This window comes from Microvirga aerilata (assembly GCF_016743775.1).
Classification (GTDB): domain Bacteria; phylum Pseudomonadota; class Alphaproteobacteria; order Rhizobiales; family Beijerinckiaceae; genus Microvirga; species Microvirga aerilata.
Map to the genome: position 1 here is coordinate 1 of NZ_JAEQMY010000008.1, position 54371 is coordinate 54371.

65 protein-coding genes and 1 pseudogene are annotated in these 54371 nt (G+C 55.9%); 33 read left to right on the forward strand and 33 right to left on the reverse strand.

What is annotated here, in order from left to right; translation table 11 throughout:
- Nucleotides 1-836 precede the first annotated feature (836 nt).
- From JKG68_RS07275 to JKG68_RS07300, 6 genes are all read right to left on the reverse strand, one after another.
- Nucleotides 837-2108 (reverse strand): tyrosine-type recombinase/integrase, encoded by a 1272-nt coding sequence (locus tag JKG68_RS07275; RefSeq protein ID WP_202057470.1) that lies wholly within the window; start codon nt 2106-2108, stop codon nt 837-839.
- Nucleotides 2109-2136: 28 nt separating this feature from the next.
- On the reverse strand, nt 2137-2469 hold the full coding sequence (locus JKG68_RS07280) for a helix-turn-helix domain-containing protein (protein ID WP_202057472.1): 333 nt from the start codon (nt 2467-2469) through the stop codon (nt 2137-2139).
- 111 nt (nt 2470-2580) lie between these two features.
- Nucleotides 2581-2745: a hypothetical protein gene (locus JKG68_RS07285; RefSeq protein WP_202057473.1), complete on the reverse strand. Its 165-nt coding sequence runs from the start codon at nt 2743-2745 to the stop codon at nt 2581-2583.
- A 452-nt stretch (nt 2746-3197) separates the two neighbouring features.
- Nucleotides 3198-3596, reverse strand: a complete 399-nt coding sequence (locus JKG68_RS07290; RefSeq protein WP_202057474.1) for a helix-turn-helix domain-containing protein — start codon at nt 3594-3596, stop codon at nt 3198-3200.
- The gene (locus tag JKG68_RS07295) at nt 3597-4019 is read right to left on the reverse strand and encodes a hypothetical protein (protein WP_202057476.1); all 423 of its coding nucleotides are present in this window, start codon (nt 4017-4019) and stop codon (nt 3597-3599) included.
- Between the two features lie 927 nt (nt 4020-4946).
- Complete coding sequence (locus JKG68_RS07300; protein ID WP_202057479.1) at nt 4947-5384, reverse strand: hypothetical protein; 438 nt, start codon at nt 5382-5384, stop codon at nt 4947-4949.
- Nucleotides 5385-5556: 172 nt separating this feature from the next.
- Here JKG68_RS07300 and JKG68_RS07305 point away from each other — a divergent pair, with 172 nt between their 5' ends.
- On the forward strand, nt 5557-6009 hold the full coding sequence (locus JKG68_RS07305) for a helix-turn-helix domain-containing protein (RefSeq protein WP_202057480.1): 453 nt from the start codon (nt 5557-5559) through the stop codon (nt 6007-6009).
- A 146-nt stretch (nt 6010-6155) separates the two neighbouring features.
- Here the strand turns inward: JKG68_RS07305 and JKG68_RS34660 are convergent, their stop codons facing one another.
- A complete protein-coding gene (locus tag JKG68_RS34660; protein ID WP_376773116.1) occupies nt 6156-6407 on the reverse strand; it encodes a PAS domain-containing protein in 252 nt (83 codons plus the stop codon).
- A 238-nt stretch (nt 6408-6645) separates the two neighbouring features.
- On the opposite strand from JKG68_RS34660, the gene JKG68_RS07315 reads away from it, so the two are divergent.
- The 7 genes from JKG68_RS07315 to JKG68_RS07345 all read left to right on the forward strand — a co-directional run bounded on the left by JKG68_RS07315 (nt 6646) and on the right by JKG68_RS07345 (nt 12552).
- A complete protein-coding gene (locus tag JKG68_RS07315) occupies nt 6646-7392 on the forward strand; it encodes a Crp/Fnr family transcriptional regulator (RefSeq protein WP_246515186.1) in 747 nt (248 codons plus the stop codon).
- Between the two features lie 852 nt (nt 7393-8244).
- Nucleotides 8245-8775, forward strand: a complete 531-nt coding sequence (locus tag JKG68_RS07320) for a hypothetical protein (RefSeq protein WP_202057485.1) — start codon at nt 8245-8247, stop codon at nt 8773-8775.
- A gap of 2 nt (nt 8776-8777) precedes the next feature.
- The gene (locus JKG68_RS07325; protein WP_202057486.1) at nt 8778-9227 is read left to right on the forward strand and encodes a hypothetical protein; all 450 of its coding nucleotides are present in this window, start codon (nt 8778-8780) and stop codon (nt 9225-9227) included.
- A 429-nt stretch (nt 9228-9656) separates the two neighbouring features.
- Entirely contained in the window at nt 9657-9941 is a 285-nt protein-coding gene (locus JKG68_RS07330) for a hypothetical protein (RefSeq protein ID WP_202057487.1), read from the forward strand.
- Between the two features lie 313 nt (nt 9942-10254).
- On the forward strand, nt 10255-11271 hold the full coding sequence (locus tag JKG68_RS07335; RefSeq protein WP_202057489.1) for a sensor histidine kinase: 1017 nt from the start codon (nt 10255-10257) through the stop codon (nt 11269-11271).
- Between the two features lie 167 nt (nt 11272-11438).
- The gene (locus JKG68_RS07340) at nt 11439-11972 is read left to right on the forward strand and encodes a DUF421 domain-containing protein (RefSeq protein ID WP_202057492.1); all 534 of its coding nucleotides are present in this window, start codon (nt 11439-11441) and stop codon (nt 11970-11972) included.
- Nucleotides 11973-12084: 112 nt separating this feature from the next.
- Nucleotides 12085-12552 (forward strand): cupin domain-containing protein, encoded by a 468-nt coding sequence (locus tag JKG68_RS07345; RefSeq protein WP_202057495.1) that lies wholly within the window; start codon nt 12085-12087, stop codon nt 12550-12552.
- A gap of 47 nt (nt 12553-12599) precedes the next feature.
- Here the strand turns inward: JKG68_RS07345 and JKG68_RS07350 are convergent, their stop codons facing one another.
- Nucleotides 12600-12815: a hypothetical protein gene (locus tag JKG68_RS07350; RefSeq protein ID WP_202057497.1), complete on the reverse strand. Its 216-nt coding sequence runs from the start codon at nt 12813-12815 to the stop codon at nt 12600-12602.
- Nucleotides 12816-12985: 170 nt separating this feature from the next.
- On the opposite strand from JKG68_RS07350, the gene JKG68_RS07355 reads away from it, so the two are divergent.
- Nucleotides 12986-13261, forward strand: coding sequence for a hypothetical protein (locus JKG68_RS07355; protein ID WP_202057499.1), 276 nt, complete (start codon nt 12986-12988; stop codon nt 13259-13261).
- Between the two features lie 171 nt (nt 13262-13432).
- On the forward strand, nt 13433-14143 hold the full coding sequence (locus tag JKG68_RS07360; RefSeq protein WP_202057501.1) for a LuxR C-terminal-related transcriptional regulator: 711 nt from the start codon (nt 13433-13435) through the stop codon (nt 14141-14143).
- A gap of 159 nt (nt 14144-14302) precedes the next feature.
- Here JKG68_RS07360 and hpf read toward each other — a convergent pair whose 3' ends face one another.
- Together hpf and JKG68_RS07370 are read right to left on the reverse strand one after the other, a co-directional pair.
- Nucleotides 14303-14626: a ribosome hibernation-promoting factor, HPF/YfiA family gene (gene hpf / locus JKG68_RS07365; RefSeq protein ID WP_312890745.1), complete on the reverse strand. Its 324-nt coding sequence runs from the start codon at nt 14624-14626 to the stop codon at nt 14303-14305.
- A gap of 67 nt (nt 14627-14693) precedes the next feature.
- Nucleotides 14694-15137 carry a response regulator gene (locus tag JKG68_RS07370; RefSeq protein WP_202057512.1) on the reverse strand — a complete coding sequence of 148 codons (444 nt, stop codon included), beginning with the start codon at nt 15135-15137 and terminating at the stop codon, nt 14694-14696.
- Nucleotides 15138-15601: 464 nt separating this feature from the next.
- Here JKG68_RS07370 and JKG68_RS07375 point away from each other — a divergent pair, with 464 nt between their 5' ends.
- On the forward strand, nt 15602-15817 hold the full coding sequence (locus tag JKG68_RS07375) for a DUF6894 family protein (protein WP_202057514.1): 216 nt from the start codon (nt 15602-15604) through the stop codon (nt 15815-15817).
- Between the two features lie 85 nt (nt 15818-15902).
- Here the strand turns inward: JKG68_RS07375 and JKG68_RS07380 are convergent, their stop codons facing one another.
- On the reverse strand, nt 15903-16139 hold the full coding sequence (locus JKG68_RS07380; RefSeq protein ID WP_202057516.1) for a hypothetical protein: 237 nt from the start codon (nt 16137-16139) through the stop codon (nt 15903-15905).
- Between the two features lie 164 nt (nt 16140-16303).
- On the opposite strand from JKG68_RS07380, the gene JKG68_RS07385 reads away from it, so the two are divergent.
- Nucleotides 16304-17038 (forward strand): Crp/Fnr family transcriptional regulator, encoded by a 735-nt coding sequence (locus JKG68_RS07385; protein WP_202057519.1) that lies wholly within the window; start codon nt 16304-16306, stop codon nt 17036-17038.
- A 78-nt stretch (nt 17039-17116) separates the two neighbouring features.
- Here JKG68_RS07385 and JKG68_RS07390 read toward each other — a convergent pair whose 3' ends face one another.
- Nucleotides 17117-19714, reverse strand: coding sequence for a sensor domain-containing phosphodiesterase (locus tag JKG68_RS07390; protein WP_202057523.1), 2598 nt, complete (start codon nt 19712-19714; stop codon nt 17117-17119).
- A gap of 248 nt (nt 19715-19962) precedes the next feature.
- Between JKG68_RS07390 and JKG68_RS07395 the strand changes: the two genes are divergently transcribed.
- Nucleotides 19963-20364, forward strand: a complete 402-nt coding sequence (locus JKG68_RS07395) for a DoxX family protein (RefSeq protein WP_202057525.1) — start codon at nt 19963-19965, stop codon at nt 20362-20364.
- 166 nt (nt 20365-20530) lie between these two features.
- A complete protein-coding gene (locus JKG68_RS07400) occupies nt 20531-21250 on the forward strand; it encodes an HAD family hydrolase (RefSeq protein ID WP_281399093.1) in 720 nt (239 codons plus the stop codon).
- A 37-nt stretch (nt 21251-21287) separates the two neighbouring features.
- Here the strand turns inward: JKG68_RS07400 and JKG68_RS07405 are convergent, their stop codons facing one another.
- A complete protein-coding gene (locus JKG68_RS07405) occupies nt 21288-21542 on the reverse strand; it encodes a hypothetical protein (RefSeq protein ID WP_202057530.1) in 255 nt (84 codons plus the stop codon).
- 694 nt (nt 21543-22236) lie between these two features.
- Here JKG68_RS07405 and JKG68_RS07410 point away from each other — a divergent pair.
- Nucleotides 22237-22518 carry a hypothetical protein gene (locus tag JKG68_RS07410; RefSeq protein WP_202057532.1) on the forward strand — a complete coding sequence of 94 codons (282 nt, stop codon included), beginning with the start codon at nt 22237-22239 and terminating at the stop codon, nt 22516-22518.
- A gap of 376 nt (nt 22519-22894) precedes the next feature.
- Here the strand turns inward: JKG68_RS07410 and JKG68_RS07415 are convergent, their stop codons facing one another.
- Nucleotides 22895-23893 (reverse strand): adenylate/guanylate cyclase domain-containing protein, encoded by a 999-nt coding sequence (locus JKG68_RS07415; RefSeq protein ID WP_202057540.1) that lies wholly within the window; start codon nt 23891-23893, stop codon nt 22895-22897.
- Nucleotides 23894-24379: 486 nt separating this feature from the next.
- On the reverse strand, nt 24380-25753 hold the full coding sequence (locus JKG68_RS07420; RefSeq protein WP_202057542.1) for a hypothetical protein: 1374 nt from the start codon (nt 25751-25753) through the stop codon (nt 24380-24382).
- 553 nt (nt 25754-26306) lie between these two features.
- On the opposite strand from JKG68_RS07420, the gene JKG68_RS07425 reads away from it, so the two are divergent.
- Nucleotides 26307-26903 carry a recombinase family protein gene (locus JKG68_RS07425; protein WP_202057544.1) on the forward strand — a complete coding sequence of 199 codons (597 nt, stop codon included), beginning with the start codon at nt 26307-26309 and terminating at the stop codon, nt 26901-26903.
- A gap of 85 nt (nt 26904-26988) precedes the next feature.
- Here the strand turns inward: JKG68_RS07425 and JKG68_RS07430 are convergent, their stop codons facing one another.
- The 5 genes from JKG68_RS07430 to JKG68_RS07450 form a co-directional block, all read right to left on the reverse strand.
- Nucleotides 26989-28407: an Ig-like domain-containing protein gene (locus JKG68_RS07430; RefSeq protein ID WP_202057546.1), complete on the reverse strand. Its 1419-nt coding sequence runs from the start codon at nt 28405-28407 to the stop codon at nt 26989-26991.
- 169 nt (nt 28408-28576) lie between these two features.
- Nucleotides 28577-28873: a hypothetical protein gene (locus JKG68_RS07435; protein WP_202057548.1), complete on the reverse strand. Its 297-nt coding sequence runs from the start codon at nt 28871-28873 to the stop codon at nt 28577-28579.
- 70 nt (nt 28874-28943) lie between these two features.
- Nucleotides 28944-29498 (reverse strand): hypothetical protein, encoded by a 555-nt coding sequence (locus JKG68_RS07440; RefSeq protein WP_202057550.1) that lies wholly within the window; start codon nt 29496-29498, stop codon nt 28944-28946.
- Between the two features lies 1 nt (nt 29499).
- Nucleotides 29500-30045, reverse strand: coding sequence for a hypothetical protein (locus tag JKG68_RS07445; protein ID WP_202057552.1), 546 nt, complete (start codon nt 30043-30045; stop codon nt 29500-29502).
- A 34-nt stretch (nt 30046-30079) separates the two neighbouring features.
- A complete protein-coding gene (locus tag JKG68_RS07450; RefSeq protein ID WP_202057554.1) occupies nt 30080-31201 on the reverse strand; it encodes a hypothetical protein in 1122 nt (373 codons plus the stop codon).
- A 375-nt stretch (nt 31202-31576) separates the two neighbouring features.
- Between JKG68_RS07450 and JKG68_RS07455 the strand changes: the two genes are divergently transcribed.
- Together JKG68_RS07455 and JKG68_RS07460 are read left to right on the forward strand one after the other, a co-directional pair.
- On the forward strand, nt 31577-31843 hold the full coding sequence (locus tag JKG68_RS07455; protein WP_202057556.1) for a hypothetical protein: 267 nt from the start codon (nt 31577-31579) through the stop codon (nt 31841-31843).
- A gap of 80 nt (nt 31844-31923) precedes the next feature.
- Nucleotides 31924-32151 (forward strand): hypothetical protein, encoded by a 228-nt coding sequence (locus JKG68_RS07460; protein WP_202057558.1) that lies wholly within the window; start codon nt 31924-31926, stop codon nt 32149-32151.
- A gap of 339 nt (nt 32152-32490) precedes the next feature.
- Here the strand turns inward: JKG68_RS07460 and JKG68_RS07465 are convergent, their stop codons facing one another.
- Nucleotides 32491-33672, reverse strand: coding sequence for a S1C family serine protease (locus JKG68_RS07465; RefSeq protein WP_202057561.1), 1182 nt, complete (start codon nt 33670-33672; stop codon nt 32491-32493).
- A 427-nt stretch (nt 33673-34099) separates the two neighbouring features.
- On the reverse strand, nt 34100-34546 hold the full coding sequence (locus JKG68_RS07470; RefSeq protein ID WP_202057564.1) for a GNAT family N-acetyltransferase: 447 nt from the start codon (nt 34544-34546) through the stop codon (nt 34100-34102).
- A gap of 332 nt (nt 34547-34878) precedes the next feature.
- Here JKG68_RS07470 and JKG68_RS07475 point away from each other — a divergent pair, with 332 nt between their 5' ends.
- The 4 genes from JKG68_RS07475 to JKG68_RS07490 all read left to right on the forward strand — a co-directional run bounded on the left by JKG68_RS07475 (nt 34879) and on the right by JKG68_RS07490 (nt 38297).
- Nucleotides 34879-35109, forward strand: a complete 231-nt coding sequence (locus JKG68_RS07475; protein ID WP_202057566.1) for a hypothetical protein — start codon at nt 34879-34881, stop codon at nt 35107-35109.
- Entirely contained in the window at nt 35102-35641 is a 540-nt protein-coding gene (locus JKG68_RS07480; protein WP_202057568.1) for a sigma-70 family RNA polymerase sigma factor, read from the forward strand. The genes JKG68_RS07475 and JKG68_RS07480 overlap by 8 nt, the downstream gene beginning before the upstream one ends.
- Before the next feature lie 1038 nt (nt 35642-36679).
- A complete protein-coding gene (locus JKG68_RS07485) occupies nt 36680-37057 on the forward strand; it encodes a response regulator (protein WP_202057570.1) in 378 nt (125 codons plus the stop codon).
- A gap of 85 nt (nt 37058-37142) precedes the next feature.
- Entirely contained in the window at nt 37143-38297 is a 1155-nt protein-coding gene (locus JKG68_RS07490) for a sensor histidine kinase (protein WP_202057573.1), read from the forward strand.
- Between the two features lie 723 nt (nt 38298-39020).
- Here JKG68_RS07490 and JKG68_RS07495 read toward each other — a convergent pair.
- Complete coding sequence (locus JKG68_RS07495) at nt 39021-39269, reverse strand: hypothetical protein (protein WP_202057575.1); 249 nt, start codon at nt 39267-39269, stop codon at nt 39021-39023.
- Between the two features lie 17 nt (nt 39270-39286).
- Nucleotides 39287-40552 carry a polyhydroxyalkanoate depolymerase gene (locus JKG68_RS07500; protein ID WP_202057578.1) on the reverse strand — a complete coding sequence of 422 codons (1266 nt, stop codon included), beginning with the start codon at nt 40550-40552 and terminating at the stop codon, nt 39287-39289.
- A 937-nt stretch (nt 40553-41489) separates the two neighbouring features.
- On the opposite strand from JKG68_RS07500, the gene JKG68_RS07505 reads away from it, so the two are divergent.
- The gene (locus JKG68_RS07505; RefSeq protein WP_202057580.1) at nt 41490-41696 is read left to right on the forward strand and encodes a hypothetical protein; all 207 of its coding nucleotides are present in this window, start codon (nt 41490-41492) and stop codon (nt 41694-41696) included.
- A 290-nt stretch (nt 41697-41986) separates the two neighbouring features.
- Here JKG68_RS07505 and JKG68_RS07510 read toward each other — a convergent pair whose 3' ends face one another.
- Both JKG68_RS07510 and JKG68_RS07515 read right to left on the reverse strand, forming a co-directional pair.
- Nucleotides 41987-42277, reverse strand: a complete 291-nt coding sequence (locus tag JKG68_RS07510) for a DUF1330 domain-containing protein (protein ID WP_202057583.1) — start codon at nt 42275-42277, stop codon at nt 41987-41989.
- Nucleotides 42278-42338: 61 nt separating this feature from the next.
- The gene (locus JKG68_RS07515) at nt 42339-42968 is read right to left on the reverse strand and encodes a P-loop NTPase family protein (RefSeq protein ID WP_202057585.1); all 630 of its coding nucleotides are present in this window, start codon (nt 42966-42968) and stop codon (nt 42339-42341) included.
- Between the two features lie 194 nt (nt 42969-43162).
- Between JKG68_RS07515 and JKG68_RS07520 the strand changes: the two genes are divergently transcribed.
- The gene (locus tag JKG68_RS07520) at nt 43163-43330 is read left to right on the forward strand and encodes a hypothetical protein (protein WP_202057588.1); all 168 of its coding nucleotides are present in this window, start codon (nt 43163-43165) and stop codon (nt 43328-43330) included.
- 14 nt (nt 43331-43344) lie between these two features.
- Here JKG68_RS07520 and JKG68_RS07525 read toward each other — a convergent pair whose 3' ends face one another.
- Nucleotides 43345-43848: a PRC-barrel domain-containing protein gene (locus JKG68_RS07525; protein WP_246515192.1), complete on the reverse strand. Its 504-nt coding sequence runs from the start codon at nt 43846-43848 to the stop codon at nt 43345-43347.
- A 674-nt stretch (nt 43849-44522) separates the two neighbouring features.
- Nucleotides 44523-44843 carry an integration host factor subunit beta gene (locus JKG68_RS07530; RefSeq protein WP_202057598.1) on the reverse strand — a complete coding sequence of 107 codons (321 nt, stop codon included), beginning with the start codon at nt 44841-44843 and terminating at the stop codon, nt 44523-44525.
- Nucleotides 44844-45173: 330 nt separating this feature from the next.
- On the opposite strand from JKG68_RS07530, the gene JKG68_RS07535 reads away from it, so the two are divergent.
- On the forward strand, nt 45174-45470 hold the full coding sequence (locus JKG68_RS07535; protein WP_202057600.1) for a hypothetical protein: 297 nt from the start codon (nt 45174-45176) through the stop codon (nt 45468-45470).
- A gap of 468 nt (nt 45471-45938) precedes the next feature.
- On the opposite strand, the pseudogene JKG68_RS07540 reads toward JKG68_RS07535, so the two are convergent.
- Nucleotides 45939-46118, reverse strand: a pseudogene (locus tag JKG68_RS07540) (hypothetical protein); the annotation flags it as partial.
- Nucleotides 46119-46489: 371 nt separating this feature from the next.
- Here JKG68_RS07540 and JKG68_RS07545 point away from each other — a divergent pair.
- Both JKG68_RS07545 and JKG68_RS07550 read left to right on the forward strand, forming a co-directional pair.
- Nucleotides 46490-46774 (forward strand): hypothetical protein, encoded by a 285-nt coding sequence (locus JKG68_RS07545; RefSeq protein ID WP_202057601.1) that lies wholly within the window; start codon nt 46490-46492, stop codon nt 46772-46774.
- Nucleotides 46775-47201: 427 nt separating this feature from the next.
- The gene (locus JKG68_RS07550; RefSeq protein WP_202057602.1) at nt 47202-47468 is read left to right on the forward strand and encodes an HAD family hydrolase; all 267 of its coding nucleotides are present in this window, start codon (nt 47202-47204) and stop codon (nt 47466-47468) included.
- 34 nt (nt 47469-47502) lie between these two features.
- On the opposite strand, the gene JKG68_RS07555 is transcribed toward JKG68_RS07550, so the two are convergent.
- On the reverse strand, nt 47503-48042 hold the full coding sequence (locus JKG68_RS07555) for a sigma-70 family RNA polymerase sigma factor (RefSeq protein WP_246515194.1): 540 nt from the start codon (nt 48040-48042) through the stop codon (nt 47503-47505).
- Nucleotides 48043-48486: 444 nt separating this feature from the next.
- Here JKG68_RS07555 and hfq point away from each other — a divergent pair, with 444 nt between their 5' ends.
- The 5 genes from hfq to JKG68_RS07580 all read left to right on the forward strand — a co-directional run bounded on the left by hfq (nt 48487) and on the right by JKG68_RS07580 (nt 52700).
- On the forward strand, nt 48487-48729 hold the full coding sequence (gene hfq / locus JKG68_RS07560) for an RNA chaperone Hfq (protein ID WP_202057607.1): 243 nt from the start codon (nt 48487-48489) through the stop codon (nt 48727-48729).
- Between the two features lie 247 nt (nt 48730-48976).
- Entirely contained in the window at nt 48977-49942 is a 966-nt protein-coding gene (locus JKG68_RS07565; protein WP_202057614.1) for an NAD(P)H-dependent flavin oxidoreductase, read from the forward strand.
- Nucleotides 49943-50819: 877 nt separating this feature from the next.
- A complete protein-coding gene (locus tag JKG68_RS07570; RefSeq protein ID WP_202057617.1) occupies nt 50820-51308 on the forward strand; it encodes a LuxR C-terminal-related transcriptional regulator in 489 nt (162 codons plus the stop codon).
- 88 nt (nt 51309-51396) lie between these two features.
- A complete protein-coding gene (locus JKG68_RS07575) occupies nt 51397-51801 on the forward strand; it encodes a hypothetical protein (protein WP_202057619.1) in 405 nt (134 codons plus the stop codon).
- A gap of 584 nt (nt 51802-52385) precedes the next feature.
- Nucleotides 52386-52700, forward strand: coding sequence for a hypothetical protein (locus JKG68_RS07580; protein WP_202057621.1), 315 nt, complete (start codon nt 52386-52388; stop codon nt 52698-52700).
- A 134-nt stretch (nt 52701-52834) separates the two neighbouring features.
- Here the strand turns inward: JKG68_RS07580 and JKG68_RS07585 are convergent, their stop codons facing one another.
- Nucleotides 52835-53098 carry a hypothetical protein gene (locus JKG68_RS07585; RefSeq protein WP_202057623.1) on the reverse strand — a complete coding sequence of 88 codons (264 nt, stop codon included), beginning with the start codon at nt 53096-53098 and terminating at the stop codon, nt 52835-52837.
- 17 nt (nt 53099-53115) lie between these two features.
- Nucleotides 53116-53310, reverse strand: coding sequence for a hypothetical protein (locus JKG68_RS07590; protein WP_202057626.1), 195 nt, complete (start codon nt 53308-53310; stop codon nt 53116-53118).
- 86 nt (nt 53311-53396) lie between these two features.
- Here JKG68_RS07590 and JKG68_RS07595 point away from each other — a divergent pair, with 86 nt between their 5' ends.
- Nucleotides 53397-53744 carry a hypothetical protein gene (locus tag JKG68_RS07595; protein ID WP_202057629.1) on the forward strand — a complete coding sequence of 116 codons (348 nt, stop codon included), beginning with the start codon at nt 53397-53399 and terminating at the stop codon, nt 53742-53744.
- A 128-nt stretch (nt 53745-53872) separates the two neighbouring features.
- Here JKG68_RS07595 and JKG68_RS07600 read toward each other — a convergent pair whose 3' ends face one another.
- Nucleotides 53873-54190 carry a hypothetical protein gene (locus JKG68_RS07600; RefSeq protein ID WP_202057631.1) on the reverse strand — a complete coding sequence of 106 codons (318 nt, stop codon included), beginning with the start codon at nt 54188-54190 and terminating at the stop codon, nt 53873-53875.
- Nucleotides 54191-54371: the final 181 nt, after the last annotated feature.

The window sequence follows — 54371 nt, forward strand, 5'->3', positions numbered from 1 at the left end:
TGACAGAGCACCTCCATCTGTGGGTTTCCCCACAGCGGTGTACTCACCAAAGCATAGATCAGGTCGATGTCTTCTTATGACCGCTCTTACAAGCAGTCCGCAAGGACACCGCCGCCTACGCTTCTCTTTCTTTCTTCACTTGTCAAAGAGCACGTCTCACAAATGAGACAAATTCAGAACCTCCAACACCCCGCCCGCTTGCCGCAGTCAGGATCAGAAGGCCCACCAGGCAAACCACCAAGTGATCCGCCGTCGATGAAGCTGTTCTACTCGAACCCCGCTGGAAGGTCAACACTTAATTTCGAAGTTTTTTCGAAATTTTGCGCCGTCCTCCCCGGCCTCCAGTATTCAGACAAGCCTCGCCGTTCGCAAAAGCGTATTCGCCCTTGCGTTTACGTCATCCAGGCCGATTTGAACGATCTGGAAACTTCCTCGATGTCGTCAGAGGAGCCATGGAGATTTGCCGGTTACTGGCAATCATGGCTCGTGCCGTCGATTAGAACCTTCGAGAGGCCCTCATCGAAACCGCGCGTTTCGCCGGGCTCCTGCGAGCGATCGGCATTTGCGGTTTGGGGATTGAAGCTCGCCCGAACAGGATTCCGGCGGGGCTGCGGATATGTCGATTCCCGGATCGTTTGTCAACACCCCCGGATCGCGGTCCGGCGATCTTTATCGTGCGCGAAGCCGCGCCCCTGGAGGTGGGCGCAATCGACGCGAACGGGGGCTGGTCAAGGAAGGGGATTGGAGCGGGCGATGGGAATCGAACCCACGACATTCAGCTTGGGAAGCTTGAGTTCAAACTACCTAAAACCTCTATAAATCAGTGGTTTCAAGGACTATGCAGTCAATCTTGTGGGGTTAGATGTGGGGTTTTGGGTCGGAGCTTCGACCTGCATCCGCTGTGCATCGAGAGCTTCACGAGCCAGCATGGCCTGCCGGATGCGCTCGGTCCTCACCCCGCCCATGTATCGCTCAGACATGGCGAGCGACCCATGGTTCATGCTATCGCGGACAATCAGCGGGTCAGCGCAGGCTTCGGCCAGACGTTCACCGGCAGCGTGGCGCATGTCGTGCATCCGCACATTGGTCAAATCTTGGGCCTTCTTCCACCGTGCCCATCCTGTTCCGATACCCTCGTAGGTTAGACGATAACGTTGGCCCTTCACGTAGTGCTGGCCGGTCTTGTTATTGTGGAACGTCCGCTCGGCCAGGTAGGTCCACACATATTCAGAGTGGTAGGGCTTCCCAGTCCCTGGATCAATCTGCGACAGGATCAGGTTTTCGATGCTCTTCGTCATCGCCAGGACATAGGGCTTCGGCTCCTGCCCCTTCTTGGCCTTCTTCTTCAGGGTCTTGAAGGTGATCGTGCCTTTGTTCCAGTCGATCTGGTCCCACCGAAGGTCCACGAACTGTTCACGGCGGGGACCACCGGCCAGGGCAAAGCACAGGGCTGGAAGGTGGTCCTTCCGGTATGTCGCCAGCATCTTCCGTTCGTGCTCGTAAGTGAACTCGGTGTGGCGCGGGGCCTCCTTGAGCCAAACCGCTTCCCAGCGGATCGGCTGAATTTGACGACCCTTCGCAGCCATATGGGACAGGAACCACTTCATCCGTTCGCCGACTGTGATGTTGACGGTTCGAGCAGAGACGAGCTTCTGCGGCTTCGGCTGGCCAGTCTTCTTGTCGATCTTCGGTTTGCCGTCCTTTGTACGAAGCTTCACATGCTCCCGCTTCCGCTTGTTCATCATTTCGATGATAAGCTCAGTGTCGATGTCCGAGATCATGAAATGAGGACCAAGGTAGCCGATGATCCGCCTGAAGTCGGCCTCGATGTCCTTGGTCCCCGACCACTGACCGTCATGGTCATCGAAGTATTCGGCCACGGCTTCATCAAGGGTCTGATCGAGGATTTTGCCCTTCGGGTTGCGGACACGGTTTGCTTCCGCCGCCTTCAACTCAGTCGTCGTCTCGTCACGCCACTGCTTTTGCAGGGCTGACGCCTTGTCTTTGTTCCTCTTCGAGCCGGTGACAGGGATGTCGGTCATGCGCGTATAACGCTTGCCGTCGATCTCCCACTCGGCGCGGTAGAACCCATTATGGTTGTGTGCCATTCATGCTCTCCTGTTGCAGAAAAGGCGGCTAAGCCGCCTTTTCAAATCGTGCCATGAAGCTCTTGCGCCCCACTGGGGCTGAAAGCTTTCGGGGCTGCTTCGGAGCCGGTGCAGGCACCCGCGCATTCGCGATGGGGCGGTTCATGTAGGCCAGAAGGTCATCCTTGCTAACCATGCGCCGCCTCCCCTCCTTCCGGTATGCCAGCCCTCCCAACGTGACAGGCTTGTTGGTGATGGCGCGAATGCTGTCTACGTCCTTGTACCGGAGCACTTTCGCGACCTCCTTCAGTTCCAGCCACAAGGGCCACGTTTCGGGGTCTTTCGGATCGAAGTCTTCTTCGGATTTGTTGTTGTCGTTCACAATAAGTCTCTGAAAAGTTCTTAAGATTAGTCTCTGAAAAGTTTGAAAATGGTGCTGCGGTGGTTCGTGGTACTTACTCGGGCACGGCCTTGCATGGCTCATGATCCATCTTCAGGCCGATGAAGCCTTTGGAGCAAGCCGTTTAGCAAGGTGGAACCAGTTTGCGTCGATGTCTTTGGGGCGAAGTTTCATAGCATAGCGACCGTCTCCCTGCCATTCGACAAAGTTTTTGACGATCATAAAGATAATAAAAATAAATCTCAGCTTGGTGTTCATATCAAAACGTATCCTGGAACAAATAAACCAATAACGTCGGTTATGACTAAATCTTGCCGCCGACACTTTTGAATTTACAGAAATCAGATTCGTCCCGTCAAAATTAAAATCTTGGAATCGAAAATTTTTCTCGTCAGGTGGTAGAAGCTTGGACGATCACTCCTGGGATTTCTCTTTGATGGGCTTGGCCCAGTTGGGCGCTCACGACATGCTCAAAATAATTTTGAATGGCCGTCTGGTGGCTTCAATGAACCCTTTCAAGAAGAGCGCCTGAGCAAGATCGTAGACCCGGAACTCCACATCATGGGTGTCATCCGGTACCCGAAGAGAAGAACGCCAGAGCGGACAGAGGTTTTCTCAATGCGGCTGCGGACAGGGTTTCGTCCTATGGCCTAACCAGCACTCCGACTGTGGCAAGCGGTGTAGCGTGAGGAGACTTCTCCCTGACCGGCTTACGCGGCCAACTTGAGATTGGAAACCGGCTGCTCCTGACAGAAAGCGGCAAGCATGCTCCTGTAAACAGCCCGCCCCTCATCAGTCGCTACGTAGAGCCGCGTCCGCCCACCGTTCGACGAAGCGCAGTCCATGACGAGCTTGTGACTAGTGCGTTTGTCGGGCCAACCTTGCCCGAGAGCACGTATCGTGTAGCGGATGCTTCCCTCGCTCGTGTCCCCAATCTCGGCCATTTCCCTGACGGACAGGCCATCATTTGCTGCCGTAAGGAGGAAGGCGAGTGCCGCCTTGATCCGCATGTTGGGATCGATCTTACGAAGTACCTTGAGAGCAGCAATGAGGCCCGGAAGATCGGCAGCGCTCGGCACGGCGGCGTTCGCCGCAGCGCGCGCCCGCACTTAAGCCGCCGTTCGAGCAGCCTTCTTTTCAGGAGCCGTTCCGGCCTCAGAGGTAGGCTTCGTAACCTGCTTCGTCAGGTTCCTGATCGTCTTTTCATGCTCCCTGATCTGCCGCGCTTGCTCTTCAAGCGTCTGCTTGCAGTCCTGAAGCTGCCGCTGCATCTCGCTCTTTTCGGCTTCCCGCTCTGCCACGATCTTCTCAAGCGCCGAAATGCGCCTGAGATGTCGCACAACCTTCTGAGAGCTAGTATCGAGAGCCATGAGGTCACTCTCGCGTACCGTGAGGTTATCGAAACTCATTTGCTGCCCATCAAGCATATGATAGGCGAGCCGAATGGCGGCCAGCGCTTCAATGTCGGGCGTACCAGGATGGCCTGCGCGGCACAAAAGCTTCTGGAGGCGATCAATGTTGATCTTGGTCATTGGGGAATCCTTGTAACGAGAAATGTATGAAAATATAGGTGACAAAGACTTGCCGATGCGGATCAGTACCAGCGTAGTGTGAAATAAACAGCGTCCGAAACATTGGCGAATTTCAATGGGACACCCTCTTTAGTAAGCCCCTAAACAGTAGGTGGTTCTGACAAAAACTCATTGACCCATTTTTGAATTTCACCTGAAAGGAACGCCTCTGCGGGGAATACAGTAAGGGTCAAATTTTCGTCGTTCCACCTCCCTTCCGAAGCGTCGGGCTGCGAACGTGTCGGGTTACTTCGCGAAAGTCTTCAAGGTGTGAGTAACGGGCAATTCGACTGAATGCCCTTCCTATGCCGACGAAAGAGCCGCTGCGAACTGCCTCCCCTTCTTTGTGCGGACATACGCCTCTGCCCGTGAGCCAGGGATCGCTCGGTCGCTCGTAAGGAGCGCAGCACTACCTTTACCTTCATCGGCGAGTTTTGCCGTCAGCCGAGCGACTGCTGAGACGATCTTGCCGAGAGCCTTTGCAACCTCGCTTGGCGTCACCGGACGTGGACGATCATCCACCGTTCGCGCAGCAACAATGATCACGGCCTTAATGGCACTTCCATCAAAACCAACGCAGCTTAAACAACGTTGCATCACTGAGACTTCCAAATTCGATCACCGTAGCGGTGCCATGCAAGCCGCGCCTGCTAAAGATGGCAGTTTCAACCGGCCCACTAAGGCATACACGACACCAATCTCGGACCTCGGACTTAAGTCTGGGCGGTAGTTCGCAATAGCGATTATCTTCGGGCTCGACCAATTGCTCTCTACGCGGCCACGAGAGAGGAAGCCAATGTTCCCGGAGTTCCGGGAACATTTCGTGCATGTGAGTTCTGTCGTGTAGGACATCCTGGATGGTAGGGACGCTCCGAGTTTCGCGTCTGCTCAGTGCTGCCATGAAATGCCCCGTCCAAGGTTCGGGAGGCGACGCATGATCATGGCAACAGCTTCATCTTGGCTCGCGGCCTCCACTCTTTCGAAGTGCGGTCCACTTTCCTCATCGAAGACCAAGATGCCATACAGCGTCTCATGATACTTCATGAGGGCATGAGCGTAACCAGACGCAGTGTAAGCATCACCATTCTTAAGCGCATCGATACAGTATTGGGAGAGCAGCACTTCTAGGATCAATTTCGCCTTCACATTGTTCAAAGGCAATGAGGGTTCCTCTTGCAAATCCTCTACAGCCTTACGGGCTTTATACATTGCCATCTGCAACCATGCGCGCGTTTGCGGGTCATAGTCGAGCAGGAGCAAATTTTGATATGGTTGATCATTGCCCGAAAAGCGGACTGAAAGGCCGAAAACACTACCAGATTTCATGGTGAAGTCTCATGTAAACTATAAAATACGACTGCTCACCTGCCCAATACGGTGCGAGTGAGTATCTGTTGGATACGAGCGATGTCTCAGGCTGTCAACACCTATTGTAAAGGAAATCGACATATGATGTGCAGCGGTCGCACATGATAAGTAATAGCATATAGGTAAACATATGATCGAGACTCCTGCCCAGTTCCAGAAATGGCGGAAGCTGCATGACTTAACGCAAAGTCAGGCTGCGGAACTTTTAGGTCTCAGCAGGCGAAGCATTGCTACCTATGAGAGTACCGGCCCAGTACCTCGGACGGTCGCTTTGGCATGCGAGGCGATCACAAATGAACCCCAGAACAGCGGATTTTATGTGAGGCTTGTGGAAGAGCAGTACCCGAAACTCGGACCAAACTTGATTGTTTTGCCCTTCGTGCTGCGAAGAGCATCTACATATGAACAAGTGATCCAGATCAGGCTGCTGGACGAAGTGGAAGAATGGCTACAAGAAAACACGCCATCCGCTCAATTCTCTCTGCGAACGGTTATAACACCGGAAATGCGAAGGCGGGAGGTTGCCGTATTCGCCTTTGAGAGCATTCCGCATGCGGTGCTCTTCAAGCTACGATGGTGCTGAGCACTACAATCCTAAAAACTAGAAACAGCATTTGCTGGGTGCATCTGCCCATCACGCCTGATGCTCTTCAATCTCGGCTAGTGCGACTTCCGTATCCTTCTTGGTGAATGTCGGTGGTGGCATGCCAGCGCTTGATCTCACCCTGTTCATTGCGAAGAGGAACCGCTCGTAAGGGTCCAGCGGTACTCTCCGAAATGAAGGCGCAGACGGCACTCAACCTCATACGGCTGGCCTGTCGCGAGGGAGCGCCGCCATTTGACCCACGTCCCAATTTTATCTTTGGGGTGGAGGATTTCGCTCCGTCTGTTCCCCAAGGCAGACCCCAAAGGCTGACCTGAGAACTCGTACCAGCGGAGATTGTGGAAATCGTTGTGGCCATCGGGCCGCACCGACCACACGATATGGATACGGCATCAATGATGCGCTTGAATCGCGGTGATCGCGGCTCGTCCTCAAGGTCAAGCAGGCTGGGTTCAGCGTAATGCGATACGTGCCTCATGCCATTTTTCCAGAACTCATCACGATCAGCGAAATTGGTTGAGATATGAACCTTCTGCGTCAGGGTACCTCAAAGAAAACTGTTTGCTTTTAGCTACGCTTCATAGAATTTAGAAAGCTCAAGGGGCAGACTAATAAATGTATTCTGACGATATGCTGTATGCAGGGGCCGTCCGGGGGCACCGCGCGAACAAACTACTGGCTGCTCTGGAGCCGGAAGACTTTGCCTGTCTGGAGCCGCACTTGGAAATCGTGAGCTTGCAGCAGGGTCAGGTGCTCCGCGAGACGGGTCAGCCGCTCCAGTACGCCTACTTTCCGCACAACGTCATCATCTCGCTTATGGCTGGCATGCAGGACGGTCGCGCTGCCGAGATGTCGGTTTTTGGCAACGAAGGCGTCACAGGTCTCACAGGAGCAGCGGTCACCAATCAGGCTTTCGGACGCTACGTTGTGCAACTCACCGGCACGGCTTCCCGGATCAAGATGACCAAAATGTACGAGGTGATCAGCACACGCCCGAACATTCAGCGCCTGATGCGCCACTTCATGGAGGCCCTCATGGTGCGCGTTCTCCAGAATGTTGCCTGTAACGCCATCCATAGTGTTGAAGCCCGCTGTGCTCGCCTCATCCTGAGCACGAGCCATCGCGTTGATCAGGAGATGATCCCCCTCACGCACGAATCCTGGGCAGACCGGATGGGGGTCCAGCGCTCGACCGTGAGTGCCATCATGAAGAGATTTCAGGCCGCAGGGTGGGTCAGGCAAAGCAGAGGTGGCATCACCATCACGGACCCGACTGCTCTCAGAGAGGCCGCGTGTGAATGTTACCAGACAGTTCGCGACGTATTCGTGCGCCTACTGCCGTATACGGCGAAGAAGGACTGAGGCTGCGTGGCCATCGCCCTCTCACCCTGAGCCTTCGGCATACGACAGGTCTTCGTTAGTATCCGGTGCTGGGCTGATTCGCTCGCGCAGGACTACATCCTTATCGACCCGCTCGGCCTTGTCCTCACGGAAGTCTCGCTTGGCGCGGCGAAGCTGTTTGCCAATCTTGTCGAGAGCGGCGTTGAAGGCGAGATAGATGTCCTTGTCCTTTCAGCAGCAATAACTTTGATCTCAGAGTTAGCTGGCGAGGGCGCAAGGACGGCTGCAATACGTTCTATCAAACGGTTCTTCTGGTCGATCTCTTCGCTCATCATCTCGATACGAGCTTCAAGATTATCAGTACGAGCAATAGCGATCTGAAGTTGTTTAGGGACTTCGTGGTTCATCACAATCAATATTTACGAACAACAAGATACATTACTCTGTCAGAGATCGGACACCGAAATTATTGTTCTTGCATTGTTGCAAAAAGATATTGCATGTAAACACACCGTAAATATTGCGAGCCGAATCCAGCGTGTGTCTTAATGAAGTTCATGAGAGATCACGTGTCTGCCGGGACATTCTCTCCAACAGGCCTTCGAATTTTGAAGTATTCTGTTTCGGTTTACTTCATCAAGAGGCTCTTCTTCCTGACCGGCATCATGTAGAATAGCCTTTATTTTTCATTCTATTGCAAAAGACATTATGACTTCCGCACTTGCTACTCTCCGCGCCTTGTATTCAGGCGCTCAAACAGCCCTGCCAGAGCCTTTACCTGAGCCAGAGCTACCTTCGCCCCTACCTGAGCCGAAACCCTCTCCAGCGCCTTCTAATGAGGCTCAAAAGCCCGTTGATGCGAGGGTCGGACCGATGCCGCCGCTCAACACGATCACGTATCTCCAGGTCGCCCTCTGGGACAACCTCGGTAATGAGAAACCCACGAAAAGCGGTCGCAAGAATGGAGCCGGAACCCGCTTCAAGATGGACATCGAGATGTGGGACGTGCCTGCTGAGAAGATCAGCAAACGAAAGGGTCGAATCCCGTTCGTGAGGAACGTGCAGCTACGCACGGTCAAGGAATTCCGCACGATGATCAAAGGCGCTGTAAAGCGCAAAAAACTCACCGCAGACTACGGCGAGCTACTTGAGCAGTTCATCAACGAGAGCCCTCACGATTGCATGCTCGGCCACGTGATCGATAACCACGGTGGCTATAACTACCATCTCACGCAATTCATCCGCGCAACCTTCGATTCCGATGGCGTCCCTACCCTCGAAATCTTCAACAGCGGCGACTGCATCGTGGTCGATTCGTTCACCGACCGGTTCGCATCCGGATTCATCAAATACACAGCCTTCCGCGATTTCTGCGGCTATCAAGAATACAAGAGAAACAAGTAATTATGACCACTCAATTTGATCCCCAGTTCTTCATTCAGGTCATCGGACAACTCGATGAAGACCTTCGCCAGCGCATCGACGCAACCACAGAAGATTGCGGCACCATGATCGTCGCCGTCGCCGAAGACCATAACGAGACGAAGCAGCGCACGACCTCCATCGAAGACAGCCTCAAGATTATCCGTGAGCAGATCGAATCCCTTGGTAAGCTCGTGGCCGATCCCCTTGGCATTCGTGTGGCCGAAGCCATGAACCCGGAATGGCTCCTCGGCAGACGCCTCAATGACCTCGAATCACGAATGAAAAAACTCGAACGTGAATACGAGAAGCGCATGCGGAACTTCGAACTCGCCCTGATCGAAACCAAGTGCGGACCCAACCCATTCGCTCCCGACGAAGAGCCAGTTCTCGAACAACTCCGCAAGAAATACGCAGAGGAATTCAAGGAGTAAGCGGTCGAGAGGCGAAGCCGAAAGTCATAGATATCTACGTAGGTATCTACTTAAGACAGAATGTCTACGTAGATATCTATGTCTTTACCTACGGCTTCTCTGCGATTCGCCTTCTTACTCGGCTTCGCCTCGTAACTACTCGTGCTCGCGGCTCTTCGATCCGCTGCGCTTTCGAAAATTGTTTTCCTCGATCCTCGTAAAATAGATTTGGAAAAGAAAATCGACGGCGCGAGATGGCGACCGCGCTGGACCGAACGCCACTCGCCCGACCGAACCCGCCACCACCGATCACGCATGAGGAGGCGGTGGGCGGGGTTTTTCTTTCGTCAGTGCCCTTCCCTATTGGATTCGTTCTCCTGGCCAACTCGGCATAACCTTGACCGTGTTGCACTATCCGACCGAGAATGGATGCAACGTGTGGGGCACATCATGAAGAGAGTGATCCCGTCGTTCGGACTGGGTTTAGCCATGGCCGGTTCGGTTCAGGCACAAACCGAAGGCAAGCAGATTTTCGCCTGCATCGAGCAAGACTCAGCCGGTTTTAACGATAGTGGTCAAGGATACCGCCGCTCGGGGTTCAACGGCCAAAAATTCACGATGTTGCTGAAGGGGAACTCTCTCGCTATCAAAGACCCCACCGCTATTAAATCGGGCATCACAGAGAGCGTGTTATCTTGTTCGGTGCCATACCCACTGATCCCCGATATGGTGTAGTGCGCGGGAGAACTTCAGATCGTAGGTCTCAACCTCAAAACTTTGGCTTTCACCCGCGCAGTTGTATTCGGTCATTTAGCCATAGTGGGCAGTAATAACGCCGATAGCATCACGGTCAGCTATGGGTCTTGTCAGCGGTTCTGAAGCCCCATCTGGATGACCAGTTCCTTCCAGTGCGGAACGGTCTTGATGTCCTTGCCACCACGCTTCGAGCACCACCATGTTTCATCATGATTTCACTCCGACATAGAAAACGTTTCAAAGCAACAAGCCAGGGAACCATAGCTGTACCCAGGCCATTAGCCTCCCTGTTATGCAGGAACTGTTCGATAAAACTCGATCTCTTCGGCATCTACCGTGGCTTGTTCGCTACGCGGTGACAGCTATCCTGGTGTTAGTGGCATTTGTTCTTAGGCAGATGTTCTCTGATGCGCTGAGGGATTTCCCTTTCCTGTTGTTCTTTCCAGCTATCATCCTCTCGGCTGTTCTCTTCAACCGTGGCAGCGGCCTCGTGGCGACTGTGCTGAGTGCGGTCTTGTCAGCCTATTTCCTCTTTGAGCCAATTGGCAGCTTCGCCATCAGGGACCCTGGCCAGTTTCTCGGCTGGTGCCTGTTCGTGGTGATCGGGATTGTCATCACGCTCGTTATCGAGGCCGAGCATGCATCCTACCGCCAACTGAAACGAGCCCACGAGGCCACACGCGCATCGGAGGCTGACAAAGCTGAGCTTCTGATCGAATCAAACCACCGGATCATGAACAATCTGCATACGGTGATCTCGCTGCTCCACCTCCAGGCGCGAAGCGCCAAGGAACCCACGCGTGACGATTTCATGACCGCCGCCGAGCGGGTGAGCGTCATGGCCAAGGTGCAGCGGCGTCTGGTTCGCTTTGAGGGAGCCGTGTTGGCGGACAGCCGCTCGTTCATCGAGGAACTCTGTAGTGATCTGGAATCAGCCTTGATCGGCCTTCGGCCCATTCGCCTTGATGTTGAAGTTGAAAGTCACCCGATCCCACTCAACTACGCGGTCTCGATTGGGCTCATCATCAACGAGCTTCTCGTGAATGCCCTTAAGTATGCCTTTCCCGATGATCGTGACGGGCACGTCAGCGTGACCTTCAAGTGCATAGGCGATGAATACTGCCTTGCCGTCAGCGACAATGGTGTCGGCCTGTCCGCCAGTAGCGAAAGCACCTCCACACCAGCATCGACAGGTCTGGGTCAGCGCCTGATTCGATCATTTGTTGCCCAGCTTGGCGGGCGGCACGAGATCGAGGCCGATTCACCTGGAACACGCGCTCAGGTCTGTTTCCCAGTGTCTGCGACATAGGATCGGACCCCCATCCCGTCATCCCACTGCGATCCAGAGGGACTGGGCTCGTCAAGGAGACGCTTGCTATCCATCAGGTGCGGCTTCCTGGCCGTCCGCGTCGAACAATCAAATCTTGGGGAATACCTCAGGTCCCGAATGCGTTGGCATCCAAAAGGGGGAAGGAAATGGATTTCTTCGGTGTCAGTTGGCATGAGATGTTTGTGCCACAAAACCCTCTGTTGGGGATTTTTGTGCGCGGGTCGCTGACCTACATCATGCTCTTCGTGATCCTGCGCTTTCTGCTGAAGCGTCAGTCAGGTGTGATCGGGATTGCCGACCTTCTTGTTGTTGTCCTCATCGCGGATGCGGCGCAAAACGCTATGGCATTCGAGTACAATTCAATCACCGAAGGTGCTCTCCTCGTTCTCACAATCGTGTTCTGGAACTACTTCATTGATTGGTTAGGTTTTCGCTTCAAGCCGCTTCGGCGCTTTACCCGTCCACCCCCACTGAAGCTCATCGAGAATGGGCGCATGCTTGCGCGCAACATGCGTCAGGAGATGATCACCAAGGAAGAACTGGACAGCCAACTTCGCCAGCAGGGAATTGATGATTGCGGAGAGGTCAAGGAAGCATTCATCGAGGGTGACGGACGCATTAGCATCATCCGGTGGGATAACGGCGAAACAGCCAAATCTGAGAAGAAGATGCCATTGTAGCTTCTGCTGTCACCCGGTTGAGATCACCATCGACATGCCACAAAATTTCCATTGCCGCTGGCGAACGCACTGTTAAGCTTGGGCATTTATCAGCTACGGGTGGGGCAAAGTCATGGAGAGCGAAGCTGCCGATCACCGGAATCTCTGGTTCCTCAACACTCATGTCACCATCCGGGTCTCTGCGCGGGACGGTTCAGATGGCATCTCGGTTCTTGAGCATAGAGCCTCACAAGGAGACTCGCCGCCTCTCCACATCCACCACGATGAAGATGAAATCTTCCACGTCCTCGAAGGTGAGGTCCGCTACCGGGTTGGGGATCAGGATCACCGCGCCAAGGCTGGGGAGACGCTGCTGACCCCGAAGGGTATCCCTCATACCTACAGGGTCGAATCGCCCGAGGCTCGTATGCTCACCATCACCCGAGGCGAGTTCGAGAACTTCATCCGCGCCTTTGGACGCTCTGCCGAGAGGGATGGTCTACCTGATCCATCCGGCCCACCCGCACCTGAGCAGGCCGAAGCTCTCGCTCGGGCCTGCAAACAGTTCGGTATCGAACTCGTCGGACCACCCCTTTCATAGTACGCTGACAGTCCGACTGTCTGGGTGCGCGAGGATAGCGGCAGCAGTCAGCCGCCCTGCTGAAGTCGCCGGGCCAAAAATTGCTTCGCCCGATCCGTGCGTTGTTGCTCTTGCTGCTGAACCTCTCGGAAGAAGCTGGCGAGGTCCTGATCGCTCCCGGCGTCGCTGGCATATTGCGCGTAGGTCTCTGCCCCTTGGAGAGCATGATATAGGACGCTGATCAGATTATAGGTGGCATCTTTGGTGCCGGTACCGCTGGCCATAGGCAGGATTGCCTATATCCTCCTCTACGTGAGAACACAGGCGCAATTTCTAAAAAACAGGAAAGTTCCAGCGCCCTTGCGAGCCCAACACAACGCCTGCAAAAGCTTGGCCTCATTAAAGCCATTCTGACTGGTGAGCTTACCCCTCCGCAAACCCGAGGGTCGCTGACATGGCTATGAAGTATGTTCTTATCTTCATCCTCAACAGCGCCAACCCTGCTGAACAGCATATCGCGCAGGCTTGGGACAAACTGTTTCCAAGCTATGATGATTGCCTGAAACAGGCGTCTACCCTCGAAATGCACAATGCCATTCTGAAGGATTGCAAGACTGTCGAGGTGCCGGGTGAGGGAGCGCGCAAAGAAGACATTGTGCTCACACCTGAAGCAAGCATCCTTGAGGAACCTGACCAAACTGGTACCTCGACACAGCCTCTTAAAGAATGACAGGGCCATCATAAGGCAGAAGCAAGTCGTATCGGGTCTATGGCTCTTCCGAAGCAGAGAATACCCATTGAGATCAACATCCTGATGTCCTGCTTGCTTTACCGTGCTGCCTACCCACCTTAATGATCTGAACGATAAGGCTTTGTTCTGCGTAAAGGGATAGGCGGGTAAATGTCTGGCGAGGCAGCTAAAGAACGCAAGGAGTATGTGACCGTTCTGATCAGCAAGAACCCATTGCTTTCCATGGGGCTCGAACTTCTCTTAGCGCATACCCGCTTCGCCGTATCCGAGTTAGGGTCTGATGAGCCCTCATCTCGGCGGCTTCGCCTTCATATACAACCTGATTTGTTCATTGTAGATGCAAGCCCTTCGTCGGAGGATTTGCTTACCACAATCAAGCTTCTGAAGGTGCAGCACCCTGAGGCACGAATTGCCGTTGTTGCCGATAACTTCGACATTAGCTTCGTTCGGCTGGGAATTGACGCTGGAGTGGATGGCTTTTGTCTATCCACGAGTCATCGTGATGTTCTGATCAAATCGCTTGAGTTGGTCATGATGGGCGAAAGCACCCTACCCATGCGGCTGGTTCGCTCGATGCTGAGCGAGATGACCTTGGAGGCTAAGCCGGATCAGGATAGCGCCACGGCAGTGCTACTGTCGCCTGATCCGGGGATGCACAAACTCTCAATTCGAGAGGCAGAGATACTAAGACACATCATGGGTGGTGAGCCTAATAAAGTCATTGCACGGAAGCTTGATGTTGCTGAGGCAACGATCAAAGTTCACATCAAAGCAATCCTGCGCAAGATCGGCGCTGCCAATCGCACCCAAGCTGCAATGTGGGCTACGGAACACTTGACGACGAAAGGCGGCAAGCCTTAGCGCGGGTAGCTCAATATCAATCCTATACACTCCTTGCCCATATTGAACCTAAAGCAGCCCTCCTTCGTCCTCTGATCCTGAGCCCTCTGCATCCAGGAGGTCCTCGTCAGAGTCAGATGCTGGGCTGATCCGCTCGCGCAGGACGGTGTCCTTACCGGGTCACTCCCCTTTATCCTCGCGAAGCTCACGCTTGGTTCGCCGAAGCTGCTTGGCGACTTTTTCGAGGGCGGCATTGAAGGCCGAGTAAATATCCTTATCCTTACCCTCAGCGCTCTTCATCGGGAGACCACCCATCTGCATGTTCACGCTACAGCGGTAGGTGATCCCCTCCTTCGTGAAGTGAGCGGATGCGGTGTTCAGCCGTCCGAAGTATTTGCTGGCAACCCGCAGAATGTTCTCGCGAGCATAATCTGGCAGTCCGTCTCCAAGGTGGATGGTCGAACTTTGGATGGTGATAGCGTTATCTGCGCCTTGGTGCGCCACTATGTTACCTCTCATCGATGTACAATCGGGCGAGTATTTCTGGAGGCGTTATCAGAGTTTATCGAAGTTACGCCCGTAGTGCTCCAAGCGCGTGGATGTGACTACGACGAGCAGCCTCCTCGAAGGGGCTCGTCTGAACTGCTTTCTCGGCCTGTACCAACACTTCAAGCGCTCGCCACGGCTTCGGCATGAACGGCACATCCCGAAGAGCTTTATCAAGGTCCTCCTCAAGCGGCGCACCGGAGGTTAAGACCGTTCTGATCCACGGCCACCTAAGCTTGACAGTGCGAGCAAGCTCTACACCGTTCATGGGACAGGGCAGACGCACATCGGCGAAAAGAAACACCACGTCGCCTGCAAGATAGTTCAAATAACGGAGCGCCTCCTCAGCGCTGGATGCCTCCACAACCCGGAGGTCCGTTTCCTCCAGCAACGCAACGGCGAGAGCCCTAAGCTCCCGATCATCCTCAACGATCAAGGCAACGCGAGTGCATTCCGAGGCTTGTCCCATCCTGCTGGTCTCCCTTCCGGTTCGAGGCTGCATGCTGTTAGGGGAGTTGACGTGTGGTCTCTTTGACAAAGCTGTCAAAGGTGGAACACGTACAACCACTTGTCCTTACGATCCGGATCAGAATTGACGAACAACAAGACCATTCGTGACTTTTCCGCCCTCGTCAAAGTAAAAAGTCGGTCTGTCCCTTCCTTTGCTGACGAAGTTTAATCTGAGTTTATGTGAATGCTCTTAACATAAACACAGATTGAAGATCATGAAGAAAATCAACATGATTATACGTTAGGATCGGAACAGCCTTTGAGGTTGATCATTGTTCAATCGTGGAAAGAGTGGCGAGACTTCTCTTGAAGCTTCATTGCATTGGTTCCCTCTGACTGGCAGGAGATCACTTGTGGTCTCCTGCCTTTTTACCGGTTATGCGCCCAAGGGCTTTGATCAAGCCTTGAGAGATGGAGGCTCAAATGCCTCGTTACTACTTCCACCTTCGCTCGGACGACAGGTTCGTGTGGGATGAAGACGGTGTCGATCTGCCCGACCCTTTGACCGCGCAAGGAGCCGCCGACAAGACAGCAGCAGAACTGCGAGGCGGGTTGCTGCATGAAGTCCACAATGGCTCCCGCTGCACGATTGTCATAACCGATGAGGGTGGCGAGATCGCCCAAGTGGTGGCACTTTGATACGCCCAACCCGAAGCACTGACCGAGCCAGACAGACACATATGTTAGCAGTGCTCAATGGTCGCTCGGACAGTTGTCCTCCGGTTCAGCTAAAGCGCTGAGCCATCCAGTCCCGCGCCTCGTCCAGGTCAGCGAAGATAGGGTGAGCGGGTCCTTCCAACTTGCCGAACCCATGCTCCAGGTACCAGCGTCCTGCCTTCCTGCCGTGCTCCGCTGACAACCGCACCAACACAGCCACGAGCCGATTGTTTGCGAACACGAGACAGCCTTCCTCGTCGGGGGCATTCGTCTCCACGGTCACTGGTTGGAAGCCAAGTTTCATATGATCCCTCAGCCCTACTGGGGCGGATCGGCTCACCTCGCCCGCAACGTTAGTAGCAATATGGATACAATCTTGTTGGACACGCCATCTTAGGCTGGCTCATAGCGCATAGCCACACCATGGGTGCATCTGCTAAGATCACCATCTGGTGAGGGACGGTGGTCATGCCCACCCCTTTTCTTCTGAAGCTTGAGTATGGCGCGGGGCTGACCGATCAGGACCGGCTCGTGCTCGAACGCGCTGTGCGGGACGTGCGGCAGTTCAAGCCACGGCATGATCTGATCCTGGAAGATGACAGCCCTGAGAACGTCCACGTGATCTTGGAGGGCTTCGCCTGCCGCTACAAGCTTCTGCCGGATGGTACTCGCCAGATCATGGCCTACCTCGTTCCAGGCGACTGCTGTGACTTGCACGTGCCAATCTTGAGCAGGATAGATCACACCATCGGGACGCTCACCGCCTGCAAAGTCGCCCTTCTTCCTCACACTGTTATTGAGGACCTGACGAGGCAATACCCGAGCATCACCCGTGCTCTCTGGTGGTCCACGCTGGCCGATCAGGGCACCTTGCGGGAGTGGCTGGTGAATATGAGCCGCAGACCAGCCGACAAACGGACGGCCCACCTCCTGTGCGAGTTGCTGGTGCGGCTTCAGGCGGTTGGGCTGGCCACCGACAACAGCTTCGTGCTACCGCTGACGCAGCGGCAACTCGCCGACACGCTGGCGATGACGGGGGTCCATCTCAACCGCATCGTGCGGCAACTCCGGGTGGACGGCCTGATCACGTTGAAAGGGCACACCGTCACGATCCCGGATGTCGAGCGGCTCAAGACGTTTGCTGAGTTCAACCCAAATTATCTCCATTTGATGCAACGCCGTGATGAGGCGAGGCAGATTTAATCTAAGGTGCTTCCAGGGACGTGCTTATTCGCCAAAATCCGTGATTCCATGAGGAGAGTCTGATGGCGGAAGTCGCCTTCAGGCTCCCCTATGCTGCCTTGCTTGCTTCGACCTTGCAATCAGGTCTGGCACGTCCAAGCCAGCCACTGGATGCGAAAAGTAAAAGCCTTGTGCATACTCGCAGCCCATCCCCTGCAACCGCTGCGCCTGTCCAGCCGTCTCGACGCCCTCCGCTGTGATCTGAAGCTTCAGGCTCCTGCCGAGACCGACCATTGCTGCGACAATCGCCGCATCGTCAGGGTCGTGCTCCAGGTCCTGCACAAAGCTCCTGTCGATCTTGAGGTGATCGACGGGAAACCGCTTGAGGTGCGTGAGGGACGCGTAGCCCGTTCCGAAGTCATCCAGCGCCACCTTGATGCGGTGCTTGCGGAAGGTCTCCAGAGCGGATGAGACCGCATCAAAATGTCCATCCAGCAGCACCTTCTCGGTAATCTCGATCTCGACATACTCAGCGGGAACTTGTGCCTCATCGAGAGTGCGCAGGAAGTCACCCGCGAAACCGGGCTGGGTGAACTCCGCATGGGACAGGTTGACTGCGATCCTCCCAAAGCTCAGGCCGCTGCTGAGCCAGTTGCGCATGTCTGCCGCGATTGTTCTGATCAGACGCTGACCCACCAGGGTGGCAAGCTCAACGTCATCGAAAACCGCTCCGAAGGTGCTGGGGGTCAGAAGACCTTGGGTCGGGTGGTGCCAGCGAGCGAGTGCCTCAAAGCCAACAATGGCACCCGTGGCGAGGCATACCTGCGGCTGATAGTGGGGGACGATCTGATCCTGCGAGAGCGCTTCCCGCATCTCGCGCCTGAGCGCGACCCGTTGCGTGGCGACGGCTCGCATCTCCGGTGCATACAGCGTCACGCGATTACGTCCTGCAGCCTTGGAGCGGTAGAGGGCGATGTCCGCATCCTTCATCAATTCCGCAGGCTCGGCGGCATGATCTGGGTACACCACCATGCCAATGCTTGCCCTAGTAGCGATGCTTTGGCCTGCATAGGAGAACACCGGTTGGTTGAGGCTCTTGATCAGGCTCTCGGCAAACGCCACCCCTTGATCAAGCAAGGACGGGTCTGTCAGCAGTACAGCGAACTCGTCACCCCCGAGCCTCGCTGCTGTGTCACAGGCTGTGACCATCACGGACAGCCGTCTTGCTGTTTCCTTCAGCAGGGCATCACCTGCATCATGGCCGAAGGAGTCGTTCACATCCTTGAAGTCATCCAGGTCAATCAGCAGAAGAGAGACGGCTGTTTGGCATTGCTTTGCCTCGGCAAGAGCTTTGCTTAGACGAGCTTGAAACAGGGTGCGGTTCGGCAACTGTGTGAGTGGATCATGGTTGGCCAGCCACCAGAGACGCTCCTCAGCCTGCTTTTCTTCGTGAATGTCGGTGATCGTTCCAACCCATTCCCGGACAGAGCCGTCATCGGCCTTCAACGGCACACCACGAGCAACAACCCACCGATACTCATTATCCCTGGTCAGAACACGATACTCAACCGCGCCGGATCGGCCTTGCTCAAGCAGTTCCTGCCAGACTGCAACCACTCGCTCTCGGTCATCAGGATGAAGAGCATTCAGCCAGCCGTGGCCTTCATACCCCTCGGGGGCTTGCGCCGAGAAGTCCTCCCAGCCCCAGCCTTCAAGGATTGAGCCATCAGGTGCCGCTCGCCAGACCATAGCAGCGCTCGCCTGTATCAAGGCCCGGTAGCGCTCCTCACTCTCGGCCAGCGCTTTCTCCGTCTGCTTGGCTGCGTCGATGTCCGTCGCGGTGCCGAGCCAGCGCTCGATGTCGCCCTGCTCGTTGCGGAGTGGGACCGCGCGTCCCAAGGCCCACCGGTACTCCCCCGAATGGTGGCGCAGACGGTACTCAGTCTCGGACGGTTCTCCTGTTGCAAGGGAGTGCTGCCATTCGGCCCAGGTTCGATCTCGATCCTCGGGGTGGAGGGCTTCGCGCCAGTTGTCTCCTAACCCTGACCCTAAAGGCAGACCTGAGAACTCGTACCAGCGTCGATTGTGGAAATCATTGCGGCCATCGGGCAGCGCCGACCACACAATATGGGGTACAGCATCGATGATGCGCTTGAGCCGTGCCTCGTTCTCCTCATGGGCTTTTTCCGCTTGCCTGAGCTTGAGTTGGGCCATCACCGCGCGAGCGAGATCAAGCAGGGCGGTTGACTGTTCAGGCGTCAGTCCCTCTGGGCGCGGCTTGTCGTCGAGAACACAGAGGGTCCCGAGCGGCAATCCGTCATCGGTGAGCAGCGGCGCACCGGCATAGAAGCGTAGATGGGGTTTGCCCGTGACGAGCGGATTATCCGCAAAGCGCGGGTCCTTGGTTGTATCGGGTACGATGAAGACGCCGGATTGCAGAATAGTATGGCCGCAAATGCCGATGCCCCGTGGGATTTCCCGCTCTCCGACCCCGATCTCGCACTTGAACCAGTGCCTGACATCATCCACCAGAGATACGAGCGCCATCGGGGCGTTGCAGATATGGGCGGCGGAAGCGGTGATCTCGTCGAAGGCTGCTTCCGGCTCGGTGTCGAGAACGTGGAAACTCCGCAGAGCAGCAAGGCGGTCTGCCTCCGTCCATGACGGGGAGCCGCTCTCGGTCGGGGGTACTGGCATAAACGGGAAACCTGAATATTATCCTGAAAAAGCGCCGCCGAGCATATGGGTCTGCCAGTATGAAGTAAACCAAGGCAGACATCCGGTGGCGTGGGGTACCTGTGCCACCACTCTCAAACGAGATGATGTTACCTTCGATCTTGCCCGTAACTGAATCCTAACCGACCTGGGATCATCTGTTTGCTGCGACTGAGCGGGTCAAATCCTTGCAGTCTGTCATGCTCCAGGACCGTAGGAGGAAGCTCGTGTTGAGCCGCAGCGAAGATTTTGCATTGCTTCTGGGTCGTCTGTTTGTGGCGGCACTGTTTCTGCCATCTGGCTTCAACAAGCTCATGGCATTCTCGACCTTTACATCGTCCCTCGCGGCGAAGGGGATGCCTTACCCGGCAGTGCTCGCAGGCATCATGGTCGCTGCTGAGTTCCTCGGACCTCTGACCCTGCTCATCGGACTATGGCCACGCTGGACAGCGTTGGCGTTGATTGGCTTCACGGGTGTCAGTCTCTGGCTGAGCTATGGGCAAGCTGGTTTGAACATGCTCCTTCGTCCTCAGCAAAGCGTCGAGCTTTTCGAGCGTCTCGCCATCGTTGGAGGACTGCTGTTCTATTTCTCCAGTGGACCGGGAGGATGGAGCAGGACCAGCTTGAGGTAGTTTTAAAACAGTACCTGTCATTAAGGAGCGTACAGGGTCAGGTAGGCGCTTCGTGTTGGCTGATATCCCGGCAGTAACGCCGCTCATACTGCGCCCTTGCAACGTTCCTGGCTGGCCCCACGTAAATTCTGCTTGGAGGTAGAAACTGCCACAAGGACTGAATGCAATGGACCTACCGAGAGTCATCGCCTTCGATGGCGACGATACCTTGTGGCACAATGAGACCCTGTTCTCGATGACACAAGGCCGCTTCCGGTCTCTGATCTCCCGCCACATAGACATTCCCACTCATATCCTCAATGCGCGGCTCCTCGAAACAGAGCGCAGGAACATCCCAACCTACGGCTACGGCATCAAAGGTTTTGTTCTGTCGATGATCGAGACCGCCATAGAGGTGACGGAGAGGCGCATCCCAGCCGAGGACATCCAGACTATTCTCGACTACGGACGAACCATGATCGAACATCCTGTCGAATTGATCGAGGGTGCGTGTGAGGTGCTGGAGACACTTCGGGCGCGTGATCATGAGCTATGGCTGATCACCAAAGGCGACCTGTTTGACCAAGAGAGCAAGATTGCTCGCTCCGATCTCGTGCCATTCTTCCATGCAATTGAGGTTTTATCCGAGAAGGATCAGGTCTCGTATCAGCGGCTTCTGGACAAATACGGTGTGAGTCCGGACGAGTTCCTGATGGTGGGGAACTCTGTGCGCTCTGATGTGCTGCCGGTGATTGAGATTGGCGGGAGGGCAGTTCACGTGCCCTACGAGATCACATGGGAGCATGAACACGTTGAGGGCCACCTCCCCGAGGGGGCTGTGACATTAGCAAGGTTGTTTGATCTCCTTGATGCTGAAACTGCCTCCGACGAGGGACATCAGAAGTAAGCGTAGTTGATTTGCCCAATGTGAGCCCTCTATCCAGCTACGTTCCAACGGGATCGGGCTCAACAAAGAGATACTTAAAATTGACCAGTGTGTATTCCGTTCCGCCTGCATCGATGAGCACGTTCCGAACACCCTCGTCAGCCAATCTCCGAGCCTGCTGGAGTGCCGCCACTGCTGTTTCACAGGTAGTTGAGACCAGTCCGTTCTCGCCTTCCCCAGTGACAATAAACATCATGAGGTTCTCCATCCATTCCATAACGGGTTCAGGAAGCACCTCCTTGTCACCGCTCATATAGGTTCGTAGCTCCCGATTCGCCCGTAGAAAGGAATGCCGGGAGTAGAAGCATCGTATCTGTCCGTCCAGGCCAAGAAGGCTACCGTTGAGCTTTCATCTTCATTGATTCGAAAGACAGTAAGCCCCCGAGGTGTGATACGAGCTTGGGCATGATCCTGTTTTCGGGATTGCGTGTTTCGCCCGGTCGCTTGAGGCGAGGCAATAATCACCTGACGTACTGTATCCTGAGGGACAGGTCCCGGTCTTTGGCAGCACAGGGCGAGCGGGTCTCTCCCGCGAGCTTGGAACGCAAGCGCCGCCGCTTGTCTGATAGCCCGAGGGACAGGTGCCGACCCTTGGAACGGCCTGCGCGAGGGCAGCGGGAGGATTCACGAGGGCGGAAAGCGTTAGCGGCAGGAACACCGCCTTCGCTACGATGTCACACCTTATAGCGATCACTCGAAGAACTCCTCATCGAGCCTCTTAATCGTCAGGGTCTCTTCCACTCTGCAACCGACCCTATGGCAGACTACAGATTATCCTTCACATAGGTCAGTGGCAAAGTGCACTCAACGATCAGCAACCATTGAGCCGCCAGTGCATCAGGCCGTGGCACATACCCCTTTTGGTTAAATTGCGCGAAGCGCAATGACCGTCCAAATGCCGCACCGACAAGGCTACGCCAGAAACCAAGAAGAAGCCGAGGAAACACATGCCTGCCAATACGGAACGCCAATCCTCACTGGTCAAAATGAGCGCTGCCCGGTCGTACCCTTCGGAGCTTTTGCCTTTGCTGCAATTAGTTTTGGCAACACTGGCCGACATTGATTTCGAGCACCAAAGCGACATTGAGACCGTCAGGAATAGCTCGGCAGATGAGTGGCTAAAGAAGGCGACGATCAGAACGCTAGAAGAGCGCCATCAACAGCGCCGTGTCTCTTACATCCGGCAACTTGAACGCTTGCAGAGGCAGGCTCATGCATTAGCAGCCTGACCTTCTGTTCATAACGAGAGGTGACGGGAGACACCAATGTCGTGGATTGTGCCAGCCCCGAAGGGGTGGTTTTCGAGTGCCACAGCAGAGCCGCCAAACCTTTTCCAAACTGCTTCCCGTCCTGTCCTCTGATGCCGCCCTCGGGAGCCGTCAGCCAACCGGCTAGAACCCATTCAGCGGTTCGAAAGACAGTAATTTCCTGACGTGTGATACCCGTTTGGGCACGGGCCTGTTGCAACATTGGGAACAACAAATCCCGGTCTTAGGCAGGACAAGGGGCGTCGGCCATTTGGGGAAGTGTAATCGTCTGGCCGAAACGGCCCTTCTATCACCGCCGCAATGTGACCTTAGGCAGATCGTCTGCCCCGTCATCAGGCTACCGTGAATGGCGGTTGTTCTTATGTTCATTGGTGGCTACGACTCGGGCCAAGAGGTCAAGAAGGACTTCTCGCTCGCGCTCCGAGAGGCATCCCATAATCTCATCCCGCACCGAGAGGATAACAGGGTAAAGCCGGGAAAACAGTTCGAGTCCCTCCGGTGTGAGGCTGAAGAGAGGACGGCGGCTCCCTTCATTGTCTACCCGGCAGATGAGCCCTCGGCTCTGAAGGTGCTTCACCATCCTCTGAGCACTGGCGAGATCAACCCCGATCCGCTCGGCTAATCGGTGCTCGTCAATTGCGGGAGCGTCATGCAGCGACGCAAGCACCGTTGGCTCAACCAATGTCAGCCCCTCGGGTCTGGCAACTTTCAGCGCCGCAACTGTAAGAACTCTATGTAAGCGCCGCGTCAAGTTGAACAAGTTTTTGCGGTGGACGGCAGGAATAGTTCGGGACAATGGAGTGGTGGGCGGGCGTATAACGTAAGCATGGATGGGTTTGCTCAGGTTCTTGAAGAGTTGCGGCCCAAGATCATCAAGAGGCACCGACAGTGCCTTATAGGCGTATTGGTAAGCCGATTCTGAAAAGCAAACACATCCGGGCGGGGCCAGCTTCTCCATGCGCGCTGCTATGTTGACACCATCCCCAAACAGATCGCCATCCCTAACGATGATCTCGCCGACATGAACGCCGATGCGAAAGATGACTCGGCGCTCTGGTGGTATGTCCTCATTGGCGTCAGCAATGCGCTCCTGAATATCCAAGGCGCACTTAACGGCGTTGATGGAACTCGGAAACTCAGCAACAATGCTGTCGCCAGCAGTATTGGCAGTGCGCCCGTCGAATCGGCTGATCTGCCGATCAATGATCTCACGATGTGAGTTTAGCAGCGCGAAGGCACTGACCTCATCAATGCTCATCAGCCGCGCATAACCAGCCACGTCTGCGCAGAGGATTGCGGCAAGACGGCGTTGGATCACTGGTCGCGGCTTTTTCATCGGCAGCGCCTCGGACAAGGCGACTAAACGAACGCAACGCAACAGACGCTCGACCTTCAGTATGTCGATCCACTAATACACGACTTTACTTACGGCTAAACGAGGGTAAGAAGCACGGGTTCCTTAAAAACCTATTACTGAATCTATTTTTCAACAAAGTGGGAAGTTGTCCCAACTACGAAATCAAGGGCAGCAATGTGATCACCCAAAATACATTATTATAACGTGATGTATTCACTTGAACCTCGCGGTCGTCCGCCGAAGACGCCACCGCACGAATTGTCCCGACTAGATAGGTCCAATCGAGTCAACGGGCGAAGTCAGGTGAACGCATACCAAAGCGTTCCCTAAGTCGCTCTCAAAAGCCAGATACCTTCCATCATGTACGCGGCTTGGGTATGAATTCGTGATGAGGTCGTCATGTGCCTCTTAACGCCGCCCCGGACTATCATCCAGACACGGTCTGGAGGCGAATCGAACAAAAGTTTAGACCGAGGAAACGGGAGCGAGAATAGCGCCGTGGACGGAATGCGGATACTTGCGCACCGGGAAATTCGTTGACCCATAGTCGATATATTCGCCCTGGTACCCGACCATGAAGAATGTGATCTGATATAGTGCTGAATACACCGTATAGATGGAGTCTATCATCTTCTGAATGGCTTCGTCGGAATAGTCGTTCGGACCTATCCTAGCGGTATGTACCCGTGAATTCCGAAGATTGCGCCACGTTCGAACGTGAGTGTCAGTAAGATAGCCGCGTTCAATGAGTGGTCGAAGGCGATCAATGACTCTCGTGTGAGACAGTTGGGAAAGCAAACCATTCACTCGATCTTGAAGATGTTGCTCGACCTTGCGGAGTTTCAACTGTCTTCTCGCAACTTTCTGAATCTGCTTGATCGTTGCAGCAGTCTCTTGGGATTGCGGCATAGGAACCAGACCTGCGACGCCTTCGAGCGCCACGCACAAGCCGACTGCCCAAGCTTCTAAAGAGCTTTCACTGGCCTCATATGCGTCCGATAGATAAGCAGAACAGGGATGCCATGTGTCACGAACATCGTGGGATGAAGCATAGGCGAGATATCGCTCGAATAGATGAGCAACTCCAAGTGCGTTGCGCTCATAACGGATGTCGAGCGGAGGAAATGGGCGCTTCTGGCGAACAGGTGCTGCGGAGTATAGCGTGGCCGTTACATTCTCCCCGTCGCCCCGTTGCATGCGAGACAGGCTGAGGACACGTCCAGACACATATCGTAGCGCTTCCATTACTCTCACATGGAAGCCATCCGGAAAACAACTCTCTGAAGAGACTGAGACAACAATCTCGGTTTCGCCGGGGGAAGATATTTGAACCCGGTATCCCGTGTACGGAGCACCTATGCACCAGTCGGCCCCTATGATCCCCTCCCACTCATGTGACTGCTGGTCGGGGAGAAGTAGCGATAGGGAACTTCCTGTTGCTCCACTAACAGCCCAAGTGGCTGTGAGGTGGGAGGGACGCGCTGTGACGATGACACTGCCTACCTGAAGGTCGTGGGAAGCAGAAATCGACACATCTTTGCACTCCCATGCCCGACCGCCGAAAGCAGCGGCGGATATGCTGAAGAGGTCGTTTCGCTCAAATAGCTTGCCTGCTTTCACTCTCGATAACCGATGAAGACTGTCGCTGAAGGTGTTCGGATTGCTCTCGACGCAATAGCACTTAATCCTGAGCTTACCGTCTTCATCCTGATAAATTCGTCCTGGACCGCTGTAGGAGGTTTGCGCGGGGTCATTTGGCTTGACCTCAATGGCCCTGCAATCGAGATCGAGCCGCCCGGTCCTAACTGCCTCCCAACCTAAGTAGTTCGTCTCCAGCATATTCGCCCCCTAATACACCACCGGGCTGTCCATGGTCTGTCCCCGAGTCTCGCTAAATACCTGATGATTTGAACGTGTCATTCTCAGACCCGTCGTGCCCAGGTCAATTGTGAAGTTTGCGCTCGCCGATAATGCTCTCGGAGTTCGGCAGCATGGCTCAGGGGTGAGTATAACAAATAACTTACAGCACGATGGATGACGCGCTTGAGAAGCATTGTAACCTCCCGAAGTAGAGGAAAATCACCTGCTCTGTCTTCGGTCCGCAAGATACTTCCATATCACAGGTCAGCCCGAAGGCCCCGCCGTGCTACGGCAACTACTCAGCAGCTTCGGGCGGGAGCCTCGTGCTATGCTGAGGGGCGATGCCAAGCGTTGGACAAGGTCCCCTCCTCCAAAGGCTGGACAACTATCCGGATGTCTCAAGTGAGTAACCTCTGCCAAGACACCGTTCCGAGACGCTCCTGAGCCACTTGGAGCGTCTCGTATGAATTGCTTGCGAGATTTGAGACTCGATCTACCGTGATGAGACCCAAACAAGACACTTGAGGTCGTCATGGCGGTCTACGGTTACGCGAGAGTATCTCACGCCTCTCAATGTCTGGATGTTCAGATTGATGCGCTTCGTGCAGCAGGTTGCTCTGTCATACGTTCGGAGAAGAAAAGTGCAACGACACGAGAGGGTCGCGCCGAGCTACAGACCCTATTGGATTTCGTGAGAGAGGGCGACACGATCTACGTGACGCGCGTTGACCGAATTGCGAGGTCAATCGGTGATCTTCAAGATATTTTGCGAGTGCTCAAATCGAAGGGTGTGGCGTTGAAGGCGACCGAGCAGCCCATCGACACATCAACACCTCTGGGCAAATGCATGCTCGACCTCCTGGGCATCTTTGCGGAGCTTGAGACCAATCTGCGCCGTGAGAGACAGACGGAAGCAATCCGCCGTATTAAGGAAATAGACAACACGAAGCCCAGGCAAGAGCGGTCCTACCAGGGCCGTCCGCCGACAATCAATCCAGATGAGATTCGTCAGCTACGTGACGAGGGTCTTGGAGCTACCGCCATTGCCGAGCGCCTCGGAATCGGGCGAGCCTCAGTATATCGAGTGCTGAAGATTATCGTCGCGCAAGGTAGCTTGGAGAACCCTTAATCCGTTTTCGCGTGAATCCCCGCCAGAACAAGATAGGCCCTCCGTTCCACCTCAACGGAGGACCTTTTGGTTTGTAGAGTAGGTATCAGACGTAGATAAATTCCAAGCTGGCTGTGCTCACGCTGATGTTGCCGATATACTCGTGATTTAGTGAGTAGCTTGACTCGTTTGTGCCCACGTCCGTTAAATCCGAAGCAAACCGTATTCCAAGGTAGTCACCGCCGCTGCTTAGAACGGAGTTGATGGCGTCGGTATCAAGCGTTACCGCAAACTGCTGGAAGCCCAGATCACCAGTTCGGCTCATGTTGGTCACTGTGGCCTTACCCGCAAGAGTTCCGGCTCCAGCATCCTCGAATGTGATCGCGTTATCACCAGAATAAACGAACACATCCAACGTTACTTCTTCAGGATAGTAATCCGGATAACTGCCGATAGACGAGTCATAAGCTTGGTTATCGCGTGCTTCAAAATTCAGAGTAGCTCCTGAAACAAGACCATTTGCTCCGGAGACATTGAATTCGAGAAATCCTTCGTCCCGTCTTAGGTAATTTTGCGAAATCCCGGAGTCGTATATTTGCGTCAGCGTGTTTCCATCCGAGTCGTCGCCGAGCCAGTATTCATATGGTGCTTGTTCATTGTTGGCGTGAGAATATTCGGTTCCAGCACGTATCGTGATCGACTCGTAGACGTGCTTTACGTTCCAGATCGTAAGATCATCCACGTTCCAGTTGTAGTCTATATACCCCTGAGCCTCGGCATATGAGTTGTAGTCCACTTCGTGCTGGTAGTAATCTCCTGGGGCGTATGTAAGCTCAGAAACGCCCCCACCCTTTGATGCACCGAACTTCACTGTCAGCGGCTCACCCCCGCCATAGAGCGTAACCGTCACTGGTTCCGAGTATTCCTTTCCGTCATAGGCTCGGTACACGAACGTATCGTTGCCGTAGTAGTTGGCCTTCGGCGTATAGGAGAACGAACCATCAGCCTTCAGATCGAGAGTGCCATTCGTCGGACCGGAAACGAGGCTTGCGGTGAGAGTATCACCAACATCCACGTCAGCATCGTTCGTGAGGACGTTATCAGTAAGGTCTTTGTTCGCTTGGATATCAAAGACATCAGCACTGCCAACTGGCTTATCGTTCTTACCCACCACAAGAATCTTCACAGTGGCGGTGCTGAAAACGCCATTACCAATCTGGACCGTATAGGTGAAGGTATCTTCCGCAGTCTGGCCGACGTTCAAGAACTCGAAGCGTCCGTTCGGCTCGTAGACGATGTCGCTTCCACTCACGGAGAGCAACCCGCCCTTTGCGGTGGCATCAACCGTGGCCTTACCATCCCCAAGACCCCAAAACTTCTTAACATTGCCGCCAAGGTCGTTGCTCATTAGGCTCGCGGTGCTGATTTTGAACCCGAGCGTGTTCTCATCCAAAACCAGGAAATTTGTCGAGAGGTTATAAACATCGTCCTTAGCCTGCGGAGTATTTGGCTTGGCAGTAGGCATATGGTCCCCCTTTTGCGTCGAGGGCACGTTTAGTCTTAGTTCTAAGAATGTAAACTGCGCTAATGTTGCGCATACCTACAAAGATGTATGAGATTAACCTCGGAGGCGAACTGATAGAGATTAGCTTAAGCTTATGTGTTCTTAGCTTGACCTTACGTTCATGTGGCCCTTAACGAATATCTCCAGCCCATCGCAGATTGAAGAACACGGCATCTACTACGTCCTCAAACTTAAACTGTCGTCCGACGAGGCGCATCTGCGTATCTCTAATAGGCTCGATTTCGACCCTCCCGTAGCAGTTCTCGGCAATCCATTCCCGGCGCGCGACAAGCTCTTGCGGGAAACGGTCGCCCAGATGATCTTCTGAGAGCCCGATGTCATCCACAATCTGAGGGGTCACGTTTGGAGGGATTTGAGTCTTTGCCCTCATGGCAGCGAGTTTCGCTAAAAATTCAGGATTAAGCATCGTCTTGTTACCTCGAATGATTGTCGAGGTATTTATCGTTTGCTCAGACGGACCGATCTGAGAGGATAACTTACGTACTTGTATAGACGCGGTCTAACCGGCAGAAATGCTGATCGGGCACTTGCAGCGCAACATGACTGGTCTTTGCTATGCCCGTAAGATCGGAAGCAATCTCACCCGAAAAGCTCTTCGTCTCCCTTGGGGCAACTGTGACGGCAATCCTACGGACAACGGCCTCGCTGTCTCCGAAGCCAAGTTTCGGGACTCGGCACCAAACGGAGATACTCTCAATCTCTCGATCAGAGTTGTTGGTGAGGGAACCCTGCGCCAGGAGCGTGAACTTCCCTGAGCGTCGTGTTGTGCTGATCTGCGTCGAGAGAGTAACGTGAGTCCTTGCTTTTAGCTCATCTGCAAAAACCACCTCGGGGTATTCGCCAGTCCACCAGATCGTCAGGATGTCGAAAGGAAGGAGCAACACCCGGAGAGCCGGGATGCCAACGACCGAAATCAAACACCACCGCATGAAGGGCGTTGCAACAATCAGCCAACCCACACCGTAGACCAGGACGGCAACGACCGTCATGAGCAATCCCACGGCAATGAGGATACCGTCTGACTCAGCCATGCTATGGCCGCTCGTTCAGGAGATCGGCTCTCTCAACTTCGAAACGAGCCTCACAGTTGAAGGACTCAGGATTAGCCTCCTTCAGGTAGCCATTGGGTTCTGGAATGAGGCGAATGGTGACCGTGGTGCCATGGTTGATGTAACCGTAGTGATAACTGGTGTAGACACGGTCGATGTCCCGCGACGCTTCCGCTTCAGACGAGCTACGCGGCGGCAAAGGCTTGAAGGAACAATACAGCCGTAGATCGTATATCCGAGCGTTGCTGGTATTCTGGACAGTCGCGGAGACCGCCTCGACGTAGGTCGAGTATGAAGGCGTTGTACCTCGTGCATTCAAGACCAAGATCGCACTGGGGTCGAAGCTGTTGAGGCGCGCTCTCTTCGAGACCTCCTTCGGGTTCTCGGGAGAGCATTTGGCGATAACCCACAGAAGCATTACGGCCAACGCGATCCATACCAGATTGCCGAGAACGAATCGCATGATCAGGTGGAGGACTAAGCCAACAATCCCACCAACGAGAAGTCCACGAAGAGTAGGTGAGGACATCAGTCTCCCTCATGACAAACATTACCGCCGTGATCTACGCAGCATCCTCGACTTCCATTAGGTCCATGATCTCGTCGTCATGAAGATCGGGTAGTTCCCGGTTCCAGACATCGAGCAGCTTCGAGCAACGATTGATTTCCTTGGCATGGGCCGACTCAGCCCCGACGAGAACTTTGCCCGTGGCTTCGAACTTGGCTCGAATTTTTCGCAAAACGTCCCCGTCTAATGCTCCATTGGCCTTGCCGTGAACTCCCCGAACAAGGAAGTACCCCTTGCTAAGGCACTGGAGTTCGACGATGGCCTCTGGATCGTGCCAAAAATAGAAAATACATCTTTGTAAGAGGCTGTCGTTGATCCTCGTACCGAGGCAGTTCTGAAGGCGCAATCCAGCCTCCCGCATTGCCCGTGGGGACGACAGAAAAGTCGTCTCACCATCATCGCTAACGGGTCCGCTGATCGGGAACCTGGGTACCTTGTCGATCACCCTCTCCAGCCACCGTTTGAGCGACCTTCCAGGCGGGAGAGATTCCAAGGATTGCCAGACCTCGGGCATGGCGGCTTCCGGCACGAGCGGAAACATTAGATTGAACGCGACGATCAGTTCGTCGATCCTCTCGGCAGCGTGGACACGGGAAATGATCTCCTGCCGCACAAGAGGCAAAGGCAATCTGAGAGCAGCCGCAACGGTAAAATCAGAGACCGAGCATCCCTGGCTGAGCACTCGCGCTCGATCCCGATGCTGAGTATTTCGCATCAGTTGGATCAGCGAGTGGTAGGCTGACGGGGAAAGTGGATCATTCCCTATGCGATGCAGCACACCGCCAGAGGCACAAGAGTTGGCACCAAATAGTGCCTCCGACCTGCATATATCTTGCGCCCTGGCAGTTATCAAAACACGTGCGACCTGGGCAGAGGAGTCAGAGCCCGAGAAGCCTTCGGTCAACCCAGCGGCTCTGAAATGAGACGCAAGATAGTCGGAACCACGCTCGTCAAGGATCGCGAGTGCGATGAAGTTCGTCTGGCGCTTCAAAGAGGAAGCAGTGGTAAGGTATCGAAGATATCCCGGATATGAACGATCCAGCCCGAGGACAGTTACCAGCAGTGGTCCGGTTACAGGGTTCGGCCTCAGCGTGATCTTGTCGAGTCGCGGCGGCATAGGCGTCTCCGATAAGAAGTTACCCATCGAAGCTCCCATAGGCTCGGAATCCAGCAACTAATTTTGCGACATCGTCCGACGAGACCGCCTGATCTACCGCCGTCCAGGAGAAAGCTCGTCCTGGGGATGGGTGGGAAGCCTTAGCGCGCACCTCGGCTTGCCAGTCACATGCAGGAGGTCGCTTGCGAGCGGCGGAAGGCTCATTTGTTCAAACAACTCCGTGCGTTATCAGAGTTTATATGAAGTTCCTTCGTGCTTTACAGCCAAAGGGTACCTCCAATGAATCCGGTAGGTATGCACTGTTTTTGCAGCATTACTCGCTCTGGTAACGTACATCGATCCTTCGATTTTGACAGTGATTCTGAGGAAGGAAGAATGGCGTATAGAGACGGCGAGTTTCGGGATGCTGCATACTGCGGAACTCTGACCAAAGAGATTCGGGCGATCATCAATATCATCTGGAAAATTGACTTCTCCCACGAAGTTGATCTGCTGAAAATCGAAAATAGCAATCTTGCGCACGACCCGAGGCAAGGCAGAAAGTTCAGCATCATCTTAGAGCATCATGAGAGGCGACAACCCTATGTCGAGCTTCTCAACGAACGCTGGCGAACGCAGTGTCGCCAATCTCTTGCAGCTTAGGCTAACGCCGAGAACGCCTCCTGCTTTTTGCTGAAATGCGCTACAGTGGACGCACAACGTCGATCCGACAGGAGCCTCCCATGAAGAAAGCGCGTAAGCTCTACGAAAGCCCAAGCGGCGACCGCTGGTACCTGATCGGCGACCCTTCAGGGGCTGTGTTCATCCGCCACGAAGCCAATGTAGCGTCTGGAGGGCACGTGGAGCATGAGGACATCGCGGCCTTCCTGAGTCGCGGCACCGGTCCAGAACAGCAGGAACTGTTGCGCTTGATCGAAACCCTTGTCGAGGAACACCCCGCCCATACGTGATCCCTGGTGGGGCAGATCAATTTAGACAGCCGACGAAAGGAAGGTTGGCGCACCAGTTGATCCGGCTCAGTTCTCGTCGTCTTCCGGCATTGACTCGATGTTCCCGATGCCCCACACGCGGTGGCCAGCTTGCCGTTCCAGAGCCTCAACCTGTCGCAGAAGCTGGATCGAGAGTGTAGCCTCTCGCCGGAAGCCCTCATCGCCTGGGTCGCTCCCCAAGCGCATTTGCATGTCACGGGCTCTTGCTTCGAGAGCACGTCGGAGAACACCCAACCGCTCCTTGCTCAGTTCGAGCACCATCATAGCACCTCATGCTTGCCGCTCCTGGTAGGCTGAGCTTTACTTACAGAGGATCATCACACTCAGAGCTTTCGCATGGTCGGCCAGATCGGCTGGAGCAAGGGCATTCGAAGTGGCGTTCGTCTCGTAAGAAATGCCCCGGCTCTCAAGGAAGCTCGCAACCACCGAAGACTTGATCGCGAAGTTCACGTTCTGGGGCATATCACCCGTGGCCTGGACGACCTTCATGGCATTGAGCTTCGAGATAATAGTCCCGACAAGATTCCCGCTGGCGTCAAGAAGTGGACCCCCACTGTTTCCAGCTTGGACCGGCGCAGATATCTGAAGGTGGCGCGTATCGTCGCGCATCCCAGCAAGTGCCGTGATACTGCCAAGGGTGAAGTTTCCGGAACTTGCGAGCACCTGGGACAGAGGGTACCCGAACACAGCGATGGGATCGCCAAGCCGCGCTCCGATCCGGATGTTGGCGACCTTCGTTGGCTTGAGGTCAGTCTTGAGAACCGCAAGGTCGTTTGTCTCATCGCTCCCAATCAGCCGACCTTCGGCAGCAGGTTGGTCGCCCGAAAAGACGGCAATGGTTGAGCAACTCTTCACGACATGATGGTTGGTCACGATGTGACCGGAGTTCGTGACGAAGTAGCCGGTTCCAGAGGAAAGTTTGTCTTCTTCCTCTGTCTTGGGTGCAGGGGCGATGGGAGTTGGTGCTGGGCGAGTGGAAGGTGGTACGGCAGCAACCTCCTGGCTGTAGCTGGGTGGGCTCACCCATGGTCCGCCCGTCGCCTCGGCATAGAGGGAGGACGAGATGAGGGTCACGAGCCGCTCCCCATAGACCGGCCCGTTGTCATTATTCCAGCTAAAGGAAAAGCCGAGCGCACCATTGTCATCGTTGTGATAGCGCGAGTAGGTGGATACGTTGTCCTTGTACGACATGATCACGAAGAAGTCGCGTCGAAGGACCTTGTACTGGATGACCGCTCCCTGGCGTTGAACGGTTTCCAAAAGGACTGGATAACCACCTTGGACATTCACCCCTGTAAAATACTTGTAGTCTAATGAGACCCGCCGCTGAGGATCGCGAAACTCCAGTCCCTCTCGGGTGCGGTTTGAGGTTAGGCCGAGGCCGAGCGGAACCCAGAGGCTCACATTGCGTGTCGGGTGGTTGACCTGCTGGAGGCCCCACAGAGCAAGGGCGGGACGAGCAGCATCGACAAGGCGTTCCATCTGTGGGTCAGGAAGATACCCAGACGGCTCGAAACCATTCTCCCGCTGAAAGTTCGTGATGGCCTCAAACAGGCGCTGGCCGAAATCTTGGTTGGGGACCGAATTCCGATGGCCCGATGAGGCCAGAAGGACTTGCACCCGAACCCGCTCAAACCGATCCAAGGCGGACCACGCTTGAGACGCCGTCTGATATGCTGGGGATCGGGTCTGGGCCGAAGATGGAACCGCCGAGAGGAGGAATAGGAAAGCTAAAAGAAAACGCAGCGGCACCGAACTGCCCCATCCAATTTCATTGATAACGAATTTCTATTCTACAGATCGGAGTGAAGTGCTGAAAGACGATATTGCGCCGCTACCCACCCATAATGCTTCATGGTTAGGTTTGCTCTTTGGTGCCTTACCAACTTGGAAGCTTGTAGTTTTCACTTCATGCAGCTTCATCGATCTCCCGCCGCATCACGAATCTGGTCGGCGTCTCCTGCACGACATCAAAGCCATGCCGCCTGTAGAAACTAAGAGCGGGGTTGTTCTTCAGCACGAACAGCGCCATCGACTTTGCCGCCTCCCGCTGCTCCTCCAGAAGAAGCCGCAGGACCTGTGAGCCAATACCCTGTCGCTGATAAGCGGGAGAGATATAGAGTTGCTTCAGGAAGACTTCGTCGCACGTCTGTCGAAACTCGACCCAGCCGATCTCTTGTCCATTGAGGACAATGATGCGGGTATCGGCTGGACGCCACAGTCTGGCAAACTGAGCCTCTTGGTTCGTATCAACCCACTCCATCCAGGTAATTGCGAGGGGTTTGATCGTTTGAACATACAGACTCAAGGCAAAGGGGTAATCGGCTGAACAAGCCGGTCGAAGGGTGATAGTCATTGTTGTCTGGGGAAGAACAGGTCTTGATCGGACCAGCACACCTCGCCCACGTCACTTCAGGACGATGCGCTGATCGCTTCCTAATATCACGACCGACCAACTAAGGGCTACAATCAGCGGGTGCATAAGCCGTTTCGCGCGTCCCTCCGTCATATCCTTCCAGTCACGTCAATGTCTTTGGTGTTGACCGCGAGCTTGCCGCCAGACCTGACACCATCCGCGCTCCGATTCACATCCTTTAACAGAATGTGTCCTGCTTCAGGGAACAGTCCTCGGTCTGTTAGGTTGGAAGCTTGGCTCCAGCAAGAGAGCGGATCGGTAGGAAATGCCTGATGGGGCGCGTAGCATCTAAAGACTGGCCGGAAGGCACCTGTGTCGTTGTTCCTGACACCCAGCGTCCTGATGGCTTCTGGTCAAACATCCAGACGGAACAGCAGGAGCGGATCAACACGACCTTGCGCGATATGTATGCCGAACTGGGTTGCCTGCCTCTCTCACCAAGTCTCACACCCCTTATTCGCAAGATCGAGGCGCACTGGGAGGCTCCCACCCTTCATGGTTGAAGACTCCCTGCGGGACGAGATGCTGGCGGCTATTCCCCATCTTCGGGCATTTGCTACATCGCTGACGAACAACCCTGACCGGGCTGATGATCTGGTGCAGGACACCATCGTGCGAGCCTGGGCTGCTATCGACCGGTTCGAGCGCGGCACCAACCTGAATGCGTGGCTCTTCACGATCCTTCGCAATCACTTCCACTCCGAGTACCGCAAGCGCAAACGGGAGGTCGAGGACGCGGATGGTTCTTATGCCGCGCGGCTCAAGACCCATCCGGACCAACAGAGCCATCTCGACTTCGAGGATTTTCGTACTGCTCTGGCGACATTGCCGCTGGATCAACGAGAGGCCCTGCTGCTCGTCGGAGCCCAAGGGATGTCGTATGAGGAAGCCGCTGAGATTTGTAACGTGGCGGTGGGAACCGTGAAGAGCCGGGTCAACCGGGCACGGTCCAAGCTGGCCCTGCTTCTGGACCTCACCAGCGAGGCCGAACTCGGACCTGACGCGGTGACCAAAGCCGCTCTGGCTGCTGGGTAGCTGCCCGTCCGATCTATGGGATGATCAAGTCTGTTGGCTGGAGGTTGAGCGGGTGTCCAGTCATGCCAGTTGAGGACGCTCTTATAAGCTTGACCCTTATGGCTTCCGCTGTAGATTGAGAACAATTCAGGAACATGAATCAGCAGGGCACGGGATTGCGCCTTGATGGAGAAGCGGAATGCTTGGTGAAGTGAACTTCCACAGCAAGCCACAATGGTGCGCATGGGCTGAGTACAGCGTTCTGGCTGTGTCCCTTGTCATTGCCATCACCGTCGCGGCAACTGTCTAAACCCCGAGTGAAGTCCCAGCCCAATGTGCTGCCGGTCGGCGTAGGTTGCTACCATGGCTTTGTGCTCGATCTATTCGAGCCAGAGCAGCTTCGATCTTCGGCGGCAAGGGTTGCTGCATGATGTCGGCATAGAAGCTGCGGAGGTCCTCGCCAATGGTGCGGAGAAGGTCCTCATCAGAGACCAAGGAAACCTGACTTCCAGCCTTGCTAATCCGTCCCACCGCCGCCTCCAAATCACCGCCTTAGTAGATGTAGCGGGGCATTGAGAAAGCGTTAACCATATTTGTGAGAGCCTGTGAATAATGGGCAGAAGGTGGGACTTTCTTGCATCAGGCCCTTGCCGGTTCTGATCGCGACGGAACGCCAGCATTGACGTGTGGTCAGGCTGCACCGATGAAACAAATCTGCGGTCACAGCAGGAAGTAAGATGCTCGCATGGAGTACATTTCGGCGGTGGCATCAACAGAGCGTCAGATGCCCTAAATTAACAGCATGGAACTCTCTGGTGATTGTAGGATTAAGTAAGCATACGGACCCACTATTCCCCGCATTCCCCTTGTGCAGTGGGTCCAACACTTGCGAGAGATTGCTCGACCCGGCGCTTGCGAAAGCAGCCGGGTTCTTTTTTGCCATCTCAGGCCGACGTCTTGGTTCATGCCCTTGCCGACCATCTCCCGTCAAACCGCGCCTTCAGTTGCCAAGTTTGGCTGTTCAGGTTCGATTCACGTTACATGGCCAAGGCTCGCCGCATGACTAAGCTCACAGGCAGCAAGCCGCTTGTCCTCGTCTTGGAAGACGAAGCGATCATTGCCCTCAACCTCCAGGACGATTTGCAGGATGCAGGCCATGAGGTGGCTGGTCCGTTCGCAACCTGCTCTGCTGCGCTGGAATGGCTCCAGACTGCCACGCCCGATCTGGCGATCCTGGACGCCACCTTGAAGGACGGCCCCTGCCGTGAGATTGCGCTGGAGCTAAGCCGTTGTGACGTGCCGTTCTTGATCTACTCGGGACACCAGCAGGATCGGCAGCTTCTGGCCGAGTTCGACCACATCACTTGGATCGAAAAGCCCGTTCCGTCTGCCGTCCTGGTTCAGGAATGTCAGCAGCTTCTCGTTGGGTGCGACTAAACTATTAACAATAGTAAGCGGTTAGGCTTGAACTCAATTGCGCCGAGCCCGTTCTGACACCCATGGTGTTGATGGTAGCCTCCCTGTGTTGAACGACGAGTTCCTCCCGCCCTGGAAGGAGAGTGACCGACTCGCCGCCCTGCGCGGCTATAGGGTTCTCGACACGCCGCCCGAGCCCGAGTTCGATGCTCTGGTGCAACTTGCGGCTCGTATCTGTCAGGCTCCGATAGCCCTGATCAGCCTCATCGATGACCACCGGCAATGGTTCAAGGCCGAAGTCGGGCTTGGGATGCGCGAGACAGCCCTCGACTGCTCGATCTGCCTCACCATGATGCTTCGGCCTGGGGTAGCCGTTGCCCCAAACCTGACCGAAGACCCACGCTTCAGCACCAATCCGCTGGTGACCGGCGAGCCGCACCTTCGCTTCTATGCTGGGGCGGTGCTGAGGACGCCTGATGGCTTACCCTTGGGAGCACTGTGCGTCTTGGATCGTGTCTCGCGTGGCTTGACGGCGGATCAGGCGTTCACCCTCGAAACTCTGGCGCACCAAGTAACGGCGCTTCTTGAGCTACGCCGCGCTATTGCCGAGCGGGATGAGAGGCTGGAGGCCAGTCACCAGATCGAGCAGCGCCAAGCTTTGCTGGTTCGCGAGCTTCATCATCGGGTGAAGAACACCCTGGCCACTGTCCAAGGACTCGTCGGGGCCACTGGCCGGTCTACCGGCAGCTTCGACGAGTTCTACCTCTCCTTTTCGAACCGCATTTCGTCCTTGGCGAAGACCCACAACCTGTTGACTGAGGATTACTGGCAAACCGCGACGCTGCGCGAGATCATTCTCAATGAGCTAAAGCCGTTTGCTGAGAGCCAACAGCCTCGCTTCAGGCTGATCGGACCGCCGATTGAGCTTTCGGCTGATCTGGCTGTGCCAGTCGGTATGGCCGTTCATGAACTCACCACGAATGCTGTCCGATACGGGGCTCTGTCGGCTCCAGGCGGACACGTCGAAGTCAGGTGGAGCGTGGGTGAGACTGAGGGCATCAGGAAGCTTCATCTGGAATGGAAAGAGCATGGCGGTCCTCCCGTGAGCGAGCCGCAGCACCAAGGCTTTGGCACGACCCTCCTCCAGCGGGTTCTGCCCATGCAGTGCAATGCCGAGGTCGAGGTCAAATATGAGAGAGATGGGTTTCTGTTTCGGATGAATGCACCGTTGATGAAGCAGCGGCTGGTGCCGACGTATTAGTGCTGGTGCCGACGTATTAGTTTGGCTGCTTCTCGCTTAGGAGGGAGCCCAGGCTCTCGTTGCAGACTTGGTACGAGGCGTTGAGGGCCAACTCCTCACACAGGCTTCTCTATGGCACCACATTGGCCAGAGCGGCTTCGATGTCCTGCGGCTGCACGATTCACTCGGCTCCGTTCACATTTTTCATGTGGTACGGTCCCCTTTTGCTGTCGAGGACCTCAGAGAAGAGAAGCGTTTGAACCACTTGTCCGAAAGCTATCGGTGATTTCGAACGACCACCGGGTCGGGTCCTCCCGCCGTCTGAGAAGGTCAGCCGACATGTCCCGAGCCGTCCGGAATGCCTACAGATAGGCTATTTCCGCATCAGGACGCTCACGCCCAATTTCGTCAGGGCTTGAGCCCTGCGCAGTCATAACGTGGAAGAAGTAGCGGGGCATGGCCGTATCGCTTCCACGGTGCGCCGCGCGAGCAAATCAGGTCTATGCCCCTCTGCTCCTACGGTTGGCTGGTTTAAGATGTGGGGACATTCCAGGAAGCGGAAATGAGCCGTCCAGATTTGCGCCACGAGACATTCGCCTTTCGTATTATCTCAGAGGTGCTATGATCCCGGCTTCCCAGAATGGGGAGGGTCTCACAATGCCGCGTAGCTCCGCCGCGCCACGACCTCTTGTGCCTCCGACACAAACCTCCTGGTATTCTGACGATCTTCTGGCTGAGCTTCAGTCAACGCTTGCCACTCTGGCTGACATCGAGGTCCAGTATGAAATGGACCGGGAGCGGCTGGAGGTATGGGATGGTCCGGAAGCCATCAAGCAGAAGTTCGCTGCTCAGCTTGGGGAGCGCCATCAGCGGGACCGTAAGCCGTATGTTGAACGGCTTGCTGATCTCCATTGCTCGATAAGCAGGATCATGGCCCTGGAGGATATCTGCTTCAATCCTTGAGGCTCTTGGCGACCAGTTCACGCCGCTCATCGAGAAGGCGAGCGCTGCTACATGCTGGTGATCGCAGCTTCGACCTCTCTCGACAGTTGGGAGGCGCGAGGTGGCGATTTCCCGGAACTGAGCGCCCTGACTGCCGCATTCCTTTTCATGAATGCCTTGATGCGCGGAGCGATCTCCATTCGGAAGCGCGAGCCATTAAACACACCATAGTGCCCGACTTTGGCTTGCAGATGGTGCTCCTTCTTGGCATCCGATAAGTTCGGCGTAAGGTCGAGCGCCGCAACCGTCTGGCCACGTCCGGTGATGTCGTCGTTCTCTCCCTCAACCGTCATGAGAGCACAGCGGCGAATTGCGTTTAGGTCCACTGGTCTGCCCCGGTGCTGCATCAGCCCCCTTGGCAGAAGATGGTCGATGAACACTGTCTCCAGGGTTTGGAGGTAATACTCGGCAGATAGGTCCATGACTGCAAGGTACTCGTCATAGAACTCCCGGTGCTTTTCCGCTGAGTCACCATCCCCGTCAACGAGGTGATTGAACATCTCCCAATGGGCTGAGACATGGCGATCCGGGTTCATGGCCATGAACCCACCCAACTGCATGAAGCCTGGATAGACCAGCCGCCCCCGGCCTTGGTGCCGCTCTGGCACAGGATGGATGCAGTGGCGCTTGAACCAGCCGATGTCTCGTGTCTGAGCAAAGCTGTTGACCGCTGTTGGCGCATGGCGGGTGTCGATAGGTCCACCAAGAAGTGTCGCTGAGCGGGGCACCAGCGGATTGTCTTCAGCTTCCATGAGGGCAATTGCTGCGAGGACCGGAACGGCAGGCTGGCACACTGCCATCACGTGCAGGTCTGGTCCGAGCGCCTCGAACATGCTGATGCAGTAATCCACGTAATCCGAGAGATCGAACCGGCCTTCACACAGAGGCACCTGCTTGGCATCGCTCCAGTCGGTGATGAACACCTGATGGCTGTCGAGGAAGGCAGCGACTGTACCGCGCAGCAGCGTGGCGTAGTGGCCTGACATCGGGGCGACGATCAACACCTTGGGCTTGTTCGACGGTGGTCCGAAGGCGATCACCCGGCAGAAGGGCTGCTGCCACACCACCCGTTCCGAGGCGGGAAGGTTGAACGTAGGTTTGGGGTAAGCGCGAGTGGTGCGCTCGAACAATTCGCAGGAGGCCACGAGAGCGCGACCGCCTGGAGTGTAGGTCACCGGGTTGAGCGAATGAGTGCAGGCAAGCTTCGTGAGATCGGCGACCATTCGAGCGGGAGAGAACGCAAACTGCGAGGCTTCATGCAACAGGTACCACATACAATTCTTCCCTTATGGGTCGAGCAGGTTCTGTTGCCGATCAGGTGCGGTCACAACCACAAAACGAAAGGATTCAGTACATCGGTGACCCAAGTCTCCCCAGCCGCTTCAACCTACGCAGTTACCGCAGGTGAGAGCCGAACCTGCGAACGTCCCAAACTGTTCCAGCTTGGCCATTAAATATCAGCATAGACTTTCGCATCATCAGGGCCTGTGAAGCGATGCTATATGGCTTGGGGCGCGCTCAGAAGCCTTCTGGCTCTAAGAGGCCATGGGGCGTCTAAGCGGCGATCTGGTGTGCTGCGACATTCACTTCATGAAGCAGTGTATCACTTGGAAGGGGACGGGGCAGAAAGCAACCATTGCCAGGGATGTCCTGTGGGCGAAGGTGCCGGACGTGACCCGAGGTGATTACCAAACCGACAGATGGCCACCGGTCGTGGACCTTGCGGGTAAACTCCAGGCTATCGGCTCCACTGGAAACATCGAGATCAGCAAACAGGACCCGGATGTCAGATCGGGCCTCAAGCGCGGCCCATGCGTCGCTTGTGCTCTCTGCTTCAAGGACCCTGAACCCAGCCTCAGCCAGGGACGCGGCTATGCTGCTACGGATGACCGACTTGCTCTCCACCAGCAGGACTGTCAGACCGATCACAGTCTCATGTGCTGCCATGAAGCTACCTCTACATGTTTATGAAGGAAATTCTGGTCTGCTGATGCCAGTTCCAGCCAGCCGTCCACCTTCAGCAAATCAGAGCACACGAACGCGTGTAGGCTCCTCCATGAGCTTAGAAAGAGCTTGCGTCGGACATGGCCGACATCTCGTCCGCACGTTTGCCGCAATAGTACCGCTACTTCGCAAGACAGAGACCCTGAAGAAGGGCAAGAACATAGGGGCACTCACCGGCATATCCGTGCCGCCAGCAAGAGTGTTTCGATGCAATCCGCGCTCCGGACTGACGCACCAACAGTCACGTTTCCTCTCCCCGCCGACACTACCCTGAACCAGTCGCTGGACGCCTGTGACCTTCAGCAGCTTGGAGAGCGACTGCGGGTCGCCTACGGATCGGTCGAGACTTCCCTCCCGGCTCTCTTGGCCGATCTTGTGGAGCGACTCGCGCGACGGGAGCAGTCCAGGGAGTAGGTTGAGCACCTGATCGATTTCTCAGATTGTAGACCCAATTCATTGTCATCTCCTGCTTTATGCGGGAAAAGGGATCAAGCCATGGCCGGTAAAGCTCGTGTGAGACCATCGTTTAAGAAGCACACTCGCCGCTACAGGGAGGTGATTGCCCCGGCCAAGACCCTCGAAGGGCAAAAGAAACTCACCAAGAAACGCCGCTACGCCAACCGCCACGGTTAACGCTGAACGCAGGTCCATCATTTTGTCCCACAGCGGTGAAGTAGACCTTGCCTAAGTGAGCAGCCGGACCGTTAAACCCCTGGCACAGCCCAAACATCCAGTTCGCCCGAGCCCTGGCGCAGCTTCTTTAGCTTGGCATATTGCGGTGAGTTCCAGACTGAACGGATCACCACCATCGAGGGAAACTCGAACACAACCAGCCGCCGCCCATCATAGGAACCCTCCAAGACCTCCACCGGACCGCACCGGACGAGATAGCGGCCACCATGCTTCGCGAAAAGTTCGGCCACCTTCTGGCGGTACTCGGGCCAGCCCTCTTCGCGAGTGATCTTGATCCGAACAAGCAGGTAGGCGACGGGCATGGCTATCCCCTTTCTGGTGCTGCCATTCTCCGCTGAGGTTCACAAGATTGCGAAGCTGTCGTCACGAAGAGCAGGCAATGCTGTCCAACACACCAGCAATGATCTCCGAGGTGGCAGGGCGGCTGGCTTTGGGTTGGTCAGCGTGAGTTTCCCAAAACGACAGCACCCGGTCGATCTGTTCCATCGTTCCACACTCACCGATCAGGCACAGCACAGGACAGGGCAGATAGCCCAGCCATGCGGCATCAGCCCATAGTGTGCGTCCGCCGCTCAGGCCAGGATCGTATCCTGTGGCCCAGCGAAGAAACGCCTGATGCTGGTTGTACATCGCGCCACCAGGGTCGAGCGCCTCTCCAAACCGTGCCCGTTCACGTCGCTGGAGCCGAACCAGTCTGACCTCAGCGGGTACATACAGGAACACCACCAGATCGAGGCGCGGGATTACTGCGTCGCCCCAGCCTGCCACAGACCCGGACAGCACCCATCGGTGCGCGGACGTTGTTGCCTCTGACAGGAGGTGTAAGCGCTCAGGCGTGGGCCGCTTTCTCTGGAAAGGTGGTGTGGTCGGAAGCCAGTGGAAATCGTCGCTGTCAAGGTGCTGACGCCCCAGCCGTCGCGCCAGTGCCCAGCCCAGCGTGGACGCCCCACAACCGGCTGCTCCGAAGATGTGAATGCGCTCCAAAGGTCGCATCGCTCACCTCAGCAAGCCCAGACATTGGTGGAACCGCCGCAGCACTGGGCTGAACGGCATCCGCATCTGACCGTCACGTCATCTGGCACAAGCCTAAGGTTTGTGCAGAGGGCAAAGACAAAATCTTGCTCTGTTGGTGTCCTACCTGGAAGAGCGGTGTCTCAGAACGATGAGCATTAACGGAGGCTGGTGCGATGCTGAAACCCTTCTCGCGATATCTGAAGGCTGTCGAGGAAAACCTGCCCTCTGAGCACCACCCGCTTCTGCGAAAAAGCCTCTATCTGGCGATCCTGGACTGGTACACTGATGGGGTCGATCCGAGAGAAGCCGCTTCTCGCATCAGCAATGCGGTCGGGGGATAGGTTGCTCCAGCAAGTTAGCGAGCGTGTCTGAACTCGGGAACGGTCTGCAACTCATCCTTGGTGATGCTCATCGTGAGAACTGCATGATCGGGAGACGAGCCACTCTTGGCAGTGGCCGCTTGTCCCAGCACTCCTGATGCGGCAGGAGCAGGTTCGTTACTGGGAGCCACATTCGAATTGGTAGGACTGTTTGGGCCTGCTGGTACTGCCGCTGTTCCCGTTGCTGCCGGTGAGGCCACTGTGCCGCCTCCGGGGCTGGGTCCCGCCAATCCGGCTTCGCCCGTGGTTGTACCGATGGTCTTGACGCGTGGCTCGTTCACAAACTTGATTTGATCAAAAGGCACCGCGATGTTGCGTTCCCCAATGCCCAGATACCCGCCAACTCCAATCAGCACGGCCTGGACCGTGCCGCTGCTGTTGAAGATCAGGCTGGTGATGTCGCCGATCTTGTCGCCGTTGTTGCTGCTGTAGACAGCCAGCCCTTCCAGCTTGGAAGCCTGCCACTGGTCTGGCGGCAAGTGGGTTATCCACCCACCTGTATCAGTTTGCGCGGGAGGCGCTGTGGGCTGGCTCGGTTGCGCCAGAACCGGGACCGTAACTAAGGTTGCGCCAACGAAGGGTAGCAGGAGGTGGAGGATACGCATGTTGCTCTCCAGAGGTCGCACCCGCAGCGCAGCGCTTGAGGAGCCGAGGCACAGCGGCAGAAATCCCCACTGCCCATGTCGCTCGCTGATATCCAGACCGCTCGCTTATTCCCAAGCTGTCACGCCACAGATCATAGCCGCAGAACTGCCTCTGTTCCAGGGAGCAAGCCAGCCTATGCCCTTATGCAGTGCCGAGTTGAGCAAAGTTGTAGACGCCAAGTCCACTGACGAACAAACCCACAAGGCTTCTAAGCACCTTCTACGGCAGCACCCGCCTGAACCAGCCAGCAAACGAAGCGGCCAAAGCCCCCAAAGCCCCGCCGATGATCAGGCCCAGAACCACCTATCCGTAGGTGGCAAGGTCCAGCATCATCACAATGGTCGCCGAGATCGCTGCGGTAACCAGGAATTCGGCAAGACTGACCGAGCCGATGCTGATCTTGGGTGTCGCACCTCGGGCGATCAGGGTCGAGTTGCCGATGGGACCCCAGCCCCTGCCAACTGTCTGGCCCCGTCCAGTGATAGTGTCCTTCTTGCCCTGGACGGTATCAGACCCCAGCGGTGGATCGCCTTGTCGCCCGACCTGGTGACGTAGGATTAAGGCGGCGGCGCATCTCCTTGCCCGTTTTAAAGGTCGGGACAGCTTTCTCGGACACTGCAACGAGATCACCTGTCCTTGGGTTACGGCCAGTGCGAGCACCACGCTTCTTCACCGTGAACGTGCCAAAGCCACGAATCTCAACCCGATCCCCTTGGGCGAGCGCATGGCCGATGGTGCCGAGGATCGCATTCACAATCTTGTCGATGTCACGCGAATACAAATGCGGGTTCTGCTCAGTAAGCTTCTGGACCAGTTCGGACTTGATCATGTGTGGCGTAGGTCTTTGTTCTGGTGTCACTTTTGGAAATGCTGCCAGAGCCATATGGGGCGGTCAAGGAATGGGCTCCTTTCCGGTACGTTTAGCGCAAACCATCCGAGGATATCCCGCAAAGTTGCCTCGATGGGTACGCCTCTCAGCCGTTCGGTTCAGCCATGAGACCGCAACTCGGTTCGCCTTCAGGGGCTTGGTATCATCCCCACGCGAGGGTGTGCTGGCGTGGGGTCGATCATGCTGTGGTCCGCTGCGAGACAGTCTGGTGTTCGTGATGTCTCGCCAGGTGTAGAATGCCCTCAAGAACAAAAATCAGGGAGGCTTACTATGTCACGCATCCCGGTAAACAAAACAGCCGCCCTGTCGCAATCTGATTGCGGCGCTCTGACCACAGAGACACAGCGGGTGCTGGCTGTGCTGTCCGAAGTTGAAGCCTGCTATGAGAGTGATCGCGAATGCCTCAAGGGCTGGTCTGGTCCTGAGGCAATCAAGGTGCGCCTCGTTGAGCATCTTGACGCTCACCATGCTCAAGAGCGCGAGCCTCTTGTCCAGCGTCTCGCTGATTTGCATCAGCAGATCACCACGGCGTCGATGATTCAGCGCCTGCGAAGTTTGCAGCACTGAGGGGCCAAGGTTGGCAAAAGCTCTGTGGAAGGCGAGACCATCTCGTGGTTACCGCCTGCGCTGCTCGTCCCGATAGGGAGCATAGCCCCGGTTGGTTCTGCCGTAATCCGGGACGTGTTCGTCCCGGCCTTGCCGCTGACCATGGATCATCCGGGCCAGGACATACCCGATGGCTCCTGCCACAAGGAGCGAGAGCAACGGGTTCTCGGCCATGCGGTGGGTTACGGCTCGCTGGCCCTCGCGAACATACTGCTCGGCCTGCGGGTACTGTTCTCGTGCTTGACGGGCGTATTGCTCACCTCGTTTGTACACATTCCCGGCGGCTTCAGCAGCACTTCCGGCGACATCGTTGAGCACCTCGCGTACCCGATCCAGAACCTGCTCGGCTGAGCCCTGCTCCGGTTCGCCCTGCTGGTTATCCGCCGCTAAGGAATGGGCTTCCTGCTCAGGGCGGTCAGGCTCAGGGCCTTTGGTGATGGTGACGGAGACCGGATCGCTGGTAGGGAAGGTCTCCTCAATGGCATGGTCAAGCCTGGAATCGAGGTTCTCCTGTGAGTTCTCAGGCAGCTTACTGTCTGGGGGACACTCCGCAGACTTGCGATCCGCCCCATCAGGAGTGGATTGGCCGCTAACACCGGGTGTGTTCATCATAGGAACCCTCCAGAAAACGCAGAGCACGTCTTTCGCCAGCCTGCGCCATTTATAATGCTAAGCCTTGGAGCCCTGTTCCGGGAACTCTTAACCTATGTAAAGAGCTTGGCCGTAGGTCGATCAGGGCGATACCGAGGTAGCATCGCCCTTTTGGAGCGGACCCGCCTCGAAGGAGCCGCCAGTGAGTGCAATGGAAAGATACTCCGTAGCTATGGGCACAACTACGGCATGAACAAAGTTGCTGAACGGCAGAAAAACTTAATATGGATTAATAAAACCCGCTCGCTCTGTTGGCTACCCGACTGACAAAGCAGACCTTTGGCAGCATGGTCGCCTGCGCTGTACGACAAGATACAGGAAGGAAAGCTATGGCCGATGACAAACCTCGTTCCGCACAATCTGCCCAGCAGGTGGCTCAGCCGAGGCTGTACTCTCCAGAGCTTCAGCCTTTGCTCCAGTCGCTCCTGGCGACGTTGGCTGACATCGACTTTGAACATGAGCGCGAGCGCGACACGATCAGCACCCGAACAACGGATATGAACCTCAAGATACGCTTGCTGGAGAAGCTCAGAGAACGCCATCGCGAGCGGCGCGAGCCTTACATCCAGCAACTCGCCATCCTGCAAGAGCGCATCCGCCAAGCGTGGCAGTAGGTAAGTACATCCTTTGCAGGGCAAAGCACCATGACCAATAAGGAAATCGAGGTCGTTGCCGAGGAACTGGCCAAGAGCGGTGGCACCTCCTGGTATCCAGGGCGTGTGCAGGGACCACTCATGCGAGTGGTGACAGACCACTACCATGAACAAGCCCGTGTGGTCATTGCAGCCCTGGATCATCTCAGGACGGGTGGAGGCTCCTCTCGAACGCTGGACGCGCGGAGAATGGGACCACCGGAAACATTCCATCGCAATTCGGCCAGTGATGTTCGACCCGGCGCGACCATCATCTATCGTCCCTCAGGAGAACAACGGACATGCCCGTGCCGCATCGTAGAAATCCAGGGTGACCGCGCCTATTTGGCACCCATTCTCAGGACATGCGTGGGATGGGTGTTGACGGAACGGCTTGAGCCATCACCCGATGAACAGACCTCTGACAGCTAAGAACAACGCGCGGGTTCTGGGGAAATACGGCGTAACCCCGGATGAGTTCCTGATGGTTGGGAACTCTGTGCGCACTGATATGCTGCCGGTGATCGCGTTCGACGGCAGGGCAGTTCACGTCCCCTGCGACACCATCTGGGAACATGAGCATGTTGAGAGACCTCCCCATAGGGCTGGGACAGTTGGAAGGTTGTTTGACCTTCTGAAGTCTGAGCCCACTCCTGACGAGGGCGACCAGACCTAAGTGCCGATGAACCTCGCCTCCGGGGGCCTCTCGTCTACAAGAACAGGGTCATGGGCTCCTGCATCGCAGCCTGCATCACCTCATCAGGTCCGATCTCGTGGCGGCTCTTCATCTGCAACAACTCGGCAAGTTGCAGACGGGCGCGATTAACCCGGCTCTTGATGGTACCCACAGCAACACCTTGGAGCATCGCCACTTCCTCGTAGGTCAAGCCCTCCCCACCCACCAGCAGAAGAGCCTCGCGGTGGCTGCGAGGCAGGTGTGCGAGAGCCAAGCGAAGCTCGCTCGTTGCCAGAGCCGCTTCCTGCTCCGGGGGCACCTTGAGACGGGCTGCATGAACGCCGGTGGGGTCCTCGACCTCATGTCTGCGCTTCCGGTGCTCGGTGTAGAAGGCGTGGCGCAGGATCGTGAACAGCCATGCGCCCAGATTGCTGCCGCGCTCGAAGTGGTCGATGTTGGCCCAGGCGCGAAGGAAGGTGTCCTGCACCATATCATCAACCCTGGTGGGATCATTGGTCAGGGAGAACGCGAAAGCCCGAAGGTTCGGCAGCAGATCAAGCATCTGGTCCCGCAAGGTGGCATCAACACGACTGACGCTGATTGATCGCGTGGGCGAACGGACTCGGCGGGTTCTGCGGACAAGAGCAACCTGTCGCTCGTGAGACAGCGGATGCAGATGCCGTAAGCGCCTCAGCCGGTCCCACGCAAGCTGGTTGCAGACCGTGCTTTGCTGAGCCGGGGGATGGTGACTGTGAGCGTTCCGCGCCATGGCTGTGCTCCACCTTGGCTACAGGCTCAACATACACCTACAGTTGCTCGTCAGCCAGCCTGTTCAATCGGAACAGATGGAGCCTGCGGACGGCTTGCGCTCCCGCTGGGCAAGCGCAGCGGTAATTTCCTGAACCCACCCGGAAACGTCAATTGGCCCACCTAACATCAGGCTGATACTGCTGAGTGATGTGGAGCGGCATCGTGATGAGGGCGCTTGCAAAAGGAACGGGACATTAGGAACGGGACATTGGCCGCGCAAAGCACCTCAGCCCTCCAGGACACATTCCTGAAGCACCTCCGGGACAACAGAGTTGAAGTCACCATCTTTCTGGTGACCGGAGTTAGGCTCCAGGGCTGGATCAAACGTTTCGACAACTTCATGGTCCTGCTTGTGCGAGGCAATAGCTCACAGGTGGTCTACAAGCATGCCATCTCGGCAATCTATCCAGCAGAGCCAGTCCAATTGTTTGACCCTGAAGCCGAGACTTAGCACGACCTAAACGCAAGCTGTGTCGGCGCTGGAGGGTGGACGAGTAACCTTCGATCAGTTGTGTCGAGCCTCTTTAAACATTCAATTGGATAGGCGTAACGGTTCCGGGGGTAACAAGGACACAGGCGGAAATCAGCCGATGATCTTATGACCCTCTCCTTGGCAATTCTGCTGCGGGAGGAGAATGCTTGTCCCGCCTCGGTCCTATGTAAGATTCTGGAGTGAGCCTCCAGAGGAGTGATCTATCATGCCTCTCCAGACCCGCCTGACCAACACGCTTGGGATTGATCACCCGATCATTCTTGCCCCTATGGACCTTGTGGCGTCTGGCAAACTCGCTGCTGCGGTCAGCCATGCAGGTGGGCTTGGGCTCCTTGGCTGTGGCTATGGCAATGCCAAGTGGCTGGAGCAGGAGTTCGCCGCAGCAGGCAACGCAGAGGTCGGCTGCGGCTTCATCACCTGGAGCTTAGCCAAAAAGCCTGACCTGCTCGACTTGGCCCTCCAGCACCAACCTGCGGCGGTGATGCTTTCGTTCGGCGACCCCAACCCGTTTGCGCCCAAGATCAAGAAAACAGGCGCGAAGCTCATCTGTCAGGTTCAGTCGCTTACCCAGGCCAGAACGGCTGCGGCAGCAGGAGCCGACATTCTCGTGGCTCAGGGCACCGAAGCCGGTGGCCATGGGGTCACCCGCACGACCCTGACCCTGGTTCCAGAGATTGTTGACGCCTTCCCTGATCTCCCAGTGGTGGCCTCGGGCGGCATTGCCGATGGTCGTGGACTGGCTGCGGTGCTGATGCTGGGGGCGGACGGTGTGCTGATGGGCACCCGTTTCTACGCTTCGCAAGAGGCACAGGGCCATCCAGAAGCCAAGCAGCGGATCATCCAAGCAAGCGGTGATGATACCCTGCGGAGCATCGTGTTCGACATCTCCCGGCGCAGCATTTGGCCTCAGCCCTACACAGGGCGGGTGATCCGCAACGCTCATGCCGAGCGCTGGTATGGGCACGAAGCCGAACTCTTGGTGTGTCAGGAGGAACAGGCGCAGCGCTATGCCGAGGCGCGCGAGCGTGGCGACTTTGACGTGGCGGCAGTGATTGCCGGTGAGGCGGTTGGCCTGATCCATGACGCGCCGCCTGTTGCTGAGATTGTAGACAGGATCACCCGTCAGGCTGAAGCCTTGCTCGCGCGAGGAGCGCAGTTGATCGGAGGCTGATGCCAACTGGTAACAGTTTTTGGCCATTCCATGTTTGTGTCACCCGCAGAGTGGCAGGGTTGGAGGCTTGAGATCACTGATGAGGCTGGAAGGATCATCGAGAGCCTCTCACTCGACGATCCGCTCTCGACAAAGTTGCTGCGGCATTAGAGGTAAAGCTCAGAACTCGCACCACGAGACGGGTCAGCCTTTCGATAGCCATGCCTTCGCAATCTCAAAACGGCAGGAATGATCCGACGCTAAAAAAGTAGATCATGGATAGCTTGAAGCAACGGCACTGTGAGCGGCGTCTGCCCTATGTCGCGATGGTTGCCGAACTCCAGAGCCGCCACTCATCAGCCGTGTCGGACGGGCTTCAGGCCACGGGCTGATCTGCTCCTACGGGCCGGAACTTTCGAGCGTCCTCATAGGTGCTTCTTTGTACCTGCTGTCTGGAACCCGTCCAGTGCAGTTAAGCGGGTTAGCTGTCTTCAAAACTTACGGCCAAGCTTAATCACGCTGATGTGATTGAAGATTAACCGTAGAACTTTGGGATTACTGATCTTTGTCTGAATCACGACAGACAAAGCTCCTACGATGTGTTTATATTTCCTTAACATCGAAACCCGACCAGGGAGCACAGATGACTGCGCAACCGCTGACGCTTGTACATAATTACACATCTCAGTCCGCTTCAGCCGTTTCTACGGCTCTGATCTGTGACAGCTTCCTTCTTCGGTCTGGGCTTCAGCACATCCTACGAGACACGCCGTTTGCGATTGCCGAGACGGCTCCTGTAACTGGTCCAAAGCGCCTCCAGTATTGTGCCCTTAACACTGGGTTGGTGATTATCGAAGCCACCCAGAACACTTCTCATGTGCTTGAGGTGGTTAGACAGGTGAAAGAGCGGTCGCCAGAGACCCGGATCGTTGCTCTGGCGGATCAGTTCGACCTCGGCTTCGTGCGCGCGGCACATGCGGCTGGCGTGACCGGCTTCTGCCTAACTGCAAGTGGCCCTGATGTTATGATTAGGTCGCTGGAACTGGCCATGCTGGGCGAGAGTGTTCTGCCCGTTGCGGTGCTGCGGTCGCTCATCGATGCACCTCCGCAGAAGCGAGAGCAGTCCCTCCAGGAGAACACGACAGAGCCAAGGCTTTCTGATCTGAAGCAGTGCAAGCTCTCGGCGCGAGAGGCGCAAATCCTGGGCTGCTTGACGGAGGGTGCGCCCAACAAGGTTATCGCTCGGAAGTTCGATGTGACGGAGGCCACGGTGAAGGTTCACGTCAAAGCGATCCTGCGCAAGATCGGCGCGGCTAATCGCACCCAAGCAGCCATGTGGGCAAGCGAGCGTCTGCCCCAGCAAGGTAGACCTTTCATAGATGGCTGAGGTGGTTACGACCGAGGTTGCGATTGGAGACAAGGTACGTATCCAGTTCCATCCTCCAAACCCGATGAGGAGCTTTTGCGAAGGCATCGTGAGCCGGGTGGATGTGGCAAGTCCAGAAGGACGCTTCTTCGTGATGGAGGTCACGCACGAGGTCATCCTCGACCGAGAGCACCGGATCAGACCCGGCTTCCAGGATTACGTCCGCTATGAATGCCAGAACGACTTTCCAGGTCGGATTGAGGTAATCTCGACCGCAGCGGAAGCTGTGGAGAGGGAACCCACACCTGATCCAATCTTGGGAGAACTACCAGAAGTACCCGAGCATGAAGTGGACCAGCAGCCTCCGTTGGACCTGGAGGACCACATGGAAACTGAGGTCGAGCCAGCATCTGAAGCCGAGGCGGATGATCAACCAAGTCAGGTCGAAGTTGAGCGCCAGGAGCCTCGCAGGCGGGGCGGTTTGATCGGAAGGCTCTTCGGGTGCCAGAAGTAAGTGATCATACCTCTATCCGAGTTCGACACGATTACTGGTTAGCGATTGTCGGGTTCCAGACAGACAAGGTGAGTTCTCGTGGCTAGGTTGCCGCAATTCTCCGGCTGGCGTGGCGATTGAAGTAGCCAATAAGTCTACTTGCGGATTGCCCTCGTGATTCAGTAAACCGGGGCACCTAAGAAAAAAGGCCGCCCTTGCGAGCGGCCCGAAGTTTAGGGAGGAAACGCCCAAGAAGGGCAGCAACACTGCGACGCCAATCGCCGTGCTGCACTGCAAAAGATAGTTCTTGCCTGAACAATGGCAAGCGCAAACGGGCAGCATCGCTGCCCTTTTTTGTGGCTGCTGGCATGCAACAAAGGCATACCGCCACCTTAGACTAACATCCACAACACCAATTCGACACCTCGTAAAGTCAAGCTTGCCGGGTGCGTAGCATCTGCTTCACGGTTGACGAGACCTCCAGAGGCTCGTGCGACTGAAACAGTGTCTTTACGCTGTCAAGGCGAGTGGATCAGCTTCTTGCTGCACTGCAACAAAACGGACATAAAGGCAGTTGGAACGACAGATCAGCCAGGAGACTGCTCATGGAGCAGCAAATAGAGCCAGAACAGGTCTATGGTGCGTCCTCTCGCACCAGCATGTCCTTACAGGAGGCTCATAACTTCGAGACGATCTTCCAAATACCCACCACAAACCGCCTTGTGCTGGTTCGCTCCCGAAGCCAAGGCTCTCCGCCGACAGCTATTGACTGGGAACACGATGAGTTTGCCTCAGACGGGCGTCTGGTGGCGCGCTACCGAAGCTTTGAGCGAATAGGCCCGACAGGTGAGAGACAGAGTGGCTGGCGCAAGCTCGACTGCACCGGTGAGTTGGTGCGCGAGACAGGCGACCTAAAATAGCTCGACTGAGGTCTCGCCCGAACCACGACAGGAGCTTGCTGCTCAAGGGGCCGCAGGGTCAGGCCAGTCTGCTGCCCTGACCTCGCGATTATCGGAAGAGTTAGGGGCGCAACATGGGATGACTATTGTGATCGTCAGGTGCCTTGGAGAGCGGCGAGTTCTCGGACGTAGTTTCCCCGCCGTTCAAGGTGACGGGATTTGAGCATCGCCAGCGCACGGTCTTTCACCCTGCCATCCGGCAAGGTCCTGACGAGCCGCTCGCGCTCCCGCTCATACTCATCATCGACCTGTTTCAGAATAGACTGAAGGGACTGCACGAGAGGCTGAAGTTCCGAAGGTCCTCTGAAGCTGGTCTGGGCTCCGGTGCAAGAGGTTTTATCCAATGTCTGGAAGATCATGCTGCGCCCCTTATTGATCATCGTGGTTGATGAATGTCTACCAGAGGAAAACGCATTTCTTCTGTCGGGAACAAGACACTAATGAAAGAAAAATGCTTATTGAGCGATATCTCAGCAATAAAGCTGCGAATGCAGGCGAGAAGTAGATAGAACGTTAGCGGCCCATTCCAGCCAAGCTTTTGAGCAACCATGAATTGCTTGGTTTTCAGCATCCGTTGCTCGCGCAGACGCCGAGTGACTTGCGAAGCGTGGCCTTGCCTGACAGACTCTCGTGGTTCGTCAACCAAAGGATTGCGCCATGAAGTCACCATCCATGGGAGTGTGGACCCCACGCCTACAAGCAGCCTCAGATCGGGTGAAGGGGGTCTCGGGTCGCATCAAGGTCTGGACCCAGGAGCAATCGACCCGGCGGTCACAACGGACACTCACGTCTGAAGAGCCAAGGAACCCGCTCTACATCCTTGCGGCCATCACTCTTGGCCTCCCCGCATTGCTGCTCATCCCGCTCGTCGGGCTGAACCCAGGCGTCCAGAACGGGATGTTCACGACTGTTGTGACCTTCCTCGTCGTCTCGGCTTTTGTCACTGCCGTTGTGTTCGAGATCAAGAGGCTTGCTGATCAACCGTCTGGCGAGGGCCACCACTGAAGCACAAGTCATGAGGCTCCCCTTCGACACTGCCGATCCAGCAAGGGAGCTTTATGGCTTTGATGAGGTAAGGCCAGAGCCCACGTGGTCAGGCGGCGCGGCCACACGCACCGCCTGACAAATCATCCTTAGCACTCGGTTTTCTGCTTCGTGGTGGTGCCCGTCGCGTCTGAGGTCTGTTTTGTTGTTGTCGAGCAGCCGGTGCTGCCGGTTGCGCCAACATCCCGGCGCTCAATCACCACGTTCTTCTGATCTGGTCCAGAAGCGGCATCACCAGCCGCAGCGCCGACGCCAGCACCGACTGCTGCACCCACTGGTCCGCCAACGATAGCGCCTGTCACGCCGCCTGCGGCGGCACCGCCTGCGGCACCACCCGGATCAGCTACCGCGAGGGTCGGGAGCAGGAGGGTGGCTGCAACAAGAGCGGACTTCAGGTCTACACGCATGACTGTTTCTCCACATGAGCCAATCGCGACTTGCGATCTGTTGCCAAGTTAACGGCTGTGGCAGACGAGCGTTTCAGCTTGGCATTTTCTGCTTAAAGGCTTTCGAAGCAGTCACACCCGATTCTGATGATTTGCTGACACAAGGGCAGCGCTTGCGTGTGGATTCTAAAGATATCGAGGG

Bases quoted from the DNA above. Each gene is read 5' to 3' on its own strand.
- JKG68_RS07585 (WP_202057623.1), bottom strand. From the start codon at position 53,098: ATGATCTTCCAGACATTGGATAAAACCTCTTGCACCGGAGCCCAGACC.
- JKG68_RS07475 (WP_202057566.1), top strand. From the start codon at position 34,879: ATGGGGCGCGTAGCATCTAAAGACTGGCCGGAAGGCACCTGTGTCGTT.
- JKG68_RS07415 (WP_202057540.1), bottom strand. From the start codon at position 23,893: ATGAAAAAGCCGCGACCAGTGATCCAACGCCGTCTTGCCGCAATCCTC.
- JKG68_RS07275 (WP_202057470.1), bottom strand. From the start codon at position 2,108: ATGGCACACAACCATAATGGGTTCTACCGCGCCGAGTGGGAGATCGAC.
- JKG68_RS07485 (WP_202057570.1), top strand. From the start codon at position 36,680: ATGACTAAGCTCACAGGCAGCAAGCCGCTTGTCCTCGTCTTGGAAGAC.
- JKG68_RS07305 (WP_202057480.1), top strand. From the start codon at position 5,557: ATGATCGAGACTCCTGCCCAGTTCCAGAAATGGCGGAAGCTGCATGAC.
- JKG68_RS07355 (WP_202057499.1), top strand. From the start codon at position 12,986: ATGGCTATGAAGTATGTTCTTATCTTCATCCTCAACAGCGCCAACCCT.
- JKG68_RS07500 (WP_202057578.1), bottom strand. From the start codon at position 40,552: ATGTGGTACCTGTTGCATGAAGCCTCGCAGTTTGCGTTCTCTCCCGCT.
- JKG68_RS07300 (WP_202057479.1), bottom strand. From the start codon at position 5,384: ATGAAATCTGGTAGTGTTTTCGGCCTTTCAGTCCGCTTTTCGGGCAAT.
- JKG68_RS07425 (WP_202057544.1), top strand. From the start codon at position 26,307: ATGGCGGTCTACGGTTACGCGAGAGTATCTCACGCCTCTCAATGTCTG.
- JKG68_RS07515 (WP_202057585.1), bottom strand. From the start codon at position 42,968: ATGCGACCTTTGGAGCGCATTCACATCTTCGGAGCAGCCGGTTGTGGG.
- JKG68_RS07460 (WP_202057558.1), top strand. From the start codon at position 31,924: ATGAAGAAAGCGCGTAAGCTCTACGAAAGCCCAAGCGGCGACCGCTGG.
- JKG68_RS07435 (WP_202057548.1), bottom strand. From the start codon at position 28,873: ATGCTTAATCCTGAATTTTTAGCGAAACTCGCTGCCATGAGGGCAAAG.
- JKG68_RS07315 (WP_246515186.1), top strand. From the start codon at position 6,646: ATGTATTCTGACGATATGCTGTATGCAGGGGCCGTCCGGGGGCACCGC.
- JKG68_RS07580 (WP_202057621.1), top strand. From the start codon at position 52,386: ATGGAGCAGCAAATAGAGCCAGAACAGGTCTATGGTGCGTCCTCTCGC.
- JKG68_RS07295 (WP_202057476.1), bottom strand. From the start codon at position 4,019: ATGACCAAGATCAACATTGATCGCCTCCAGAAGCTTTTGTGCCGCGCA.
- JKG68_RS07390 (WP_202057523.1), bottom strand. From the start codon at position 19,714: ATGCCAGTACCCCCGACCGAGAGCGGCTCCCCGTCATGGACGGAGGCA.
- JKG68_RS07600 (WP_202057631.1), bottom strand. From the start codon at position 54,190: ATGCGTGTAGACCTGAAGTCCGCTCTTGTTGCAGCCACCCTCCTGCTC.
- JKG68_RS07530 (WP_202057598.1), bottom strand. From the start codon at position 44,843: ATGATCAAGTCCGAACTGGTCCAGAAGCTTACTGAGCAGAACCCGCAT.
- JKG68_RS07535 (WP_202057600.1), top strand. From the start codon at position 45,174: ATGTCACGCATCCCGGTAAACAAAACAGCCGCCCTGTCGCAATCTGAT.
- JKG68_RS07345 (WP_202057495.1), top strand. From the start codon at position 12,085: ATGGAGAGCGAAGCTGCCGATCACCGGAATCTCTGGTTCCTCAACACT.
- JKG68_RS07590 (WP_202057626.1), bottom strand. From the start codon at position 53,310: ATGCTGAAAACCAAGCAATTCATGGTTGCTCAAAAGCTTGGCTGGAAT.
- JKG68_RS07455 (WP_202057556.1), top strand. From the start codon at position 31,577: ATGGCGTATAGAGACGGCGAGTTTCGGGATGCTGCATACTGCGGAACT.
- JKG68_RS07510 (WP_202057583.1), bottom strand. From the start codon at position 42,277: ATGCCCGTCGCCTACCTGCTTGTTCGGATCAAGATCACTCGCGAAGAG.
- JKG68_RS07385 (WP_202057519.1), top strand. From the start codon at position 16,304: ATGCCCACCCCTTTTCTTCTGAAGCTTGAGTATGGCGCGGGGCTGACC.
- JKG68_RS07340 (WP_202057492.1), top strand. From the start codon at position 11,439: ATGGATTTCTTCGGTGTCAGTTGGCATGAGATGTTTGTGCCACAAAAC.
- JKG68_RS07420 (WP_202057542.1), bottom strand. From the start codon at position 25,753: ATGCTGGAGACGAACTACTTAGGTTGGGAGGCAGTTAGGACCGGGCGG.
- JKG68_RS07360 (WP_202057501.1), top strand. From the start codon at position 13,433: ATGTCTGGCGAGGCAGCTAAAGAACGCAAGGAGTATGTGACCGTTCTG.
- JKG68_RS07410 (WP_202057532.1), top strand. From the start codon at position 22,237: ATGCCTGCCAATACGGAACGCCAATCCTCACTGGTCAAAATGAGCGCT.
- JKG68_RS07380 (WP_202057516.1), bottom strand. From the start codon at position 16,139: ATGAAACTTGGCTTCCAACCAGTGACCGTGGAGACGAATGCCCCCGAC.
- JKG68_RS07565 (WP_202057614.1), top strand. From the start codon at position 48,977: ATGCCTCTCCAGACCCGCCTGACCAACACGCTTGGGATTGATCACCCG.
- JKG68_RS07375 (WP_202057514.1), top strand. From the start codon at position 15,602: ATGCCTCGTTACTACTTCCACCTTCGCTCGGACGACAGGTTCGTGTGG.
- JKG68_RS07520 (WP_202057588.1), top strand. From the start codon at position 43,163: ATGCTGAAACCCTTCTCGCGATATCTGAAGGCTGTCGAGGAAAACCTG.
- JKG68_RS07550 (WP_202057602.1), top strand. From the start codon at position 47,202: ATGAACAGACCTCTGACAGCTAAGAACAACGCGCGGGTTCTGGGGAAA.
- JKG68_RS07405 (WP_202057530.1), bottom strand. From the start codon at position 21,542: ATGAGCGGTGACAAGGAGGTGCTTCCTGAACCCGTTATGGAATGGATG.
- JKG68_RS07450 (WP_202057554.1), bottom strand. From the start codon at position 31,201: ATGCCGCCGCGACTCGACAAGATCACGCTGAGGCCGAACCCTGTAACC.
- JKG68_RS07285 (WP_202057473.1), bottom strand. From the start codon at position 2,745: ATGAACACCAAGCTGAGATTTATTTTTATTATCTTTATGATCGTCAAA.
- JKG68_RS07545 (WP_202057601.1), top strand. From the start codon at position 46,490: ATGGCCGATGACAAACCTCGTTCCGCACAATCTGCCCAGCAGGTGGCT.
- JKG68_RS07430 (WP_202057546.1), bottom strand. From the start codon at position 28,407: ATGCCTACTGCCAAGCCAAATACTCCGCAGGCTAAGGACGATGTTTAT.
- JKG68_RS07440 (WP_202057550.1), bottom strand. From the start codon at position 29,498: ATGGCTGAGTCAGACGGTATCCTCATTGCCGTGGGATTGCTCATGACG.
- JKG68_RS07595 (WP_202057629.1), top strand. From the start codon at position 53,397: ATGAAGTCACCATCCATGGGAGTGTGGACCCCACGCCTACAAGCAGCC.
- JKG68_RS07320 (WP_202057485.1), top strand. From the start codon at position 8,245: ATGCCGCCGCTCAACACGATCACGTATCTCCAGGTCGCCCTCTGGGAC.
- JKG68_RS07335 (WP_202057489.1), top strand. From the start codon at position 10,255: ATGCAGGAACTGTTCGATAAAACTCGATCTCTTCGGCATCTACCGTGG.
- JKG68_RS07495 (WP_202057575.1), bottom strand. From the start codon at position 39,269: ATGAGCGGCGTGAACTGGTCGCCAAGAGCCTCAAGGATTGAAGCAGAT.
- JKG68_RS07370 (WP_202057512.1), bottom strand. From the start codon at position 15,137: ATGGGACAAGCCTCGGAATGCACTCGCGTTGCCTTGATCGTTGAGGAT.
- JKG68_RS07465 (WP_202057561.1), bottom strand. From the start codon at position 33,672: ATGGAACGCCTTGTCGATGCTGCTCGTCCCGCCCTTGCTCTGTGGGGC.
- JKG68_RS07350 (WP_202057497.1), bottom strand. From the start codon at position 12,815: ATGGCCAGCGGTACCGGCACCAAAGATGCCACCTATAATCTGATCAGC.
- JKG68_RS07470 (WP_202057564.1), bottom strand. From the start codon at position 34,546: ATGACTATCACCCTTCGACCGGCTTGTTCAGCCGATTACCCCTTTGCC.
- JKG68_RS07480 (WP_202057568.1), top strand. From the start codon at position 35,102: ATGGTTGAAGACTCCCTGCGGGACGAGATGCTGGCGGCTATTCCCCAT.
- JKG68_RS07445 (WP_202057552.1), bottom strand. From the start codon at position 30,045: ATGTCCTCACCTACTCTTCGTGGACTTCTCGTTGGTGGGATTGTTGGC.
- JKG68_RS07400 (WP_281399093.1), top strand. From the start codon at position 20,531: ATGGACCTACCGAGAGTCATCGCCTTCGATGGCGACGATACCTTGTGG.
- JKG68_RS07330 (WP_202057487.1), top strand. From the start codon at position 9,657: ATGAAGAGAGTGATCCCGTCGTTCGGACTGGGTTTAGCCATGGCCGGT.
- JKG68_RS07325 (WP_202057486.1), top strand. From the start codon at position 8,778: ATGACCACTCAATTTGATCCCCAGTTCTTCATTCAGGTCATCGGACAA.
- JKG68_RS07505 (WP_202057580.1), top strand. From the start codon at position 41,490: ATGCAATCCGCGCTCCGGACTGACGCACCAACAGTCACGTTTCCTCTC.